35 protein-coding genes, 3 tRNA genes, 1 pseudogene and 1 other annotated feature are annotated in these 43,434 nt (G+C 50.6%); of the genes and pseudogenes, 35 read left to right on the forward strand and 4 right to left on the reverse strand.

The window, feature by feature from the left end; all coding sequences use genetic code 11:
- Positions 1-184: pseudogene (locus tag H503_RS12570) on the reverse strand (ISL3 family transposase); the annotation flags it as partial.
- Positions 185-480: 296 nt separating this feature from the next.
- Here H503_RS12570 and H503_RS0107410 point away from each other — a divergent pair.
- A complete protein-coding gene (locus tag H503_RS0107410) occupies positions 481-1,899 on the forward strand; it encodes an aspartate-alanine antiporter-like transporter (RefSeq protein WP_009015426.1) in 1,419 nt (472 codons plus the stop codon).
- Positions 1,900-2,539: 640 nt separating this feature from the next.
- Here the strand turns inward: H503_RS0107410 and H503_RS0107415 are convergent.
- The gene (locus tag H503_RS0107415) at positions 2,540-3,916 is read right to left on the reverse strand and encodes a cation:dicarboxylate symporter family transporter (protein ID WP_009015425.1); all 1,377 of its coding nucleotides are present in this window, start codon (positions 3,914-3,916) and stop codon (positions 2,540-2,542) included.
- Positions 3,917-4,311: 395 nt separating this feature from the next.
- On the opposite strand from H503_RS0107415, the gene H503_RS0107420 reads away from it, so the two are divergent.
- The 31 genes from H503_RS0107420 to H503_RS0107590 all read left to right on the forward strand — a co-directional run bounded on the left by H503_RS0107420 (position 4,312) and on the right by H503_RS0107590 (position 38,607).
- Positions 4,312-4,875 (forward strand): DUF3793 family protein, encoded by a 564-nt coding sequence (locus H503_RS0107420; RefSeq protein WP_009015424.1) that lies wholly within the window; start codon positions 4,312-4,314, stop codon positions 4,873-4,875.
- Positions 4,876-4,928: 53 nt separating this feature from the next.
- A complete protein-coding gene (locus tag H503_RS0107425; protein WP_009015423.1) occupies positions 4,929-5,351 on the forward strand; it encodes a flavodoxin in 423 nt (140 codons plus the stop codon).
- A 287-nt stretch (positions 5,352-5,638) separates the two neighbouring features.
- Positions 5,639-5,859, forward strand: a binding site (T-box leader).
- A gap of 133 nt (positions 5,860-5,992) precedes the next feature.
- Positions 5,993-7,015 carry a methionine ABC transporter ATP-binding protein gene (locus tag H503_RS0107435; RefSeq protein ID WP_009015422.1) on the forward strand — a complete coding sequence of 341 codons (1,023 nt, stop codon included), beginning with the start codon at positions 5,993-5,995 and terminating at the stop codon, positions 7,013-7,015.
- Complete coding sequence (locus H503_RS0107440; protein ID WP_009015421.1) at positions 7,015-7,677, forward strand: methionine ABC transporter permease; 663 nt, start codon at positions 7,015-7,017, stop codon at positions 7,675-7,677. Before H503_RS0107435 ends, H503_RS0107440 begins: the two co-directional genes overlap by 1 nt.
- A 12-nt stretch (positions 7,678-7,689) precedes the next feature.
- Positions 7,690-8,529 (forward strand): MetQ/NlpA family ABC transporter substrate-binding protein, encoded by an 840-nt coding sequence (locus H503_RS0107445; protein ID WP_009015420.1) that lies wholly within the window; start codon positions 7,690-7,692, stop codon positions 8,527-8,529.
- A gap of 63 nt (positions 8,530-8,592) precedes the next feature.
- On the forward strand, positions 8,593-9,780 hold the full coding sequence (locus tag H503_RS0107455) for a M20 metallopeptidase family protein (protein WP_016459980.1): 1,188 nt from the start codon (positions 8,593-8,595) through the stop codon (positions 9,778-9,780).
- Between the two features lie 54 nt (positions 9,781-9,834).
- Positions 9,835-10,956 (forward strand): M20/M25/M40 family metallo-hydrolase, encoded by a 1,122-nt coding sequence (locus H503_RS0107460; protein WP_009015418.1) that lies wholly within the window; start codon positions 9,835-9,837, stop codon positions 10,954-10,956.
- Positions 10,957-11,273: 317 nt separating this feature from the next.
- Positions 11,274-12,878, forward strand: coding sequence for an anthranilate synthase component I (gene trpE, locus H503_RS0107465; protein WP_014129075.1), 1,605 nt, complete (start codon positions 11,274-11,276; stop codon positions 12,876-12,878).
- The gene (locus tag H503_RS0107470) at positions 12,878-13,459 is read left to right on the forward strand and encodes an anthranilate synthase component II (RefSeq protein WP_016459981.1); all 582 of its coding nucleotides are present in this window, start codon (positions 12,878-12,880) and stop codon (positions 13,457-13,459) included. The genes trpE and H503_RS0107470 overlap by 1 nt, the downstream gene beginning before the upstream one ends.
- Before the next feature lie 12 nt (positions 13,460-13,471).
- Entirely contained in the window at positions 13,472-14,494 is a 1,023-nt protein-coding gene (gene trpD / locus H503_RS0107475) for an anthranilate phosphoribosyltransferase (RefSeq protein WP_009015415.1), read from the forward strand.
- A gap of 11 nt (positions 14,495-14,505) precedes the next feature.
- Complete coding sequence (trpC, locus tag H503_RS0107480) at positions 14,506-15,291, forward strand: indole-3-glycerol phosphate synthase TrpC (protein WP_009015414.1); 786 nt, start codon at positions 14,506-14,508, stop codon at positions 15,289-15,291.
- Complete coding sequence (locus H503_RS0107485; RefSeq protein WP_009015413.1) at positions 15,288-15,920, forward strand: phosphoribosylanthranilate isomerase; 633 nt, start codon at positions 15,288-15,290, stop codon at positions 15,918-15,920. The genes trpC and H503_RS0107485 overlap by 4 nt, the downstream gene beginning before the upstream one ends.
- Complete coding sequence (gene trpB, locus H503_RS0107490; RefSeq protein WP_009015412.1) at positions 15,913-17,097, forward strand: tryptophan synthase subunit beta; 1,185 nt, start codon at positions 15,913-15,915, stop codon at positions 17,095-17,097. Before H503_RS0107485 ends, trpB begins: the two co-directional genes overlap by 8 nt.
- A complete protein-coding gene (gene trpA / locus H503_RS0107495; RefSeq protein ID WP_009015411.1) occupies positions 17,090-17,863 on the forward strand; it encodes a tryptophan synthase subunit alpha in 774 nt (257 codons plus the stop codon). Before trpB ends, trpA begins: the two co-directional genes overlap by 8 nt.
- 488 nt (positions 17,864-18,351) lie before the next feature.
- Positions 18,352-20,244: an OPT family oligopeptide transporter gene (locus H503_RS0107500; protein WP_016459983.1), complete on the forward strand. Its 1,893-nt coding sequence runs from the start codon at positions 18,352-18,354 to the stop codon at positions 20,242-20,244.
- A gap of 64 nt (positions 20,245-20,308) precedes the next feature.
- Positions 20,309-20,653, forward strand: coding sequence for a PqqD family protein (locus H503_RS0107505; protein ID WP_009015409.1), 345 nt, complete (start codon positions 20,309-20,311; stop codon positions 20,651-20,653).
- A 463-nt stretch (positions 20,654-21,116) separates the two neighbouring features.
- On the forward strand, positions 21,117-22,424 hold the full coding sequence (locus H503_RS0107510; RefSeq protein WP_009015408.1) for a 2-hydroxycarboxylate transporter family protein: 1,308 nt from the start codon (positions 21,117-21,119) through the stop codon (positions 22,422-22,424).
- Between the two features lie 136 nt (positions 22,425-22,560).
- Positions 22,561-24,198 (forward strand): ArnT family glycosyltransferase, encoded by a 1,638-nt coding sequence (locus H503_RS0107515; protein WP_014129072.1) that lies wholly within the window; start codon positions 22,561-22,563, stop codon positions 24,196-24,198.
- 11 nt (positions 24,199-24,209) lie between these two features.
- The gene (locus tag H503_RS0107520; protein WP_014129071.1) at positions 24,210-24,698 is read left to right on the forward strand and encodes a hypothetical protein; all 489 of its coding nucleotides are present in this window, start codon (positions 24,210-24,212) and stop codon (positions 24,696-24,698) included.
- A 577-nt stretch (positions 24,699-25,275) separates the two neighbouring features.
- On the forward strand, positions 25,276-26,460 hold the full coding sequence (locus H503_RS0107525; protein WP_014129070.1) for an autotransporter outer membrane beta-barrel domain-containing protein: 1,185 nt from the start codon (positions 25,276-25,278) through the stop codon (positions 26,458-26,460).
- Between the two features lie 142 nt (positions 26,461-26,602).
- Positions 26,603-26,676 (forward strand) — tRNA-Gln (locus H503_RS0107530).
- A 112-nt stretch (positions 26,677-26,788) separates the two neighbouring features.
- Positions 26,789-27,196: a MarR family winged helix-turn-helix transcriptional regulator gene (locus H503_RS0107535; RefSeq protein WP_009015404.1), complete on the forward strand. Its 408-nt coding sequence runs from the start codon at positions 26,789-26,791 to the stop codon at positions 27,194-27,196.
- A gap of 21 nt (positions 27,197-27,217) precedes the next feature.
- On the forward strand, positions 27,218-28,726 hold the full coding sequence (locus H503_RS0107540; protein ID WP_009015403.1) for a dihydrolipoyl dehydrogenase family protein: 1,509 nt from the start codon (positions 27,218-27,220) through the stop codon (positions 28,724-28,726).
- Positions 28,727-29,555: 829 nt separating this feature from the next.
- Positions 29,556-29,630 (forward strand) — tRNA-Glu (locus H503_RS0107545).
- Positions 29,631-29,707: 77 nt separating this feature from the next.
- Complete coding sequence (locus H503_RS0107550) at positions 29,708-30,694, forward strand: FecCD family ABC transporter permease (RefSeq protein ID WP_026385648.1); 987 nt, start codon at positions 29,708-29,710, stop codon at positions 30,692-30,694.
- Between the two features lie 89 nt (positions 30,695-30,783).
- A complete protein-coding gene (locus tag H503_RS0107555) occupies positions 30,784-31,965 on the forward strand; it encodes a M48 family metallopeptidase (protein WP_016459985.1) in 1,182 nt (393 codons plus the stop codon).
- A gap of 148 nt (positions 31,966-32,113) precedes the next feature.
- On the forward strand, positions 32,114-32,671 hold the full coding sequence (locus tag H503_RS0107560; protein ID WP_009015400.1) for a flavin reductase family protein: 558 nt from the start codon (positions 32,114-32,116) through the stop codon (positions 32,669-32,671).
- Between the two features lie 1,134 nt (positions 32,672-33,805).
- Positions 33,806-34,420, forward strand: a complete 615-nt coding sequence (locus H503_RS0107575) for a hypothetical protein (protein WP_022227114.1) — start codon at positions 33,806-33,808, stop codon at positions 34,418-34,420.
- Positions 34,421-34,609: 189 nt separating this feature from the next.
- Positions 34,610-37,000 (forward strand): phosphoenolpyruvate synthase, encoded by a 2,391-nt coding sequence (ppsA, locus tag H503_RS0107580; RefSeq protein ID WP_026385650.1) that lies wholly within the window; start codon positions 34,610-34,612, stop codon positions 36,998-37,000.
- Positions 37,001-37,130: 130 nt separating this feature from the next.
- Complete coding sequence (gene ccpN / locus H503_RS0107585) at positions 37,131-37,793, forward strand: transcriptional regulator CcpN (protein WP_009015397.1); 663 nt, start codon at positions 37,131-37,133, stop codon at positions 37,791-37,793.
- Positions 37,759-38,607 (forward strand): pyruvate, water dikinase regulatory protein, encoded by an 849-nt coding sequence (locus H503_RS0107590; RefSeq protein ID WP_009015396.1) that lies wholly within the window; start codon positions 37,759-37,761, stop codon positions 38,605-38,607. Before ccpN ends, H503_RS0107590 begins: the two co-directional genes overlap by 35 nt.
- 43 nt (positions 38,608-38,650) lie before the next feature.
- Here the strand turns inward: H503_RS0107590 and H503_RS0107595 are convergent, their stop codons facing one another.
- A complete protein-coding gene (locus H503_RS0107595) occupies positions 38,651-39,136 on the reverse strand; it encodes an LptA/OstA family protein (RefSeq protein ID WP_009015395.1) in 486 nt (161 codons plus the stop codon).
- 236 nt (positions 39,137-39,372) lie between these two features.
- Here H503_RS0107595 and dnaG point away from each other — a divergent pair, with 236 nt between their 5' ends.
- The 3 genes from dnaG (at position 39,373) to H503_RS0107610 (ending at position 43,101) form a co-directional block, all read left to right on the forward strand.
- Positions 39,373-41,190 (forward strand): DNA primase, encoded by a 1,818-nt coding sequence (gene dnaG, locus H503_RS0107600; protein WP_009015394.1) that lies wholly within the window; start codon positions 39,373-39,375, stop codon positions 41,188-41,190.
- A 42-nt stretch (positions 41,191-41,232) separates the two neighbouring features.
- Positions 41,233-42,981: an RNA polymerase sigma factor RpoD gene (gene rpoD / locus H503_RS12885; RefSeq protein ID WP_009015393.1), complete on the forward strand. Its 1,749-nt coding sequence runs from the start codon at positions 41,233-41,235 to the stop codon at positions 42,979-42,981.
- Positions 42,982-43,026: 45 nt separating this feature from the next.
- Positions 43,027-43,101 (forward strand) — tRNA-Ile (locus tag H503_RS0107610).
- Between the two features lie 116 nt (positions 43,102-43,217).
- Here H503_RS0107610 and H503_RS12265 read toward each other — a convergent pair.
- The coding region (locus tag H503_RS12265; RefSeq protein WP_162141336.1) for a transposase at positions 43,218-43,434 on the reverse strand (217 nt) is incomplete at its 5' end.

The raw sequence follows: 43,434 nt of genomic DNA on the forward strand, positions 1-43,434 counted from the left end.
CGATAGCAATCCTTTGCCAACGGTAATCCTTGATTCTATCGGTCTTCGCATGACAATTAGGGCATTGGACAACAGCTCGATTCAGTTCCATAATAAATTCAATTTGTTGCTCACTGTGGATGCATTTTTTTATTACGTTACCTTTGACATTCAAGGAATTTGCTATATAATCAAATGTGGACATAGGCCATCTTCCTTTCATTTAGGTTTGGCGATTTAATTGTAAGAGTGGATGCCGTCTATGTCCACTTTTTTATGCAAAAATGGGGTGAGGAAAGAATATTTCCTCACCCCAACATTTATTATAGAACCTTTTTTTTCATTTCATACTAAAAATAAAAACGTTGAAAGCTTTTCATAGGGGATGAAAAAATGTTCATGGGAAAAGTCTTGTCCGAATCATGAGCTTTTCAGTATAATATAAAAAAATTTCGAGAAAAACTCATATTTTATTATTTTTCTCAATCGAGGGGGTACAGTATGGACTTCAATTTTGTCGCATTTTTCTTTAATCCCTTGGTCCTCTTATTTTTAACCATGACCTTGGGCAACCTTTTTGGCGAACTGAAGATTGGAAAATTCAAGTTCGGCATTACAGGAACCTTGTTTGTTGGTCTGGTCATTGGCTATTTCCTGACCCAATATGCAGCGGGCGTTCCTAAAGAAAGCCGCTATTTTGCCTCTGCTATGGCTGTCATGCAGGGAAAGGTCATCCCCGGTCCGCTTATGAATCTTGCCCTTCTTGTCTTTATTGTGGGGACGGGTCTTCTTGCTGCCAGTGATATGAAATATGCCTTGACGAAATTTGGCAAGCAGTTTGTTATCCTCGCTATCTTCATTCCCTTTGTCGGAGCTGTTGCTTCCTATGGTTCGAGCCAGCTCCTGCAGGATATGAGCCCTTTCCAGATGACCGGGACCTATACGGGCGCCCTGACAAGTTCCACGGGTCTTGCTGCGGCTACGGAGTCGTCTGACAGCGAGGCTAGACGATTGGGCATGGAATTTGGCAGCCAGCCGGAATCAGCCAGAAAAAAGATCATTGCCATCATCAACAGCGCCCGCGTCCGTGATGCCAAGCTTCGTCATGAATCCGCACCGGCTCCGCTGACGCTGGAAGGGACCCAGTCCCTTTCCCAAGAAGATGTTGAAGTCTTTGTCACGGAGGCAAAGGCCGGCGTTGGCGTGGGACACTCCATCGGTTATCCTTTTGGGGTTCTCTTCTTGATCCTTGCCATTAACCTGATTCCGAAGATCTTTGGCCTTGATGTCGAAGACGAAAAGAAACGGTATTTTGCGCAAAAGGCGCTTGATATCAAGAATGACGCAAGCCTTGTGACGGAAAAACATCAGGAAGTCGCCATGGATTTCATTGGTTTTTCCCTTGCCGCCTTCCTAGGGTATGTGGTCGGGTCCATCCGCATCTACATGGGACCTTTGGGCTGGTTCTCCCTCGGCGCGACGGGCGGCGCTATCCTTGTGGCCTTGGCCTTGGGCGCACTGGGTCAGCTTGGTCCTATCCATTTCCGTATGAACAGCACTGTCCTTGGTAAGATGCGCACGTATTTCCTGTCTGTCTTTCTTGCCGGAACGGGCCTCAACTATGGGTTCCGTGTCGTTGATGCTGTAACGGGTGATGGCTATATGGTGGCTATCATTTCCGCCCTGGTTGCCCTCATTTCCATTCTTGCCGGCTTCCTATTGGGTCATTATGTTTTCCGTATCAATTGGACCCTGCTTTCCGGTGCCATTACGGGCGGCATGACGAGTGCCCCGGGCCTTGGCGCTGCTGTTGATGCCTTGGAGTGTGATGAACCAGCTGTTTCTTATGGGGCTACGCAGCCTCTTGCTACCTTCATCATGGTCATCTTCTCCATTATCATCCACAAACTTCCGCTGTAAGAAAATTGCAATCGCAATACCCCTTACCGAATGCACAACGCGCATTTGGTAAGGGGCATTTCTTATTTTTTACTCGGCGCACAGATCGCGCCGATCTTTCATAGCAGCAGCCCTCTCTTGTTAAATTCCTTATGAATCAGCTTCCTGCACGTAAAAAGCCTTGGATTTGCGTCTAAGTTCAGGGCTTACGTTATGGTTTTCCTCCGTGTTTTGTCCCTCGGGCGGAAAATGCCGTTTCGCCTGACCAAGGCGGGAACCCGAAAGGCGTACGTTGCCTCATCAAAATGAAGCAAGCCTGCCCTTTCGGTGGGGGATAAGACGGATAGTTTTTGCCTGGCGTTTCCATATGAGCGGTCAGCGAGGAATATCTTTCGATGGTCCAAAACCGCTAATCGCAAGACCCCGTCAAAGTGATTCGGCTCACGGACCGTGTTATCGAAAATCTATTCGGCGCCCTGTCCGGAGGACACGGTCAGGCACCGCGCCTTACCGTCCCTTGCTTGACTGCAGAGCCTTGTCTTAGGCAGTCGTTTTGTAAGGCTTTAGCAGCCCAGTACCACAGCCTGCATTCTGCCTGCCCTTGGACAGCCATCCAACAAAAAAGCCCCTGCCATTGCGGCAGAGGCTTTTTGATCCTACCTTATTCTTTTTTGAAGGCTTCTTCGTCAAAGGTTCCCATGATCTTATCCACGACAATGGCGTTTGTCATGGATCCGGATACGTTCAGCATGGTACGGCCCATATCGATGATCGGATCAATGGCAAGGACGGGGGAGATGGAGGAGAAGTAGGCGCCAAGACCAGTCCCACTGAGGGAGACGGAAGCGGCCATGGTCGCTGTACCGGGAACACCCGCAATGCCGATGGACCCTAAGGCAATAACCACTATGCTCATGATAAATAAGGTCAGGTCAAAAGGAATACCGGATACATTGGCAATGTAGACCACAACCAGGCCGGGGAAGACCCCTGCACAGCCCTGCATTCCTGCCGTTGTCCCAAAACTTGCTACCGTATTGGCCGTCGTTGTTGAAACGCCAAGACGATGGGTGAGGGTTTCGACCGTAAGGGGCAGGACGCCCATGGAAGAACGGGAAGTAAAGGCAAGGACAAGGGGACTTTTGGCTTTCTTGAAATAGGTGAGAGGGTTTACCCCAAAAACGGTGAGCAGGAGCGCTTCTGCAGCAAACATAATGGCAAGGCCCAGATACAGCAGGAGGATGAAAAGGCCCATATCCATGACTGCTTTAAGGCCTCTTGTGGCAAGGGTATTTGCCAGCAGGGCAACCACGCCATAAGGCATGAGGCCAATGATAAAATCACAGGCCCATCCCATGATGAGGTGGAGCTCGTCAAAGAGCTTTGTAAAGGCCTCCAGGCTGTTTGTGCCGGTTTTCTTGATGAGCTGGGCAATGCCGCCAATGACAACGCCAAAGATGACGACGGCAATGACATTCGTATCGGCCATGGCCTTGACCGGATTCATCGGAATCAGGGCCCGGAACGTATCGACGACAGGCTTTACGTCACGCATCTTGCTGGCGCCTTCTACAGCGCTTGAGCCGGCACCGAGACCAAAGAGGCTGCCCAGGGACAGTCCAACGATGGCCGCAAGGGCTACCATACCGAGGTTTGTGGCAAGCATGGCGCCAACGAGTTTCTTGAGGTTTGTTCCTTCATTCATATGAAGGATGACGTGGATGATGGAAGTAAGGACCAAGGGGACAACAAGCATACGGATGAGGTCGATGAACCCGCCGCCGACAAGGGAATACCATTTGGTGGCCTCCTTAATAAAGACCACTTTTGTTGGAGCGTCCGGAAATCCGGCGAGGACCTGAATAAAAATCCCTAGGAGGGCACCTGATACGGTGCCAATGGTCACGAGTTTTCCAAAAGAGGTGCCTTTTTTCTCCAAATGATGGATCATGGCGAGAATCAAAAGAAAAACGAGGAGAAGAAAAACGGTGGTGGGGTGACTGATCATGAGAAATTCCTTGAAAAAGTGAAGTTCCATAATGTACGTCCTTTCTGCATAAAATATACTGCGTAAGTATGAATTAATTTGAGAGTATACCCACAGACAGTGAGTTTGTCAATAATAACTCATCAAAAGATCATCTTACAAAGACTGCAGCAGGGGCAGTCCATAAAAAATAGGATAAGAACGGGAAAAACAGACTTTTTAAAAGAAATGGATTTTTTTAAAAAAGGGGTTGCAAAGGGAAAAGACTCATGTTATACTATGCACAGTTAGTAAAGACTAACCAACAGTTCAACACAGTTCTTTTAACCCTCTTTTCTTTCATGTGTATTGGTTAGTTTGAACTAATTACAACTTATTTTCCGCTGACTTCCGCTTCGTTTTCACTCCCCTGGAACGAAGCGGGACGGGCGGATCGGGAGGTACGTATGGAGCGCCTTTTGGAGATGGAACTTGTTCGGCAGTGTGCGCCGACATTGGCTGGACTCAAAGCGGCAAGTCTCTTCCGCTTTGTCTTTCCGCCTTTGGTCAGCCCCTTTGCTTTGATCAGCCGGATTGCCATACGGCTGGCGAAAAGGAACCTTTTCCTCGAAATGCTGAGCTTTGACATGGTAAAGCGAAGCGGCCTTCTGTTCGTATATCGTCCCTGTCACCTTGACCGCATCATGAAGGAGGATGGGGTGCCGGAATTTTTCAGCTCTTTGGGCTATACCGGTTCCCACTGGCAGGATCACCTAACCGAGATTTCCTTACGACTCGCAAAGCGGGCTTCCTTCCCCCATGAAATTGGAGTTCTCCTTGATTATCCCCTGGATGATGTGAAGGCGTACATGGCTTCTCCCAAGGAAAAAGGCCTCTGCTCGGGCTGTTGGAAAGCTTACACCAACCCCGCCCGGGCACGGCACTTTTTTGAAAAATGCCAGAAATGTACCCGTGTTTATTGTGAATGTTATGCCCAAGGCAGCCCGCTGGAACGGCTTCTTGTAGCGTAAGTTTCCCATGGGACCATTTTTGATACCTCAGAATTTGCGAAAGGACGATTGACATGAAAAAAACAGCTGTAATTTATTGGAGCGGAACGGGCAATACGGAAGCAATGGCCAACGCTGTTGCCGAAGGCATGAAAGAAGCGGGTGCTGATGTTTCTGTCATGACAGCCACGGAAGCTGCAAGCCTTGATCCCAGTACCTATGATGGCCTTGCCTTTGGCTGTCCCGCCATGGGAAGCGAAGTTCTTGAAGAAAGTGAATTCCAGCCGATGTGGGATGATGTCAAAGGAAAACTGTCCGGTAAATCCATCGTTCTTTTTGGCTCTTACGGGTGGGGCACCGGTGAATGGATGGACTACTGGAAAGATGATGCTGTCGCAAGCGGAGCTACGCTTGCCGCCGATCCCTTGATCCTCAACGGATCCCCTGATGATGCTGGCCTAACACAGTGTAAGGAGCTTGGGAAAGTTCTGGCATGAGCCTTTCCCCTAAGCTTGTCATAGATTGATCTCCCCTGTACAGCCTTTTTAAGGCACCTTAAGATCTGGAACGTACCTCTCTTCGTTCCAGGTCTTTTTTGTATGCCAAAGACTTTCCATCCTTCTGGTAGATTAAAAATCATATCAATAATAATATTACACAAAATGATAAAGATGTGATATAATCCATCTGTTATTGTATCAACATAGAACTCAAAGTTTTTTCAGTAAAAGATTGCTGACTTGTTGACAAATACATAGTTTAATAGTATGATATGCACATATTGTGAAAGGCAAGGAACGGAACAAGTACCATAGGAAATGGCCGCTAGAGAGACCTGCACACCGGTGCAAGCAGGTTCGGATCCAGTTCTTGTGGGAATGCCTCCGCGAGCTGGATGGCTGAAATAAACAGTAAGCTGTCACGGGGCCCGCCCCGTTACCAAGGACGTAAGACTGGGACCTTTCCCAGTGAATGAGAGTGGAACCACGAACCGTCGTCTCTTAGGAGGCGGGGGTTTTCTTTTTTGGGGAAAAGAGGGAATTTGCCGTGTTCATCCAAAAGAAAAAAGCAGCGGAACGCTGGGGCGGTTTTGTCTGTCCCCCCACGCCAATCATCATCAGGAAGGAGAGAGGAACCCATGATTGAATTCAAGCATCTTAGCAAACGCTTTTCTTCAGCATCAGGCATGATAGATGCCCTTCAGGATGTGAACCTTTCCATTGCAGATGGGGATATCTTTGGTGTCATTGGATTCAGCGGCGCCGGAAAATCGACGCTCCTGCGCATGGTGAACCGCTTGGAGGATCCCACAGAGGGGGAAGTTCTCATCAATGGCGTCAATATCTTGGCGCAAAGCCATGATGAACTGCGGCGCATGAGAAAGAAAATCGGCATGGTTTTCCAGCAGTTCAATCTGTTGGAAAGCCGAACCGTCTATGAAAATGTCGCCCTGCCCCTGATTCTCAACAAAACTGATGCGGTGCAGATGGAGCGGACCGTAACGACACTGCTCCAGTTTGTGGGTCTTTCTGACAAGAAGGATGCCTATCCCAGTCAGCTTTCAGGCGGGCAGAAACAGCGTGTGGGTATTGCGAGGGCGCTTTCGACGAACCCATCCATTCTCTTGTGCGATGAAGCGACAAGTGCCTTGGATCCCGTGGCAACGGAGCAGATCCTGCAGCTCCTAAAACGCATCAATAAGGAGCTGGGCATTACGATCCTTATCGTCACCCACGAGATCGACGTCATCCAAAAGATCTGCAATCGGGTGGCTGTTATGGAATTAGGGCGCGTCGTGGAGCAGGGATCTGTTCTGGATGTTTTTAGCGATCCCCAGAAAGAAATCACGAAACGTTTTGTAAAGACGGTCATCCCCAATGAAGTGCCGCAGTCCGTTCTTGAAAAACTAAAGGCTGAATCAAGGCCCTACCAGCTTCTCCGGGTTCGCTTCCTAGGGGACGAAGCAGCGGAAAACCTATTTTATCATCTCAATCATGATCTGGGCGTTGAAACCAATATCCTTTTTGCCAATGTCTGTGAACTGCAGGGGGAGGCATTGGGACTGTTTATCATTGAAGTCATCAACGAACATGATGGCGTCCCAAAAGCCAAGGCATATTTTGATGAGCATGGTCTTAGTTGGAAGGAGGTTGATGCGTAATGCCGGAACTTGGCGTTTCCAATGCGCAGCTGATCCTGGCAGCCAAACAGACTGCCTACATGGTTTTTGTATCGCTTGCTGCCGGCACAGTCCTTGCCATGATCATGGCTTTTGCCCTGGTACTTACAAGAAGCGACAGCATCCTGCCGAACCGTTTCATCTATGGGATCCTCAATACGATCATCAACACGGTTCGTTCCGTTCCGTTCATCATCCTCATGGTCTTTATCATGCCCCTGACCAAGATGGTTGTTGGAACAAGGATTGGGACAACAGCTGCTTTGGTGCCTCTTGTCATCTTCATTGCACCTTATCTCACGCGTCTTTTTGAAAACTCCCTGCTTGATGTCGATCGAGGCATCATTGAAGCCGCTCAGGCGATGGGAGCATCCTATTTTGAAATCATTTGGTATTTTCTCCTGCCGGAAGCAAAAGGATCCCTCATCCTTTCCATTACGACAGGGACAATCGGCCTTTTAGGGGCCACGGCCATGGCCGGTGCAATTGGAGCCGGCGGCGTCGGGGATCTGGCCTTGACGTATGGCTATGAACGGATGAATACACCGCTCATGTTTCTAACGGTAGTCATCCTCATTATCTTTGTGCAGATCATCCAAACCGTGGGCAACCATTTTGCCTTTAAATCAAGAAATCATGAATAGGGAGGAATCATCATGAATCTTACGAAGTGGAAAAAAACGCTGGGTGCAGCCCTTGCCGTCCTTGTCTTTGCCGGTCTGGCCGCAGGCTGCGGCAGCGATAAGAAACAAGCCGCGGATAAGAAGGAACTGACCTTCAGTAAATCCCAGGGACCGTACAGCGACCTTTTTGAAAAAGGGGTCAAGCCCATCTTGGAGAAAAAAGGCTATAAGATTACGGGCAAGGATATGAGTGACCTGCTCCAGGCGGATATCGCCCTCAATGAAGGGGAAGTGGACTTTAATGTCGAGCAGCATACGGCTTATATGGAAAACTTCAATAAGAAGCAGGGGGGTCATCTTGTTGCCCTGACCCCAATCCCGACGGTGCCGGCTGGAATCTACGCAGGCAGTAAGACAAGCCTTGACCAGGTTGCGGATGGAGATACCATTGCGGTCCCTAATGACGCTTCCAATACGGCCCGTGCCTATGCCCTGCTCCAGAAGGCCGGCTGGATCAAATTGGATCCGAAAAAGGATCTTGCGACGGTCACCCAGCAGGATATTGTGGAAAATCCCCATCACCTGAAATTTACGGAAATGAAATCCCTCAATATTCCTTCCGTCCGTACTGATTTTGCCTATATTGTCATCACCGGGTCCATCGTCTATAATGCCAAAATCGATCCCAGTACGGCCCTTTTGAAGGAAACCATCCTGCCGCACCTCCTGCTCCAGCTCGTTGTGAGCGACAAGAACAAAGATGCCCAGTGGGCTAAGGACATTGCTGCAGCCTACAAGTCCCCAGAATTTGCTGAATATATGAAGAAGAACAATACGGGACTGTGGTTTGACCCGAACAATGAAAAGAAATAAAGAAAAGATGAAGGAGGCTGTTGCGCAGGCAATGGCCTCTTTTTTAGGGAAAGGAGCCTTCCTATGAATGCGAACCTAAGCCGGGCCCAACAGGCCTTTAAGGAACTCGTCACCCTGCGACGTGACTTTCATGCCCATCCGGAACTATCTTGGAAAGAAAGGCGGACACAGCAAAAAATCCTCGAATATCTGGATAAATGGGGGATTCCTGCCGTCGTTTCAACAGGAACCGGGGTGATTGCCACGCTAGAAGGCGCAAGGAACAAGGATGTCGTCCTTGGCATCAGGGCTGATATTGACGCCCTCCCCCTAACGGAAGCCGCCCATCCGCCTTACGTGTCGCAAAATCAAGGATGCATGCACGCCTGCGGTCATGATACGCATATTGCCATGCTCCTTGTGACGGCCCGTCTCCTTGCGGAAAAAAAGGATGACCTTCCCCTGACCGTGCGGTTCCTCTTTCAGCCAGCCGAGGAATATATCGCCGACAGCGGCGCCCTTCATATGAAAGAGGATCCTCTTGTAAAAGCGATTACCCGCATGATTGCCATCCATATCCAAGGCATGCTGCCCTATGGGATGGCTAATCTTCAGGAAGGACCCATCATGGCGGCGTCCGATACCTTCGATATTTTCATCAAAGGCAGGGGTGGTCATGGGGCCCATCCGGAAGAAGCCATAGACCCTATAGCGGCTGGTGTTGCCTACTATAATGCTGTCCAGACCTTGGTGAGCAGGGAAACCAAGGCCCTTGATGCTGCCGTCATTGGCATTACGTCTTTCCAAAGCGGTGAGACGAGTAATGTCATCCCCGAAACGGCCCGTCTTATGGGAACCTGCCGTACCTTCAGCCCTACTCTTAGGGAACGTTTCCCTAAGCAGCTGGAACGGCTCGCCCGTGGAATCGGGGAGGCGACACGTACGACCATTGAAGCTTGTTATCATTATGGAACGCCGGTCATGGTGAACGATCCGTCTGTCACGCAGACAGGTCTTGCGGCAGCGGCTGCAATCTTTGGGCGGGACAAGGTCATTACGGAAGAACCTCGGATGGGCGGTGAGGATTTTGCCAAATATGACGCGCCTAAGGCGATGCTTTGCCTAGGTGGTGGGTTTGAGGATGAAAAGAGGCGCAAAGCTCAGCACAACCCTCAGTTTGATATTGATGAACGGGCCCTGCCCCTAGGTGTGGCCTATTTTCTGGAGTATGTGGATGAGTATGGCAGAAAGCTTGATGGGACTGCCATCTAGTAGGAGGCGGCCGACTTTCATGATATAATAAAAAGAAAAACCAGAGGTGGAATCATGGAAGACCTGAAACTGAAAAACAAGATCGATGCCTATATTGATGCCCATCAAGCGGATTATGTCAGTCTTCTTTTTGCGATCGCGTCCCTGCCGTCACCGACGGGAAACGAAGCAAAAAAAGCAGCCTTTATCCTCAAGACGTTGAAGGACATGGGGGCAGAGACTGCCCATCTCGATGCGGTTGGGAATGTGGTCTATCCCTACCAGCTGGAAAAAGCCAAGGAAAAACCCCTTCTCTACACAGCTCATATGGATACGGTCTTTGAAGGCGTAGATGAGATTGTGCCTGAAATCGACGGTCATATCATGAAGGCCCCCTCCATCGGCGATAATAGTTCCAATGTGGCGGCCCTCCTTTTTCTCATCAGGATGTTCCATGAGCTTAAGCTGCAGGTTCCTGCCATCTTTTGTTTCAACGTTGGGGAGGAAGGCTTGGGCAATCTTCGAGGTGCCCATCATCTGATGGAAACCTGGCAGGAGAAGATCCGCGCTTTCATTGCCGTTGATGGAGATAGTGAACGCTTTGTCAATGAAGCCGTCGGCTCCCATCGCTATGCCGTCCATGTCGTGACGCCCGGCGGTCATAGCTTTGCCAATTTTGGTGAGAAGAACGCAATTGCAGCAGCAAGTGCCATTATTGAGGAATTCTATGGCCTGCGCGTTCCCCATACGCCGAAGACAACGTATAACGTGGGTACCATCCAAGGGGGACGCACGGTCAATGCCATTGCGGCGGATGTGGAATTTACCGTCGATATGCGCTCTGTTTCCATGACGGAACTCCAAAAGTTGGACGCAGCCTTTATGGACATCCTGAAGCGTCATGAGGCAACGGACGTCACTCTTGAAACCCTGCTCCTGGGCAAGCGCCCCTGTGGTGACGGGCCCCTTCGGGATGAAATCTACGAACGGATCATGCGCATCCGCCGCCGGGAAGGAAAAATGACGAAATGGGCGGCAAGTTCGACCGATGCCAACATTGCCCTTTCCCGAGGACTGCCGGCCATGGCCTTTGGTGTGGGCCACGAAAAAGGCGTCCATACCTTGGATGAGGAACTGGATCTATCGAGCCTTGCGCCGGGCCTCAAACAGCTCGCGTCCTTTATCCTTGATATCTAAATTGTAACGAATGATACAGGGTGTAACAAGGTGCGCTCCGATTCTCGTTGTTTTTGCTTTTTTTGTTGACAAGAAGGAAAACAGGGCGTATGATGACACCATCAATTAAATAACCCTATCAGAAACCAGTGATGTGGAGATAACGTCAGAAGATGTGCGCAAAGAGAGTCCGGGACGGTGGAATCCGGATCGTGGCAGTCTGGCAAATGGACCACTGAGGGTGCGTAGAAATCTTCGGAGAGTATGGCGCAACGTGCCAGCCGCGTTAAGGCTGAGGAATGTGTTGGCATTCTGCAATGAGGTGCACGGCTTTTGCTGTGCAGCAAGGTGGTACCGCAGGTCTTTCGCCTGTCCTTGTAAGAGGACAGGCGTTTTTGTTTTATCAGGACCTTTTGGGCGGGTATCTGGCGTTTGTCAACCAGATGCCCGCTGTTTTTTATGTGAAGGAGGAAATCATCGTGAAAGAGACAAGTTTGACTGAGGCAAGATGCCTTGCTGAAAGTGGGGGCGCCGTCCCCATCGTCCGGCAGCTTTTGGCGGACATGGTGACGCCCCTGGGGCTCATGAGTCTTATCCGAAAGGACCATGACCGCTATTTTCTCCTTGAAAGCCTGGAGGGCATCGATGCTCGGGGCCGCTACTCCTTTATCGGCTATGACCCGCTGCTGCGCCTGTCGGCCAAGGATTTTGCCGTTACTGTGGAAACCCGTAAGGGCACTCAAAAAAGCGGCAAGGCGCCCCTTGACCTCATCCGGAACTATCTGAAGGAATATCAGAATCCGAAGGTCCCTGGCCTGCCGCCTTTTACAGGAGGCTTTGTGGGGTACTTTTCCTACGATTTCATTCAGTACTGTGAACCGAGCCTGCGCTTTGATCCGAAAAAAGCCACGGATTTTCCCGATTTTGACCTCCTGCTCTTTGATAAGGTCATCGTCTTTGATGCTTTTAAACAGACTCTCTTTCTCATTGTAAACGCCAAGGCTGACGCAATCGACGAGACGTACAAGAAGGCCATAAGGGACCTTGATGCCATGGAAGCCCTCGTGAAAACCCCTGTCCTAGCGCCTCAGGAAGGAACAGCCCACTTGGGACCCATTTCTTCCAATCAGACGCGGGAACTGTACAACGAAAACATCGCCCGCATCAAGCACTTCATCCGTGAAGGCGACATTTTCCAAGCCGTTTATTCCCAGTGCTTTTCTGCTTCCTATGATAAGGACCTCTTTTCCTTTTACCGCGTCCTTAGACGGACCAACCCCTCCCAGTACATGATGCTCATGAAGCTGGGAGATACGGAAATTGCAGGCTCCTCACCGGAAACACTCATCCGTCTTGAAGGGCGCACCATTACGAGCATGCCCATTGCAGGGACGCGGCGCCGAGGAAGGACGGAGAAAGAGGACAAGGCGCTGGAAGAGGATCTGACACACGATGCGAAGGAACTGGCCGAACATAATATGCTCGTTGACCTTGCCCGCAATGATGTGGGGAAGGTGAGTGAATTTGGCAGCGTCAAGGTTCATGACCTGCATCATGTCAAACGTTTCTCCCATGTCATGCATCTGACAAGCCGTGTGACAGGACGGCTCAAAGAGGGTCTTGACGCCATTGATACGCTCTGTGCGGCCCTTCCGGCAGGGACCTTATCCGGAGCTCCGAAAATCCGGGCTTGTGAGATCTTGGACGGTCTTGAACCGCGGCGCCGCGGTCCTTATGGCGGCGGTATCGGTTATCTTGATTTTTCAGGGAATATGGATATCTGCATCACCATCCGGACAGCCGTCAAACGGGGAGATATCGTTTATTTCCAATCGGGCGGCGGTATTGTGGCAGATTCCGTAACGGAAAATGAATTCCAGGAAACCCTCAACAAATCAGGCGCTGTAAAAGACGCACTTATGAAAACAATGGAGGCAGAATGATGATCCTAATCATAGATAACTACGATAGTTTCACGTATAACCTCTACCAAGCGGTAGGAACCCTGACCCCTTCCGTTCAGGTTGTACGGAATGATTCCCTGACTGTTTCCGAGGCAGCTGCTCTTCAGCCCCAGGCCATCATCCTTTCCCCTGGACCGGGAAAACCAAAAGAGGCCGGCATAACAGAAGCTGTCCTTGAGGAACTGAAAGGACAGGTCCCTATCCTAGGGGTCTGCTTGGGTCATCAGGCCATGGGAGAAGTCTTTGGCGGGACCGTGACCCTGGCTCCGCATCTTGTCCACGGAAAGGCGGACGACATCAAACTTGACCGCTCCTGTCCGCTTTTTAAGAATCTTCCGCCCGTCATCAAGGGAGCCCGTTATCATTCCCTAATTGTGGAAAGGGATAGCCTTCCACCGGAACTCCTAGTCACTGCGGAGACTTACGCTGGAGAAATCATGGGGCTGCGTCATAGGGATTATGAAATCTACGGACTTCAATTTCATCCCGAATCCATCATGACGCCCATGGGCGCCAGCATCATCGAAAATTTTCTGCGCCATGTCGGTGCGCTTTCCTAAGGAGGTTATATTATGATTAAGGAAGCCATCATTAAATTAGTGGGAAAAGGGGACCTAACTTACGAAGAGGCCCGTACCGTCATGCTTGAAATCATGGGCGGGAAGACGACGCCAACACAGAACGCCGCGTTTTTGGCAGCTCTTTCTACAAAGAGCACGAAAGCAGAGACCATTGATGAAATCTCCGGCTGTGCCGAAGCCATGCGAAGCCTGGCAACTCCGGTCCCCCATCCGGGGATGGAAGTCCTCGAGATTGTTGGAACCGGCGGGGACGGGGCCCATTCCTTCAATATTTCAACGACGTCAGCCATGGTTCTTGCTGCAGGCGGCGTGAAAGTAGCAAAACACGGCAATCGGGCTGCTTCTTCGCTGTGCGGCACAGCCGATTGCCTTGAGGCCTTGGGTGTCAAGATTGACATGACGGCGGAAAAGGCCCTTTCCATGCTGCAAAAGACGAACTTCTGCTTTCTCTTTGCCCAAAAATATCATAGTGCCATGAAATATGTAGGCCCCATCCGTAAGGAACTGGGATTCCGCACGGTCTTCAATATCCTGGGCCCCCTTACGAACCCGGCAAAGCCGGAAATGTTCCTTCTCGGTGTTTATGATGAATACCTTGTCGAACCGATTGCCAAGGTCCTTGCAAGTCTTGGCGTAAGACGCGGCATCGTCGCATATGGCAGGGAAAAACTGGATGAAATATCCCCAAATGGCCCGACCGTCATCTGTGAAATCAGGGATGGCTATTATCGCTCTTCCCTCATTCGTCCCGAGGATTTTGGCCTTGTGCCCGGCACGAAGAAAGACCTCCTTGGCGGGACGCCGGAAGAAAATGCCCGGGTTACGCGCGATATCCTTAGCGGCAGGATAGGGGGTACGAAACGCAATGCCGTACTCCTCAATGCCGGCGCAGCCTTCTTTGTGGCTCAAAAAGCAGAATCCATCAAGGAAGGGATCACCCTTGCAGCCTCCCTGATCAATAGCGGAAAGGCCCTTACGGCCCTTGAAAACATCATCAAGGAAAGTCAGCAGTAAAGGAGACCGCCATGATTCTTGATACCCTTGCTGACGCGGCCCGGGAACGGACGAGGGCGCGTCAAAAGAAAATCAGCTTTGCCAAGATGCGTCATCTGGCAGAATCCCTTCCCCAAAAACGGGCGGGATGCTTTCAAAAGGCACTGCAGGCCCCGGGTCTTCACATCATTGCGGAAGTAAAAAAAGCGTCTCCGTCAAAGGGACTGATTGCTCCGTTCTTCCCCTATGAAACCATTGCCGAGACCTACGAAAAAAGCGGCGCTTCTGCTATTTCTGTCCTGACGGAACCGACTCGGTTCTTGGGAAAGGATGCCTATCTTGAAGCTATCCGACGCCGCGTCAAGGTACCTATTTTGCGCAAGGATTTTACCGTCGATCCCTACATGGTGTATGAGGCACGCTGCCTTGGTGCGGATGCGGTCCTTCTGATTGCCGCTCTCTTATCGGATAGGGAGCTGTCCGAATACAGACAGATGGCGGAGAGCCTTGGCATGGATGCCCTTGTCGAAGCCCATGACGAAAGGGAAGTGACGCGGGCTCTTAAGAGCGGGGCTAAAATCCTTGGTGTCAATAACCGGAATCTTAAGGATTTTACTGTCGATGTGGGAAACAGTCTTCGTCTGCGGCCCCTTGTTCCACCGGAAATCCCTTTCATCGCGGAAAGCGGGATCCATGATGGAGCGGCTGTTAAGCTCCTTGCAGAGCATGGTGTCAGCGGTGTTCTCATTGGGGAACTCCTCATGAGGAGTCCTTCCATTGAGGCCAAGATGAAGGAACTTTTGGAGGCGGCATCATGACCGTCATCAAGATTTGCGGTCTTCGCCGTCTTGAGGATGCCGTCATCTTGAACCGGGAAAAGGTGGACGCGGCTGGGTTTGTCTTTTATCCTCCAAGCCGCCGATTTGTAAGGCCGGAGCTTGCTGGGAAAATCAAAAAGCTCCTCTACCCGTCGATAAGGACTGTCGGCGTCTTTGTCAAGGAAGACCCTGAAAGGGTAGTCGCCCTTCATGAAGCGGGCATCATCGATATGGCCCAGCTTCACGGGGATGAATCCCCCGATGACCTTGCTTTCCTCCGCAGCCTGACTGATATGCCCCTTATCAAGGCCATCCGTGTAAGAAGCCGGGAGAGCCTCCAAAACCTTGACCAATATGATTGTGACTATTTTCTCCTTGATGCCTTTACAAAAGACTACGGGGGAAAGGGCAAACGCTTCGATTTGTCCCTGCTTGAGGGGATAACGATGCCCAAACCTTTTTTTCTTGCCGGCGGGCTTACGGCAGGCAATGTAGCAGCCCTTATGACAAGTGTCCACCCTTACGGGGTTGATGTCAGCAGTGCGGTAGAAACGGATGGCATCAAGGATGCTAAAAAGATTCATGCTTTTATCAAAGCAGTCAGAAGAAAGGATGAAGAAGATGAGTAATGGAAGATATGGAACCCACGGCGGGCAGTATGTACCGGAAACCCTGATGAATGCTGTCCTGGAACTCCAGAAAGCGTACGAAACCTATAAGAAAGATCCCCAGTTCATCAAGGAATTGCAGCAGCTCTATCATGACTACGCCAATCGGCCGAGTCTCCTTTACTATGCGGAACGGATGACCCAGGACCTTGGCGGCGCCAAGATCTATCTCAAACGGGAAGACCTGAACCATACGGGGGCCCACAAGATCAATAATGCTTTGGGCCAGTGCCTCCTTGCAAAGAAAATGGGCAAAAAGCGCATCATTGCGGAAACGGGCGCCGGTCAGCACGGCGTGGCAACCGCTACGGTCGCTGCTTTATTGGGCCTTGAATGTGTGGTCTACATGGGAAAGCTGGATACGGAGCGTCAGGCCCTCAACGTGTATCGCATGAAACTGCTTGGTGCTGATGTCGTTCCCGTTGAAACAGGGACAAAGAGCCTCAAGGACGCCGTCAACGAAGCCCTGCGAGAGTGGAGTGCTCGCTGCGAAGACACGGCTTACTGCATTGGCTCTGTCATGGGGCCCCATCCCTATCCCATGATGGTCCGCGATTTCCAAAAAGTCATTGGCGAGGAAGTGCGCCAGCAGATGCTGGAAAAAGAGGGGCGCCTGCCCGACGTGGCCATGGCCTGCGTAGGCGGCGGCAGCAATGCCATGGGGCTTTTTTATGATTTTATCCCCGATCCGTCGGTCCAGCTCATCGGGGTGGAGGCGGCTGGACGCGGCATCGATACGGCTGAAACGGCAGCGACCATTTCCTGCGGCCGGCCAGGTATCTTCCATGGCATGGAATCCTATTTCCTGCAGGATGATGACGGCCAAATTGCACCGGTTTATTCCATCTCCGCTGGTCTTGATTATCCGGGCATTGGACCGGAACACGCCCATCTTTACGATACAGGGCGCGCCCAGTATGTTGCTATTACAGACGATGAAGCGGTTGCTGCCTTTGAATACCTGTCCCGCATGGAGGGCGTCATCCCAGCTATTGAAAGTGCCCATGCCGTGGCCTACGCTATGAAATTGGCACCGACCCTTCCTAAGGACAAAATCATCGTCATTTGCTTATCGGGCCGCGGAGATAAGGACGTTGCGGCCATTGCCAGATATAAGGGGGTTGATCTCCATGACTAGACTAACCGATGCATTCAAGAATAAAAAAGCCTTCATTCCTTTTGTGACCGCCGGTGACCCGGACCTATCCACGACGGAAGCCCTCATTTATGCCATGGAAGAAGCAGGGGCCAGTGTCATTGAGCTGGGAATCCCTTTCAGTGATCCCGTTGCGGAAGGGCCTGTGATCCAAGAAGCGGATAACCGTGCTCTTGCCGCGGGCTTCCGCATTGATGCCCTTTTCGATCTGCTTGAAAAGGTACGGGAAAAGACAGAGATCCCCCTTGTATTTTTGACCTATGCCAATCCGATCTTTACCTACGGACGTGAGGCTTTCTTTACGCGCTGTGCCAAGGCCAGCATTGACGGCGTCATTGTACCGGACGTCCCCTTTGAGGAAAGGGCAACTCTGCTGCCGTTTGCCCGGGAAAAGGGGATTGCGCTCATTTCCCTGATTGCGCCAACTTCTCATGAGCGCGTTCAGATGCTTGCCCGTGAAGCAGAAGGCTATATCTACCTCGTTTCCAGTATGGGAGTTACAGGTGTTCGGGAGAAAATCACGACTGACCTAAAGGAAATTGTTGAAAAGATCCGGGAAGTATCAAACCAGCCTGTTGCTGTTGGCTTTGGGATTGCTCGCCCCGAACAGGCGGCGCAAATGGCGGACATCAGTGATGGGGCCATCGTGGGGAGCGCCATCGTAAAACTTGTGGCAAAGTACGGCAAAACGGCCGTCGGACCTGTTCGCGATTATGTCCTTTCCATGGTGGAAGCGGTCAGGGTGTGAGGGGCATGGAAGGAGGAAAGCCCCCTCCTTCTTTTTGGATTTAAGATAAAATAAGAAAATAGGAAAAAATCTGAAAATAGTCTTGCACATTGTATACAAAGATGCTATAATGCATTCGTAAGTTAAATTTACCCCTCATTTGGCCCTTGTTTTTCAAGGGCTATTTTTTTGCGCTTTTGAGGAAAATCAAGAAAAAATGGAGGGAAATCGCTCCCATGAAGCAATGGAGTGGGTGAAAAAAGTGATTTTCTTTGAATTAAAGAAATTGTGAAAAAATATTGACCTAAAAAATATGAAAAAGTATAATAACGGTACAACGGAATTTATCATGTCTGTAAAAAATAGACATTTGTGTTTTGTGGAGAGAAATTCCACGTGGCCTTGTGCCTGGAACGGCTGCCCCTTCCCAGACCCTTTCCCGCGTTTTTTATAATCATAGCTGCTTTTTTGTCCTCATGTTCGCTGTTTGGAAAGGAGAAGGAATCCTTATGGAAGATCAATCATTCCACCCTTACATTCCCGCTGACCGCGTTGCTCCGGAAATGACGGCCGTTTCCGTCTTATTGGGGGCCGTGCTTGCGATTGTCTTTGGCGCGGCTAATGCTTATTTGGGACTTCGTGTAGGCATGACCATCTCAGCTTCGATTCCGGCCGCTGTACTCAGTATGGGCCTCACTCGGTTCATCCTGAAACGGGATTCCATTTTGGAAAACAATATGGTCCAAACCATTGGCTCAGCCGGTGAATCGGTTGCAGCTGGTGCCATTTTCACTTTGCCTGCCCTTTTTATGTGGGCTCAGGAAGGCCTCGTTGCTGAGCCTTCCATGCTTGAAATTGGCCTGATTGCCCTATTTGGCGGTGTCCTCGGAATCTTGTTCATGATTCCCTTGCGCCGCGCCCTGATTGTCAAGGAACATGGCGTCCTTGCCTATCCAGAAGGCCAGGCCTGTGCGGAAGTCCTCATTGCTGGGGAAGAAGGCGGCACCAAGGCGTCCACCGTTTTTGCCGGCCTTGGGATTGCAGCCTTCTATAAGTTCATTGCCGATGGCTTCAAGTGGTTTCCCAGCGAGGTCCATACGGAAGTCCCAGGGTATAAAGGAGCAGGCTTTGGCCTTGATATCCTGCCAGCCCTAGCCGGTGTGGGGTATATTTGCGGCTTTAAGGTTTCGTCCTACATGTTTGCTGGCGGCGTGCTGGCCTGGTTTGTCATCATGCCGATGATTGCCGTATTTGGCGGCAGCGCAGTGCTTTTCCCTGCCAAGGTGACCGTGACGGAGCTATTTGCCGAGGGCGGTTCCTTTGCCCTGTGGAGCACCTATATCCGTTATATTGGGGCCGGTGCGGTCTTAACGGGCGGACTCATTGGGCTTTTGGAATCACTGCCCCTTATCATCCGAACCTTCCACGATGCGTTAGGTGACTTTGGACAGAATGGGGCATCAACCCTGCGTACGGAACAGGACCTGTCCATGAAGACCTTGATTGGAGGAATTCTCTTCATCATTGCTGCCTTGTGGGCCCTTCCCATGATTCCTCTCAATGCTTTTGGAGCTCTGCTGGTTGCTGTTTTTGGCTTTTTCTTTGCAACCGTCTCTTCCCGCATGGTCGGGCTGATCGGATCGTCCAACAACCCTGTTTCCGGAATGGCCATTGCTACCCTCCTGGTTTCCACCTTACTGCTCAAGAATACGGGCAATGACGGTGCCATGGGAATGGTCACGGCCATTTCCATCGGCGGCATCATCTGTGTCGTGGCTGCCATTGCCGGGGATATTTCCCAAGACCTCAAAACGGGTTTTCTTGTGGGTGCAACGCCTAAGAAGCAGCAGATTGGAGAAATCCTAGGGGTTATTTGTTCAGCCATTGCCATTGGCAGCATCATGTATCTGTTGAATTCTGCCTGGGGCTATGGTTCTGCTGAGCTGCCCGCTCCGCAGGCCATGCTCATGAAAATGGTGGTTGAAGGTGTCATGCTGGGGAACCTGCCTTGGAATCTCGTCCTTATCGGTGTATTCCTTTCCCTTGCCATGTGGATCCTTGGTATCCCTGTTCTGGCAGTGGCCATTGGAGTTTACCTTCCCATCCATCTGTCGGCTCCCATTATGGTGGGCGGGCTGCTGCGCCGGTATATGGAATCCCGTAACTTTGCTGATGCCGCGGAAAGAACAAATTGTGTTCAGTCCGGCGTACTCTATAGTTCCGGTCTGATTGCCGGGGAAGGCCTGATCGGAATCTTGCTCGCCATCCTTGCCGTCATGGATTTGGACCTTGATATGTCAAAAACCATCAATCTGGGGAATGTGGGAGGCCTTGTCGTCTTTGCCCTTCTTGTGGCGACCATCTACGCAGCTTGCCAGAAGGGCCGGAAATCCCGTCCCTAATCCTGTCTGTAGGGTGTCAGGCTGCAGATTACAGAAACCAATCCCTTGATTTTGGAGAAAGCACATGAAAAAGGAAAAAGAAAACTACTTGGACCGGATTCCTTGCCATACCAGCGGGTATCGATGGACCCGGGATGAAGGGGGCCTTGTTACGATTCATGTCGTGCATCGTGGCTTTTTCGCCCGCTTGGCCCAGGATTTTTTTAACCGGCCTTCTGTTAGCCATATTGACCTTGATGCGTTTGGCAGTGCCCTTTGGCTAAGCATGGATGGGAAAAAGAACGTCGGGGACCTTGCTCAGATGATGGAAAGCCGGTTTGGGAAGCAGGTTTATCCTCTTTATGAGCGCTTGATCGTTTTTTTGCAGATGTTGGTCCAGCAGCAATTCATTACGTGGAAAAAAATCTGATTGGCTCTTGCTTCAGTTTGCGTCTGAAGGCTAGAAAAAGACACGGGGCGCTCCTTAAAAGGCGGCTCCCTGCACTCAAATGGGAAATCTTGTTCTTTTGGGAAAGGCTGCAGGCTTTTCTTTGGCCCTTCCCGCCAGCAGAGCAGCTGCTTTTTGATAGAAACCGGATATCGCTTTTTCCAGCTGAATCTTTTATGTAGGAATGACCCTCATGGCGTCTTAAAAACAGCCCTTCTATCTTTTGCTGGATAGGGGATTGGGACGACAGGGGGCCTTTCTTTTGTTATCGGCACACAGTGCCTGACTGCGATGGAAAAACATCAGGTAGATTCTGAATTGTAAATGATTTGACATTCCGCCCTCATATGACTATGATAGAAAACGCTCTTGAATTAATCATAATTTAAGGTAAAGTCTATTCAAAATAGACGGAAAGAAGAAATGTAAAGGAGAATGAGAGTTTATGTCAAATGAGAAAGTCAAGTCATTTCGCCCTTTTGGGCTCACCTGGCCCCTTTGCTTAGGGTTTATTGTTATCATTTTTGCTGGGGTATGGACTGGATCCTTGACGACAGACCTTGCCGGCGGTTTTGCCTTGACGCTTGCCATGGGTATTGTTTTCAATGAAATCGGGGAACGGATTCCCTTCTGGAATTCTTACGTAGGGGGCGGGCTTGTCCTGTCGTTCCTGGCATCGGCCTATTTGTTTACCAACCATCTGATTCCCGAACAATATGCGAAATCCGTTTCCTACTTGATGAATGAATCAGACTTTCTGAGCTTTTTTATCGTCTTTTTGATCTGCGGTTCCATTTTGGGGCTGGAAAAGAAATTGCTCATTAAATCTTTTGCCGGCTATCTTCCCGCTATCTTCGGCGGCCTTATCGGCGCCGCTTGTTTAGGCATTGTAGGGGGCTTTTTCTTTGGCATCTCTCCATCCATGATTGTCCTCAACTACGTGCTTCCCATCATGGGCGGCGGCAATGGCGCAGGGGCTGTACCGCTTTCCCAGATCTATGAAAGCGTGACCGGTCATAAGGCTTCTGATTATTATGCATTTGCCATTACGGTCCTTACCATTGCCAATATCTTTGCCATCCTTTCGGCTGCCGTATTGGATCAAATCGGCCGCAAACATCCTTCCTGGACGGGTGACGGATCAACCTTGATCCGGAAGGGCCTTGATATCGAAGCGGAAAAAAATGATGCCGTACCTTCCATCAAGGAAATCGGCGGGGCTTTCTTTATGGCCATCAGCCTGTATGCAGCTGGCACCCTCCTTGGTAAATCCCTTTTGCCAACGGTCTTTGGGGTGGCCATCCATCCTTTTGCTTGGATGATTGTCGTTGTGACAATCCTGGCCATGCTTGGCTGGGTTCCCCAAGAGACCAAGGCCGCTGCAAAACGCCTGCAGTCTTTCATGAGCTCCTGCCTTGTTCTGACCATCATGGTCGGCGTTGGGGCGGATACGGACCTCAACCAATTGATGGCGGCCATTACGCTGAGTAACGTCGTCATTTCTTTCCTTATCGTTGTTGGCGCCATTTTGGGTTCTGCCATTGTCGGACAGTGGGTTGGTTTTTATCCGATTGATTCAGCCATCACGGCTGGCCTTTGCATGGCAAACCGCGGCGGATCAGGAGACCTTGCCGTATTGGGGGCCTCCCACCGGATGGGACTGATTGCTTATTCCCAGCTTTCTTCCCGTCTTGGCGGCGGGATTGTCCTCATCTTGGGATCCGTCCTGTTTGGCTCCATGATTGGAAAATAACGGGTTTTGTTGAGCCCTAGGCACCTGGCTTTTGCCGGGTGCCTTCTTCATTTCCCGGGCAGTGTCCTTTTTCCTAGGAAAATGATACAATAGGCAGTATCGACTTGAGTCAATCTATTTTTTGGGAGGCACCGCCATGAAAAAACGCTACTGGGTCATTTTTTGGCTCGCTGCTGTACTGCTCTTATACTACCTCAATGGAACCTTGCCCCTGACAGACAGTGTGGAAGGAAACTATGCCCTTACGGCCAAGGAAATGGTTGTAAGTGGAGACTTTTTATCCCCCCAGATTTATGGCAGGTATTGGTTTGATAAACCAGTTTTTGCCTATTGGATGATTGCCTTGGGCTTTAAACTTTTTGGCTTTACGGAATTTGGGGCTCGTTTTTTCCCTTCTCTTTATGGTCTTTTGGGCCTTTATCTGGTGACTTGGGGCGGCAGGAAACTCTACGGGGAAAAAGTGGGATTCTTCAGTGGTGTCTTTCTGCTCATGACGCTTCAATTTTTTACCATTTCGAAGTCGGTCCTTACAGATGGCATGCTCTTCCTATTTTTGAATGGAGCCCTTCTTTTTTACTACTTGGGCTATAGCACGCCGCAGAAAAAGTATTACTACGGGATGTATGTCTGCGCAGCCCTAGCCACCCTCACCAAGGGCCCTATCGGTTTTTTGCTTCCTGGCCTGATTTTCCTGCTCTTTCTTATCTGGCGCCGGGATTTTGCCTCACTTAAATCGGCAAAACTGGGAAGCGGCATCCTTTTGTTTCTTCTTGTAGGGGCCCCTTGGTATGTGGCCATGGCCATAAAGCATCCAGACTTTCTTTCTGGGTTCATTGGTACGCAGAATTTCCTGCGAGCTACGGTATCGGAGCATCCTCGGGATAACGTCATTTGGTATTATACGGCAGTGAATCTGTTGAATGCATATGCTTGGATTGGCCTGCTGCCAGGGGCGCTGAAGGCCTATTTGTGGAAGGATCACCATCTTGTCCGGCCTTCTGCGCGGGAAGGCTACCTGCTGCTCTGGATTGGGACAATCTTTATTTTCTTCCAGTGCATGGCAACGAAATACATTACCTATACCTATCCCATCTTGATGCCGCTCAGTATTTTTACGGCCTCTTATTTTGTCGAAAAAGGAGAAGCCCTCTCCCTTAAAGGCGTCCTTGGGGGGAACCTCCTTTTTTATGGAGCCTTGGCGGCAGCTGCCTACCATCTGCCGAAACTGGCACCGGGGCTGCTTTCCCATCCAAAGGATATCTTTTACTTTGTCAGCATCTTCTTAGGCTGCTTTTTGGTCCTTTCCATCCACCGCTTCCGAGGTAAATCTGTACGGGAAGTGATGACCATGACCATTCTTTTGACTTATCTTTTCTTCTTCTGCATTACCAAGATGCTGGCCCTGCCGCTTATGAGCGGAGTGACCGGAAAATGGGTGGGACTTTATATCAATACCATGATTCCCGAAAATGTGCCTATTTACGTACGGGGCGGCGGATATCCAACGTCGACATGGTTCTATACGGATCGGACCCTGACCATGCTTGTTCCAGATGAGCAGACGGAAGCCTTTGCTCCCAAGGATTACAGCTGGTCGGCCAAGAATATCATGCCATGGACCACGTACAGCAAGGTCCAGAATGTACCTGAAGCGGTCGTGCTCGTTGACACGAATACACGGAAAATCAAGACGAAACTCGAAGAAGATTGGCCCGGTGCATGGGAAAAAATCAAGTTCTATGGCCAATGGACCATGATGATCAAACATCGCTAGGAGGAAATTCCATGGAAGAAAATGACATCAAATCCTATCTTGACAGTCATGAAACCATTCAGTTCCAAGTGACGCGGGAAGAATTGGATGATCCAAAGAAGAGTGCCCGCTATTTTGCCCTGTTGGATTACTTTGGAGCCCATCCACAGGAAGCTGGGAAATTCTGCAGCCGTCTCCTTTTGGTCTTTCATCCAAGCTGCGGTACAGACTTATGGGAAAATGAAGCCGCCGCAGCCTTCGTCAAACGGCTTACTGCCTATCCCTATCTTTTCTTTCTTGCCGAAAAGGAAGGGGAGACCTTGAAGTTCCTGACGGCGCTTAGCTGCCGTAAGGGGGGGCTTGTCGGCGATAATCTTTCCCTTGATAAGGACCTTTTCAATGAACTTCTTCAAAAACAAATGAAGGGCATCCTTGTCATGAGCCAGGCGGCCCATTTTAGCCCGGAAAATGCCAAGAGCATCATGGACAGCGTCTTCACCTATTTCGGTATGGATAATTAGCTGTCACAAACTGTTCAAATCTGCGCCCTTTCTTTGACAAGAATTTGGGCTATACTTCTTCTTGTAGCAGGGATCACCCCTCCTTGCTGCAATCTTCCCCATCAAATCATCATAAACAACTTCCTTTCTGGAAAAGGCCTCCGCCGGAATCGGCAGGGGCCTTTTTCCGCAGGAGATTTTCTTCCTCTGCGTCCCATATCTTAGACCGAAATGAATCGAGGAAAACTTCTCTTTTCCCTATTGCTTAATAAAATAAATTATCGTGATAAATTAAATTCAGGAAAGAATGTGAATAATAGGGAATGATCTTATTTCATATTGATTTCATAAGGATTTATGTCATCCCTTTTGACTTGCGAGTCAAATTCACAAATAGTTCATTCTTTCTTTATTGCTTTTTAAGAAAGAATCTTATATACTGGGCATGTAGCAAGGATTACCCCTCCTTGCTGCAATCTTCCCCATCAAATCATCATAAACAACTTCCTTTCAAGAAAAGGCACCCGTTTCCCCGACGGGTGCTTTTTCTTGTGTCAGGAAGCTTTTTTTATTTTTCGGCAACGGCGTGACCTGGCGCATGACGGGTCCTTCGCCCGTCACAACACTCACAGGGAAGGGCGACGTCTACTTTGAAAACGGCGGTGACGCCCTGTGCATCGGCACGTTGGGGAATGATTCCCGGACTTTCTACATGGACCTTGACGGCGATGACGGCGTGAGCAGCGACATGCTCTATATCGGCGAAGAACCGGAAGCAGAGCAGAACCTCGTCGTCAAGAACCTTGCTGCGCTCGACAAGCAGGTGGAAGATGGCGAAGCCGTCCGCTTTGCTACCGCTAGAAATGGCAGAAATGCTTTCCGAGACGGCAAGACCGTGAGCTACACGACAAACGGCATCTACCGCGACGCCTTCAAAGTCGACTGCCGCGACGTGGCGGACGATCCCCAAGCGACTGACGAATACAACAAGGCCTACAACGGCGACACGTCGGATGGCATCCGGAAACCGACGACAGCGGACGTGGCTTCGATGTATCTTAGTGGCGAGAATTCGCAGAACGTGTATCTCGTCAAATCCATCGACAGCATCAACGACGGCGCGAAAACGCCGGCTAAATCCGATGAAATCGTTCTGCGCTACGTGGCGGATCTTGATACCTTCACCAAGCGTTCGGGCAATACGACATACTTCACGCCCGGCGCGGACCAGGGCGGTTGGATCCGCTTCGGGTACCGCAATCTCGGGGTCGACGGCATTGGCAAAGTAAACGGCAACACGTACGAACTGGGTTACACAAAGGTCCTGGACGACAAGGAGAACTACAAGCATCGCTTCAGCCTCTCTGGTGCCTGCGGCAAGGAAAGCGGAAGCTGGGAAGGTCTTGGCGGCTATGACTTTACGGACTCCCAGGGCATCCATGTGTCGGCGGACCATGATTGGAGCCTCATTGGCCGCGTCGGCTTTGACCTTGTAGATGAAATGGATAAGGAAAAGAACACCAAGCTATACCTGAAAGCAAGTCTTCTCCGCGAATTTATCGACGGTTATGATGTTGTGGCAGAAAGCCTCGCCCAAGGTGGGACTGTGGCTGGCACCTACCGTACGGCGGGCAGCCGCCGCGGGACTTGGGGGGTCATCGGTCTTGGTTACAGCACGGTCATTGGAAAGAACCAGACCTTCTATGTCGATGCCGAACGGTATGTGGGCAACGACTTTAGCCGGACCTACGATATCCGTGCTGGAATTAACTGGAAATTCTAAAAGTAAAAAGGCGGAGCGCAGGGGCGTTCCGCCTTTTTGCTTTTTCCAAAGGAGGGAAGAGGGGAAGCTCTTTTTTTGTAAAAAATATTTCAAAAAAGGGGTTGCATTTTATTTTATCTTTGCTATAATAATGACTGTTCCTTCCGGGATGGTGTAATGGTAGCACAGGAGATTCTGGATCTTCTTGTCTGGGTTCGAGTCCTAGTCCCGGAGCCATATGGAAGCTAAGCTGTCACTTTAGTGGCAGCTTTTTTGTTACAAAAATCATACTTGACAGGAACCCTACCATCCAATATGATGTATATACAACAAATGAAAGGAGGTTCCCATGGAAATCTGTCATTGCTGGCGCCTTAAACGGGCGGCTCACCATTTAAATGAATTCTATGACAAAGCCCTTGCGCCGTCGGGCGTCACCATCAGTCAGTATGGGATGCTCCGGGAAATCAACCAGCATGGAGGCTGCAGCGTCATGGATCTAGCCGGATATCTGGATCTGGAACGGTCCACGCTGACGCGCAGCTTAAAACCCCTCATGCAAAAAGGATTTGTTTCGGACTGCCGGGAATGTCACATGAGAAACTGCCGGCTTGTCCTGACAGCTGAAGGTCACAAGGCCTTTGAAGAGGCCCATCTGCTTTGGCAAAAAGCCCAGGCTGCTTATGAAGCGGCCTTGGGAACAGAGGGTGTAAGAACCCTGGAAACGCTGCTTTCCGCGATCCAGCAGGCAACCTGATTTTGTGATAAGGAGAAAACCATGAAAAAATATGATGTTATCCTCATTGGAACGGGCGCGGCCAATATCATCGCCGACGCGGCGCAGCTGGCCGGAAAGAAAGTGGCCCTTATTGAACGCGGTGCCTATGGTGGGACCTGCCTGAACAGGGGCTGCATTCCGACGAAGATCCTTGTGAGTGCGGCAAATGCTGTTCTTTCCATCAAAGAGGCCGCCCGCATTGGCGTCAAGGCAGAACAAGTAACGCTTGATTGGAAAACCGTTTCTCGCCGCCTGCAGGCTAAACTTTCCGAGAGCCCGGAAATCAAGACGTATTATGAAGCCTTTCCCAATGTGGATACCTTTGACGGAACGGCTTCCTTTACGGGGAAAAAGACCCTTTCCATTGCTATGAATGACGGTACGACGGAAGAACTGGAAGGGAAGATGATCGTTATCGGAACCGGGGGCAGGACCAATATTCCTAAGTTTCCTGGCTTTGAAGACGTAGGGTATATTACGTCCGAATCCTTCTTTACAGACGCCTTCCCTCAAAGGCCTTACAAGAGCCTGATCATTCTTGGCGGTGGTCCCATTGGCTGTGAATTTGCCCATATCTTTGACGCTGCAGGAACGGACGTGACCATCGTTCAGCATAATGTGCGCCTGCTTCCTAAAGAAGATGCCGATGTATCGACTTTTCTCCTGAAACAGTTCCAAAACCGCGGTCTTCATGTGGCCCTTAACAAGGAAACCCTTTCCGCCCGCATCGAAAATGGGGAAAAGGTTGTTGTCCTTGAAGACCGTGGAACTGGTGAGAAAACGGAAGTACGGGGAGAGGAAATCCTTGTCGCCCCGGGCATCCGTCCTATGACGGACCTGCTCCATCTGGAAAACACGGACGTCACGGTTGATAAACGGGGCTATATTGAAACCAATGAATTTCTCGAAACCGCGGCAGAAGGCATTTGGGCCATTGGCGACGTGAACGGGCGGGCCCCTTTCCGTCATAAGGCCAACTACGAAGCCGAAATCCTTGCGGACAATCTTTTTGGCACGGCGGCACCTGCTCATTGGCGCTGGGCTGAATATGGCGTTGTACCTGCCGTGACCTATACCTATCCAGAAGCGGCCCATGTGGGCCTGACAGCGGATGCGGCCCAAAAATTGGGATACCGTACAAAAGTGGCCGTGAATCACTTTTCTCACTCGGCGAAAGGATACGCCCTCGGGTATGAAGAGGGGGCTGATGACGATGGGTTCATTAAATTGGTCCTTGATGCTGATACGGGAAAAATCCTAGGGGCCCATATCATTGGCCCAGAAGCTTCCATCCTGATCCAGCCTTTCATTGATCTTATGAACAGCGGTACTCATGTCATTGCGCCGCTTCATCCGGAAATTGCGTCAGAAACGGTGAAACATCTGCGTGCCATGCCCCTTACAAGGATCCTTGACCCGCATAATGTCAGGACCCTCAATGAGACCATGACCCCTCATCCTTCCCTTAGTGAAGTGACCATGTGGACGCGGTATTATGTGATGCCTTAAGTATTTGATCGGCGCAATAATCGTGCCGATTCGATGAAGTTACGTGTCATCATTGGCTTTAAAAAGATATATCTGATGCTAATGATGGCATGTCCCGTCGCAAGAAGATACGTACCATAATCTCATTTCTAAGACGCCCGAAATATGCCTTCGTCGATCCCTTTTGAGTCAGCCCAAAAATCGGGCTGATTTGATGAAGTGTGTGAGGCCACTTTTTAAAAAGGTTTTGTGGAAACAATGGCCTCATGGCCTATCGTACGATGGACCGTCCCACGTTTGGGGGTAGCTTACGCCTGGGCGCTTCCTTTCCTAACCATGTGTCGTCACTTCCAGCACCCAGCTTATCAAAACGGAAGCTTTTTGCAATCTTCAGTCCATATGGACCCATCTACTTTGTCGCCCGCGCACCCAACCTCCTCAACGTACTGGCCTCTGGCCGCAAGGAAACTCACGCGTCGCCAATTTATTTTTGGTGGCGCCGCTTCGGAGAACCTCCACGCAACAGCTCCCGCGACGCTGCGCTAGCGGATTGCTGGCGACTCAGATCCACCGTCGTCGCTGAGGCCGGGGTCTCCTCGCAATTGGGCCCATCCGAGCCAAATTTACAAAAAAGCAAATGGAAGGTAATAAACGAAGGGAAAAGGAGGGGAATGGGGCTGATTTAAAGGTGCTGTGAGTTTATGAGTGGTGAGTTGTGAGAAAAACCACGAAGGTGCGGGACCAAACAGACTCTCTTCTTTTTCCCTTTTCCCCGCCAGCTGGTGATTTTCCTTGACAATCAGGGAAAAAGCGCCTATACTTACAAGGTACTAACAGTTTTGCTAGTCATGGCGCCATGGTCAAGCGGCTAAGACGTTGCCCTCTCAAGGCAAAATCACGAGTTCGATTCTCGTTGGCGCTACCAATTTGGAACAAGGCAGCTTCTGCTGCAGTTGAGACGCTCCTTGGGAGCGTCTTTTTTTTGTCTTGGAAAGGAGGGGCATGATGCGGGAAAAAGGGTTGGGACGGGTTTATGCAGTCCTTTTCATCCTGCTTTGGCTGATTTTTTTGGGTAGCCTTTTGACGGGCCTGATTCCTGTCAACGTCCAGCATCTTCTTATGGGCACACTCACGGACGAGGAAAAGACGGTCCTTACCGTCATTCGCCTGCCACGCTTTTGTTATGGGGCTCTCATTGGATCGGCCCTGGCAGCAAGCGGAGCCGCGCTTCAGGGAGTTTTTGGCAACCCTCTTGCAGACCCTGGACTTTTAGGTATTTCGAGCGGTGCTTCCCTGGGTGCTGTGCTTGTCCTTATCCTGAACCTAGCTGTCCTGTCACCGCTCATGGTCCCGTTGGGGGCTTTTATGGGTGCAGCCTTGATCTCTTTTTTTGTTGCCCTCTTGGGGCGCCGCTCCTTTAAGGCTTCCGTCACGTATCTTCTTTTGGGCGGCGTGGCAGTGAGCTTTTTTTGTGCGGCCCTTGTGTCAGGACTCCTTAGCTTTGCACCAGCGCCCATCATGCAGCAGTACTTCTTCTGGACCTTAGGGAGCCTCGGTACGGCTTCCCTCAAGGCATGGCCTCTTGCGGGGCTGATTCTTGTCCTTTTGCCCGGCGTCTTTATTTGGGGGCGGCCTCTGAATCTCTTATCTCTTGGTGGGGAGCAGGCAGCTGCCCTGGGACTTAATGTTGCGTTTTGGCGTAAGCTCATCCTTTTCTGGACGGCCCTTTTGACCAGCCTTGCTGTTTGTCTTGGCGGCAATATCGGTTTTGTTGGGCTCATCGTTCCCCATATGGGACGTTTTTTGAGCGGGGCCGACCACCATCGTCTCCTGCCTTTTGCCGCCCTGATTGGGGCTGTATTCCTCACGCTCTGTGACCTTATGGGGCGATGGATCCTTCCCGGCAGCGAGATCCGGACAGGAATCATAACTGCCCTTTTGGGCTCGCCCTATTTTCTCTATCTGCTTCATCAGAAGAAAGGGGCCTGATCCTTCTTTTTCTCTATGCCAAGTGCGGTGCCTGTGCTACAATAAAGAAAACTGGTTCTTACAGGATGATCCTTTTTCTGGAGGTTGATATGATGGAACGTTCAGTTTGGAAAAATCGTCTGGCATCCGCTGTCTTAGCAGGTGTCATGGGGCTTGGTCTTTCCTTTACAGCCCTTCCCATGCCTAGGGCCCATGCCGATGTGTTAGGTGCCATCCTTGCTGGGGTACAGGGCGTCGCGATTTATGGACAGGTTGATAAGGCCCTTAATTACTACAATAACACGGAAGAGGGACGGCAGAAACTTTTCTCGTCGTACAAGGAAAAATATGGCGTCAATTACGATGGTTATTTAAATGGTCAGCTTACGGACATGATGGGGCAGCTGACCAGCGCCATTGGGGCTGTAGATCCTACTATTCATCAAAAACCTTATCTTTATTTCATCAATAATGATAAATCTTTCAATGCGTTCTGCAGTATGGGCCATGTCATGAGCGTCAATACAGGGCTTTATTCCATGACGAGCAATCCTGATGAAATTGCCGTTGTCCTGCTTCATGAAATGGGGCATGGACAGAAGAACCATGTGGTCTCAAGTACGCGCAAAAAGATGCAGGTGGCCGTGGCAGCCGGCGTCGTAAGCGGCGCTGCGGGAAGCGGGATGGCGGATCTGGCCCTTAATATCCTTGTGAACCAGATTGATAATGTTCAGATTGGCAAAAGTGATGAATGGGAAGCTGATAACCTGGCACTGACCTATTTGCTTAACTCCAATTATAACCCGGGTGCGTCAGCCGCCATGTGGCAGCGAGTCATGGACCGGTCAAAGACGTATAAATCCAGTTTTGTTGGTGAAATCTTCTCGCCATCTGATCATCCGACCCATCAGCAGCGCCGCGATAATTATGCCAAGCGCCTGACTGATCTGTCCGGCGGCAACGTGACCATCGATGCGGATAAGGGCATGGTCAAAGTAGGGGGAAAGGATTTTGTCGCGCCTCATGCCTATGGCGATATGTCCGCAAAGGAACGCTCCTATTTTGTCATGGGCAACCTCGCCGCTGCTTTCCTGCATAAACAAAACCTTAAGGACGCTTCTTCTCAAGGCAGTACCGTATATTTGGGCAATCAGCCCATCATGGTCTCCGTAAATGGCGATCCAAGCGCGGCTGAACTTGCTCAGAAACTCAATGCAATCAAGAGCAGCAAGGAGAGCAAAGTCGCGTCTCGGGAGCTTAAGCTGCAGAAAAAAGCAGCCCCTAAAAAATAAAAGACGGTGAAAGGCCCTGTGCTTACGCGCAGGGCCTTTTTAGATGGCAGAATTGACGGAAGGGGAAGCTTATGCTAATATAAATGCGTGCACTTGCAAATAAATGCAGTGCTTCAAGAAACAGTCATCCAATTAAGGAGGGATATGAATGAGAAAAGAATTTGCTGTTAAACCCATTGCGCTTCCCCAGCCCGTCTTTATCATCGGAACCTATGACAAGGACGGGACGCCCAATGCGATGAACGCAGCTTGGGGCTGCCATAACGAAATGGACCAAATGATGTTTGCCCTCGCAAAAGGGCATAAGACGGTTAAGAATCTTTTGGAGACGAAAGCCTTTACTGTCAGCATGGGAACAGTGGAGCAGCTTGCTGCCTGTGACTATGTGGGCCTTGTAAGCGGCAGCAAGGAACCGCGGAAAGTGGAAAAGGCCGGCTTTCACGCGAAAAAAGCCCTTCACGTCAACGCCCCGTACTTTGAGGAACTGCCCATGACGCTTGAGTGCGAAGTCCTTTCCTATAACGAAGAAACGGAAATCCTTACAGGGCGGATTGTTGGCATTAGTGCTGATGAAAGCATCCTGACCGGGGAAAACATCGATCCAAAGAAACTGCGTCCTCTTGTCTTTGATATGGCTAACATGAAGTACCTTGTCGCCGAAGAGACGGTGGGAAATGCGTTTAGTGAGGGGAAGAAGTTATTTTAGTCAGCGCACAAATCGCGCTGATTTGATGGAGTTACGTGCTCCCATTGCCTTATAAAAATCTATGGTAACAATGGGACCATGACTTATCGTACGATGGACCGTCTCACGTTTGGGGATCGCTTACGCCTGGGCGCTTCCTTTCCTAACCATGTGTCATCACTTCCAGCGCCCAGCTTATGAAAGCGGAAGCTTTTTGCAATCTTCGGCCCATATGGGCCCATCTACTTTGCCGCCCGCGCCCCAACCTCCTCAACGTACCGGCCTCTGGCCGCAAGGAAACTCACGCGTCGCCGATTTGTTTTTGGCGGCGCCGCTTCGGAGAATCTTTGCGCAACAGCCCCCCCGCGTCGCTGCGCTAGCAGATTGCTGGCGTCTCAGGTTTGCCGTCGCCGGTGGAATCGGAGGCTCTTTGCAATTGGACCCATCTGAACTGAATTTGCAAAAAGCAAGTTGTACGACGTCGTCGTCAGCCTGCAGCTTTTTTCCTAGCATCTGAACCAATCTGAGCCCCATTCGAATCATGTAAATAGAAGAAAGACCAGAACGCCGGCACCAAACTGCCCCTTTTCATCCACCCCCCACCAAGCCTGCTTGGTGGATACCCCCGCCTTGGTAAGCTGGAACGGCATTCGCCGTCTCTAAGGCAAAAGATCAAATCAGTTAGTGCTGATAAGAAGAAAATACTTTTTGATTCCATGTTGCGAAAAATTTTAAGACCAAATAACAAAGAAAATTTTGTTGGACTAGCGAAGAAGCCTCAATCCGAAAACGCGCTTTGATTCGGTTTGAGGCTCTCTTTATATTCTTTTTCTTTAGGTACAATGCTGGATGCATCGTACCGTCCTTCATGCGGTCTTTTGCCTTAGAACTCGACTCGTAGAGTCGATCCGCCTCGCCAGGACGGGGGACCGAAAACCGCATATTGCCTCATTATAATGAGGCAGGCGTGCCCTTTCGGTGGTGGATGAGGAGCGCAGCGACGTTTCTTTATGAGCGCTAGCGAGGAACATCACATGATGGTCTAAAACCGCTGCAGATGGAGCAAATTTGCTCCATTGTCGGTTGCGGGACCGTGTTATCGTGTGATTTAATCCGTGCCGGCCCATCATTGCAACGGGTTTTTCGACCGTGTCCATGACCTTCCTCCTCGTTGTGGCCCGCATCTGGCCCCTTTCGGCCATTCCTGACACGTACTTTACGAGCGAAAAGGCCACTGTTCCTAAAGAAGAGGGAAGCCGCCTCGAGCGGGCTTGGAAGCTCGGCCTTGAAACGGCTGCGGCCCAGCCCCCTGTTTTGAAACTCTGCACGGATAACCTCATGAGCGGTCTCAAGATGGCCTTTGGCGTCATTCCTTCCATTACGTCCATTGGGCTCTTGGGCCTCTTCCTTGCGGAATTTACACCCATCTTTGATTATTTCGGCTATCTCTTCGTTCCTTTCTTCAAACTCTTCGGTGTGTCCCAAGCGGTCCTTGCCGGTAAGGCAGCGGCCTTGAGCCTTCCGGAAATGTTCCTGCCGGCCATTCTCATCAAGGGGTCGGGGACCATGCTTTTGAAGTTCGTCATCGCTGTGGTCAGCATTTCCGCAATCCTTTTTTCTCAGCCAGCATCCCCTGCATCATGGGGACGGATATTCCGCTCAAGATGCGGGACATTGTCATCATCTGGTTCGAACGGGTGGTCTTTTCCATCATCATCACGATCTCCATTGCCATGTTCTTGGGGCTGCCTGATTAATAGTGTACGCTAATTAAAAGTCCTATCCTTTTCTGCTATCGGGAGGGGTGGGACTTCTTTTTGAGTAAAAACAAGGCTGTATGCACCTTGCCGCCTCTTTTCCGGATTTCTGAAAAAGAGGGTTGAATATGCGTCATAATGGTGATATAGTGTATACTAAATTGAGACAATGTTTTCAAGTTTTGCTGAAAAGGAGCCCAACATGGATAAATCAAATGCTTATTTGCTGTGGTTTGAACAACTGGAAAGAAAAGACGTCGACATTGTCGGCGGCAAATCCTCTTCTCTTGGGGAAATGACGTCCAAGACCGATGTTCCTGTGCCGTATGGCTTTGCTACGACGGCCCATGCTTATCGGTATTTCATTGACCAGACGGGCCTGCGCGAAAAGATGCGCAGCATCCTTGCGGAACTGACGGATGTGGAAAATAGTGAACTTCTCTCCTCGGTCTGCGTGCGCCTGCGCGGAGCCATCATGGAACAGGAAATGCCCCAGGATCTTCAGGATGCCATCCGCAGAGCCTATGAAGAGCTGGCTCACAAGATGAATGAAGATGAACCCTATGTAGCCGTTCGTTCCAGTGCCACGGCTGAAGACCTGCCTGACGCCAGCTTTGCCGGCCAGCAGGATACGTATCTTAATGTCCATGGTGCCGATCAGGTCATCCGCAAGGTCAAGGAATGTTACGCTTCCTGCTTTACGGACCGCGCTGTCTACTATCGGGAAAAACAGGGTTATGACCATCTGTCCCTTGCTCTTTCTGCAGTTGTCCAGATGATGGTCTTTTCCAAAGCCGCCGGCGTTATGTTCACGGTAAATGTGGCTAACGGTGATGACAAGAACATCATGATCGAAGGGGCCTACGGCCTTGGTGAATATGTGGTTGGCGGCATTGTAACGCCGGACAGCTACGTCGTTTCCAAAGACGAAATGAAGCTCATTTCAGTATCGGTCAATGAACAGGATAAGATGCTCATCCGCAAGCCCGGCGGCGATACCATGGAAGTGCCTGTTCCTGAAGCAGACCGCAGGAAACAGACCCTGACAAACGCACAGATCCTGGAACTTGCAGGATACGCCAAAAAGATTGAAGCCCATTATGGCTGTTATATGGATATGGAATGGGGCATTGATGAAAGGGATGGCAAGATCTGGATTCTTCAGGCTCGTCCGGAAACTGTTTGGTCCCGCCGCAACAAGGAAAAGAAGAACGAAGAAGAACAGACGGCCGGATCCATGGAAGGGGCCAAGGTTCTTTTGAAGGGCCTTCCCGCAAGCCCGGGTCAGGGCTATGGCAAAGCCCATGTCATCCGCGACCCGAAGGATATTGACGAATTCAAGGATGGAGAAATCCTCGTTACGGAAATGACGGCTCCGGACTGGGTGCCTGCCATGAAAAAGGCACAGGCCATTGTCACGGACAGTGGCGGCATGACCTGCCATGCTTCCATTGTCAGCCGCGAACTGGGTATCCCCTGCATCGTTGGCACCAAATCCCGCGGTGAAGCGGCTACGGAAGTCCTCAAAGGCGGCGAAGAAATCACGGTCGATGCGTCAAACGGCGTTGTTTTTGCAGGCAACCTTCAGGTAAAGAAGGCGGAAGCTGCCGCCGCGCCGGCGCAAGCTGCTGCTGTTGTGGAAACCTTCCCTGTAACGGGAACCAAGATCTACATGAATTTGGGTGATCCGTCCCTTGCCGATAAATACGCCAGCCTGCCCTGCGACGGCATTGGCCTCATGCGTGAGGAATTCATCTGGACGACCTATATCCATGAACATCCGCTTTATCTTCTGAAGACGGGTCATCCGGAAAAGGTTGTCGAAGCCCTTGCCGAAGGGTTCCGCAAGGTGGCTCAGGCCATGGCTCCGCGCCCTGTTACCCTGCGCTTCAGCGATTTCAAGTCCAGCGAATACCGCGACCTTAAGGGTGGGGAAGAATTTGAACCCCATGAACCGAGTGCCCTCCTTGGCTGGAGAGGGGCTTCCCGTTACTACGATCCGAAATACATGGCTGCTTTTCGTCTGGAAGTCCAGGCGGTCCGCAAGGTTCGTGAAGAATACGGCCTCAAGAACCTCAACGTCATGATTCCTTTCTGCCGCACCGTGGACGAATGTGCCAAGGTCGTATCCATCATGGAAGAAGAAGGACTCCATCGCGGACCGGACTTCAAGGTCTGGCTCATGGCGGAAATCCCGGCAAATATCATCCTTGCCGACAAATTTAATCAATATGTCGACGGCTATTCCATCGGTTCCAACGACCTTACGATGCTGACGTTGGGCTGTGACCGTGACAACGATGTCATTTCCCACCTTTTTGATGAACGCAATCTGGCTGTACGCCGCGCGGTACGCCACCTTATCGAAGTGGCCCACCGGGATGGCAAGACGGTCTCCCTCTGTGGGCAGGCTGCCAGCGTCTATCCGGAATTTGCCGAATTCCTTGTGGAAAGCGGCATTGATAGTATGTCTGTCAACCCTGACGCTGTGAAATTCACGAAAAAGATGGTGGCCCAGGTCGAGCAGCGGATCATCCTTGATAAACTGACGGGCCGCGGTCGCAATAAGAACGACGAAGAACTGGCTTGGTAATAGTCCCTGCAGGAAAGGCTGCTGCCGTGCGGCAGCAGCCTTTTCCTGCAAGAGGGAAGAATGCAGGGAAATGTTCTTGACGGATGCACGAAAATTAGGTACGCTTTTTTCGTAATGTGGAAGAAAGGGGGTGAATCCCATTCCACTAAGTGATAGACAGAAAAAAATTGCCGAGATTGTTCGCCGGAGCGGCCCCATTACGGGAACGGAAATTGCCGGAGAACTAGGTCTTACGCGGGCCGCCCTGCGCAGTGACCTTGCCATCCTCACCATGGGCGGGATTCTTGATGCCCGGCCTCGCGTTGGCTATTTCTACACGGGGAAAAGCACCTTGGGTATGCTGGTGGAGGAATTGTCTTCCATTACAATCGAGGATATCATGAGTGTCCCCATTGTCGTCAGTGCCAGCAAAAGTGCCTATGATGCTGTTGTCACCATGTTTTTGGAAGATGTAGGAACCCTCTTTGTTGTGGATGGAAAGGGATGCCTTTTTGGGGTCATTTCCCGTAAGGATCTTCTCAAGGCGTCGCTCAGCCAAGGCGCGGACCTACATAATCTGCCCCTTGCAATGGTCATGACGGGGCTATCCAAGATTGTCCTTTCTAAGCCCCATGAACCAGCTGCTGCGGCGGCTAGACGTCTTATCGAAAGGGAAGTGGACTGCTTGCCCGTAGTTCTTCCTTTTGACGAAAAAAAGGGCAAATGGAAACTCGTCGGACGCGTCTCCAAGACCAATATGACGAGACTTCTGGCAGAACTTGCCGAAGGAAAGGGAGGGACCTATCATAGCTAATCAACCCATCATCTATGCCATTTCCGACTCCATTGGGGAGACCAGTGAATCGGTTGTCCGTGCTACAACAAGCCAGTTTGTGCAGGAAAAGTTTGATATCATCCGTGTGCCCTATGTCAACAGCATTGAACAGATTGATAAGATTGTCCAAGAAGCAAAGGAATCCAATGCGGTTATCTGCTATACCATCGTATCTCCGGAAATCAGGGCCGAAGTCGCCCGCAAGACCCAGGAACTGAATGTGACTGCCGTTGATATCTTGGGGCCGGTCCTGACGGCCATTGAAAAGACCAGCGGGCTTACACCAAAAAATCAGCCTGGCCTCATCCATGCCTTGGATCATGAATATTTCAAACGCGTTGCCGCCGTGGAATTTGCCATCAAGTATGATGACGGGAAAAATCCTTGGGGCCTTACGAAAGCGGACCTTGTCATCATTGGGGTATCCCGTACTTCGAAGACGCCCCTTTCCATGTATCTTGCCAATAAGCAGCTCAAAGTGGCCAACGTTCCCCTTGTGCCGGAGATTCCGCCGCCTGAGGAACTTTTCAAGGTCCCGAATAACCGCATCATTGGTCTTCTCATCGATCCACACAAGCTCAATGAGATCCGTATTGCCCGTCTTAAGGCGATGGGGCTTGGGGATACAGCAAACTATGCGGACCTGCGTCGTATTGAAGAGGAACTCGATTATGCGCGAGCCATTATGCAGCGGCTCCACTGTATGATCATCAATGTTTCGAATCGGGCCATTGAAGAAACGGCAAGTCTCATTTTGGAGTATCTGCGCAAAAACTTTGATTTTGAATATTAAAAAACTGGGGAAAAGCGTTCAGGCTTTTCCCCGGTTTTTCGATTTACTGTACGATTTTCTTCGTCTTAACATTATAGGTAAGCGTGTCCTTTTCAACGCGATCCCCGGTCTTATGATTTACGTAGACCGCATCTCCCGTAAAGGTGGCAAGTTTCGTCTCCCAGTCAAAACGCCCCTGCTGGGCCCGGATGTCCGCATCTCCTTCTTCAAAGATGACGGGGCCTTCTACCTCGGCCGAATGATCACTATGCCGGACGATGGTGGATGTTCCCCGAAAGGTAATGTCTCCATCGACGAGGCTGATGTTTCCCCAAGCCCGTACTTCGTTGGTAAGGAGCGAAACTTCAGCTCGGTCAGCCGTAATGGTGCGGTTCCCTGTTTTTACGGCGACATGGCCGGAAAGACGGTAAGTCAGCGTATCAGGATCAAATTCCTGATGATCATACGTAATTTCTGGTGCTGCTGACGCCAAAGGAGCAGAAAGAAAAGTCATAAGAAGACAACAGCATAAGAAAATTTTTTTCAGCATCGGCGACGCCTCCTCAAGAAAAAGTCCAGCAGAAAAATGGCTTTTCCACGATTCTTCCATAAAAAATAACACTTAATTATACGCTATCTTGAAGAAAATTTCATTACAAAAAAGGGAATTCGTCACTTGTGTAGAATAAGATAAATAGCGAAGGAAAATTGAGGGAAGGCGTCTGCGGAGGTTTTCCCTTATTTTTATGATAGACAAGGGACTTTTTTAGGAAAGGCGGTGACGGTATGGGAGATCTCAAGGAAAAATATGAGAGCTTCAAGGAACAGGTCCGTCAGGCCGCTGATATTGTGAGCGTTGTTTCCGAAACGGTGGACCTCAAGAAAAAAGGCCGCCGTTTCTGGGGATGCTGCCCTTTCCACTCGGAAAAAACGCCTTCTTTTACCGTGAATCCAGAAAAGGGCTTTTTTCACTGCTTTGGCTGCGGCGCCGGCGGTGATGTCTTCACCTTCGTCATGAAGCGGGACCACGTTTCCTTTGTTGAGGCGGAACGGATCCTAGCCAATAAGTACGGAATTCCCATTCCGGAACCTGAAAAGACGGCTGAGGAAATCCGTCGGGAGCAGGAGGAAAAAGAAATCGTCGGGACCAATGAGCTGGCAGCCCGGTTCTTCCATGCGTGCCTGACAAAGACTCAATACGGAAAGGAAGGATTGACATATCTTGCCAGCCGCGGCATTGGTATGGATATTGTCGAGTCCTTTGAGTTGGGGCTTGCTCCACCGGATGCCCAGACCTTTCATAAGGCCCTTGAAAAGAGAGGAATCCCTGAAAAGACGCTCCTTAAGGCCGGGCTTATAGGCCAGTCCGATTCCGGTCGGATCTATGACAAATTCCGTGAGCGAATCATGATCCCCATCAAGAACCCTCGGGGGAAAGTCGTTGGCTTTACGGGCCGCATCCTGCGCAAGGAGGCTTCGCCGGCCAAATACATGAATACACCGGAGACAAGCTGGTTCCATAAAGGACGCCTGCTCTTTGGGATGGACCGGGCGCTTCCGAGCATCAGGAAGCGGCGCCAGGCACTCATTGTCGAAGGCCATATGGATGCCATCAGTCTCCATGCGGCAGGTATCACTTGGGCTGTGGCGTCCATGGGAACGGCCTTCACGGAATATCAGGCGAAGCTTCTAAAGCGCGTCACACCGGAAGTCATCTTCTGCTTTGACAGCGATAACGCCGGACGCAATGCAGCCATGCGGTCCATTCCCATTGCCCTTGCCGTGGGCCTTGAATGCCGCGTCATGCACGTTACAGACGGCAAGGACCCCGATGAATTCATCCGCAAGGACGGGCAGGAAGCCTTCCTTTCCCTCTTGGACCAGGCCAAGGGCGGCATTGATTACGAAGTCGACACGGTGCTCTCCCGAAGCGATGTAACGACTCTTTCAGGAAAGGTGGGGGCCGTTTCGGAAATCCTGCCCTTTTTCAAGGACTGCCGCTCTGATGTGGAAGTGGGTGAACGTATCCGCGATCTTTCAAGGCGCCTTGTCCTTGATGAGGGTGAAATCCGGAGTGAGTACCAAAAGCTTGTCCGCCCCAATGGGAGCGGACGCCCCTTCAATCCCGAATGGCTGCTGCAAAAGAAGGTTGCAATCAAAAGCCCGACCCAACAGGCTGAGCGGGGCGTGCTCTATGCACTTCTCATGGGCTTGGAAATCGATCCTGATCAGGCAGGTTTTGCTCATACGGATGCGTTTTCAACCGCTGCAAGACGGGCCATCTTTACCTCTTATTGTGCTCGCAAGGGAGCCGGCACTTTTCATGATGGACGGGACCTTTTTGAGGATGTAAATGAAGAAGGAGCCGCGGAACTATCGACCATCCTTGCTTCGTCAATCCCTCAAGAAACGCTCCCAGAAGTGCTCCGGGACTGTCTTTTCCGGCTGCAGACAGCAACGCTTGAAAAAGAATATGAACGGCACAGTGAACTGGCCCAGCGCTATGAAAAAGAAGGTAATGAAAAATTTTTAGAGGAATTACAGGAATGCCGACGAATAAGAATGGAGATACGAAATTTAAGAAGTGCGGTACCCACCCGGTGACCGCAGTACTTTTGATGATGAGGGGAAGGAGGGAACGTTCAAATGACTGATCAAAAAATAAAGGAGCTGGAAACTAAAAAGGTGAAGGAAACCAAAGAAACCGAAAAGAAACCGGCTGCAAAGAAGAAGACGGCGGCTAAATCGTCCGCTAAATCAGCCACGGCTAAAACAAAGACCAGTGGTAAGAAAGCTGCTCCCAAGAAAGATGCAGCGCCGCAAAAGACCACCGCTGAGTGGATTACTGAATTCGAAGCCTTGGCAAAAAAGAATTCAGGCGTTCTCACTTATAAGGAAATCCAGGATCGCATGCAGAATACAGATTCCATTTCCGTTGATGAAATGGATGAAATTTATTCAAAACTGGCAGAAAAGAATATCGAAGTTGTTGATGACCATGCCGAAGAGGAAGAACCGGAAAACATGGACGATGAGGAACTGACCATTGAAGAGTCGGAACTGTCCAACCTGTCTGTCCCAGAAGGGGTCATCGTCGATGATCCTGTCCGTATGTATCTTAAGGAAATCGGCCGCGTGCCCCTGCTTTCAGGAAATGATGAAATCAAGCTGGCTAAACGGACCGATAAAGGCAATCAGGCCGCCGTCATTTTGGACGGTCAGTCCCCGGAAGTTGAACGGGAACCTGTCAATAAGCGCCTGAGCGCGGCGAAGCTCCTCGATACGATCGAGCAATACCTCAAGGAAGAGGAAATTTGGTGTGACAGCAGGACTGTATCCATCGTCTATCGCTTTATCCTAGCGGAAACGCAGGATAATCCAAGCCTTGATGAAGCAGCTATTGAAGCCTACAGCCCGGCCTTTACCGTAGATGAACGCAAGCGCCTGCAGCGGCTGCTTCTTGAAAAAGGGTATCATCTGACCCGTTCGCCCAAGACTGGCAGCGGAGATGAGGAAGTGGACGACAAGTCTTATCTGCCTGAGCTCTATGATCTGTTTGCCGCTGTTTCTGAAAAAGTTGAAACAAAACCGGACGAATCACTGAGCATCCGTCTTGAAGAGGACCGTAAGCGTTTTAACCGTGTCCTGCATCGGGCCGCTATGTGCGGTGAAAAAGCGAAGAAGGCCCTTTCGGAAGCCAACCTGCGGCTTGTTGTCTCCATTGCCAAACGGTATGTAGGCCGTGGCATGCTTTTCCTTGATTTGATCCAAGAGGGCAACCTGGGCCTCATTAAGGCTGTTGAAAAATTTGACTATAATAAGGGATTCAAGTTCAGTACCTATGCTACTTGGTGGATCCGTCAGGCCATTACCCGTGCCATCGCTGACCAGGCCCGTACAATTCGTATTCCTGTACATATGGTTGAAACCATCAATAAACTGGTTCGCGTTTCCCGCCAGCTCCTGCAGGAACTGGGCCGTGAACCGACTCCGGAAGAAATCGCCCAGGAAATGGATGTGCCTGTTGAACGGGTCCGGGAAATCCAGAAGATCGCCCAGGAACCGGTTTCCCTTGAAACGCCGATTGGCGAAGAAGAAGATTCCCATCTGGGAGACTTTATTGAGGATCAAGAAGCTCCCTCACCAGCAGAAGCCGCTTCCTATACATTGCTTCAGGAACAGCTGGGAAAAGTCCTTCAGGAGCATTTGAGCCCCCGCGAACGGCGTGTCCTCGAATTGCGCTTTGGTCTTCTCGATGGACGTACGCGTACCCTCGAAGAAGTCGGTCAGTACTTTGGTGTGACCCGTGAACGGATTCGTCAGATCGAAGCCAAGGCCCTGCGCAAGCTGAGAAGTCCGAAACGGAGCAAACCCCTCAAGGAATTCCTCGAGTAAGAAACGTTGACAGCGCATCTTTTTCTGGGGTATAATTCCTACATTGGGCCTATAGCTCAGCGGTAGAGCCCCCGGCTCATAACCGGTTGGTCCTAGGTTCGAATCCTAGTGGGCCCACCAACTGTATAACTTGCAAGCCTCCTGTCCATGGACAGGAGGCTTGATCTTTTAGGGAGCAAAAGAACGGCGTTCCCGTTTTTTCGGGTTCTTTGTCAAATTTTGGGGTGCTAAAGTGTCTATGCACTCCTGGAGAGGACATGCACTGAATACAGTGCGTGTCCTTTTTCGTTGCGTGTGTTAATGTACAAGATCCTATTACGAAAGCGCTCAAAATTGCGCAGACCAAATGAGACACGTTTTAACACCTTGATTTTATTGTTGCAGCCTTCAGTAAAGCCGTTGGAGTAAGGATATATAAGGGCGCTCCTAATTTCTTCGTACCAATAGGTAAAG

The sequence above is a fragment of the Acidaminococcus intestini DSM 21505 genome (assembly GCF_000425045.1).
In the GTDB taxonomy this organism is placed as follows: domain Bacteria; phylum Bacillota; class Negativicutes; order Acidaminococcales; family Acidaminococcaceae; genus Acidaminococcus; species Acidaminococcus intestini.

What these genes read in the sequence shown, in the direction of transcription:
- H503_RS0107410 (WP_009015426.1), top strand. Translation starts at nt 481, where the DNA reads ATGGACTTCAATTTTGTCGCATTTTTCTTTAATCCCTTGGTCCTCTTA.
- H503_RS0107415 (WP_009015425.1), bottom strand. Translation starts at nt 3,916, where the DNA reads ATGGAACTTCACTTTTTCAAGGAATTTCTCATGATCAGTCACCCCACC.
- H503_RS0107420 (WP_009015424.1), top strand. Translation starts at nt 4,312, where the DNA reads ATGGAGCGCCTTTTGGAGATGGAACTTGTTCGGCAGTGTGCGCCGACA.
- H503_RS0107425 (WP_009015423.1), top strand. Translation starts at nt 4,929, where the DNA reads ATGAAAAAAACAGCTGTAATTTATTGGAGCGGAACGGGCAATACGGAA.
- H503_RS0107435 (WP_009015422.1), top strand. Translation starts at nt 5,993, where the DNA reads ATGATTGAATTCAAGCATCTTAGCAAACGCTTTTCTTCAGCATCAGGC.
- H503_RS0107440 (WP_009015421.1), top strand. Translation starts at nt 7,015, where the DNA reads ATGCCGGAACTTGGCGTTTCCAATGCGCAGCTGATCCTGGCAGCCAAA.
- H503_RS0107445 (WP_009015420.1), top strand. Translation starts at nt 7,690, where the DNA reads ATGAATCTTACGAAGTGGAAAAAAACGCTGGGTGCAGCCCTTGCCGTC.
- H503_RS0107455 (WP_016459980.1), top strand. Translation starts at nt 8,593, where the DNA reads ATGAATGCGAACCTAAGCCGGGCCCAACAGGCCTTTAAGGAACTCGTC.
- H503_RS0107460 (WP_009015418.1), top strand. Translation starts at nt 9,835, where the DNA reads ATGGAAGACCTGAAACTGAAAAACAAGATCGATGCCTATATTGATGCC.
- H503_RS0107470 (WP_016459981.1), top strand. Translation starts at nt 12,878, where the DNA reads ATGATCCTAATCATAGATAACTACGATAGTTTCACGTATAACCTCTAC.
- trpD (WP_009015415.1), top strand. Translation starts at nt 13,472, where the DNA reads ATGATTAAGGAAGCCATCATTAAATTAGTGGGAAAAGGGGACCTAACT.
- trpC (WP_009015414.1), top strand. Translation starts at nt 14,506, where the DNA reads ATGATTCTTGATACCCTTGCTGACGCGGCCCGGGAACGGACGAGGGCG.
- H503_RS0107485 (WP_009015413.1), top strand. Translation starts at nt 15,288, where the DNA reads ATGACCGTCATCAAGATTTGCGGTCTTCGCCGTCTTGAGGATGCCGTC.
- trpB (WP_009015412.1), top strand. Translation starts at nt 15,913, where the DNA reads ATGAGTAATGGAAGATATGGAACCCACGGCGGGCAGTATGTACCGGAA.
- trpA (WP_009015411.1), top strand. Translation starts at nt 17,090, where the DNA reads ATGACTAGACTAACCGATGCATTCAAGAATAAAAAAGCCTTCATTCCT.
- H503_RS0107500 (WP_016459983.1), top strand. Translation starts at nt 18,352, where the DNA reads ATGGAAGATCAATCATTCCACCCTTACATTCCCGCTGACCGCGTTGCT.
- H503_RS0107505 (WP_009015409.1), top strand. Translation starts at nt 20,309, where the DNA reads ATGAAAAAGGAAAAAGAAAACTACTTGGACCGGATTCCTTGCCATACC.
- H503_RS0107510 (WP_009015408.1), top strand. Translation starts at nt 21,117, where the DNA reads ATGTCAAATGAGAAAGTCAAGTCATTTCGCCCTTTTGGGCTCACCTGG.
- H503_RS0107515 (WP_014129072.1), top strand. Translation starts at nt 22,561, where the DNA reads ATGAAAAAACGCTACTGGGTCATTTTTTGGCTCGCTGCTGTACTGCTC.
- H503_RS0107520 (WP_014129071.1), top strand. Translation starts at nt 24,210, where the DNA reads ATGGAAGAAAATGACATCAAATCCTATCTTGACAGTCATGAAACCATT.
- H503_RS0107525 (WP_014129070.1), top strand. Translation starts at nt 25,276, where the DNA reads ATGACGGGTCCTTCGCCCGTCACAACACTCACAGGGAAGGGCGACGTC.
- H503_RS0107535 (WP_009015404.1), top strand. Translation starts at nt 26,789, where the DNA reads ATGGAAATCTGTCATTGCTGGCGCCTTAAACGGGCGGCTCACCATTTA.
- H503_RS0107540 (WP_009015403.1), top strand. Translation starts at nt 27,218, where the DNA reads ATGAAAAAATATGATGTTATCCTCATTGGAACGGGCGCGGCCAATATC.
- H503_RS0107550 (WP_026385648.1), top strand. Translation starts at nt 29,708, where the DNA reads ATGATGCGGGAAAAAGGGTTGGGACGGGTTTATGCAGTCCTTTTCATC.
- H503_RS0107555 (WP_016459985.1), top strand. Translation starts at nt 30,784, where the DNA reads ATGATGGAACGTTCAGTTTGGAAAAATCGTCTGGCATCCGCTGTCTTA.
- H503_RS0107560 (WP_009015400.1), top strand. Translation starts at nt 32,114, where the DNA reads ATGAGAAAAGAATTTGCTGTTAAACCCATTGCGCTTCCCCAGCCCGTC.
- H503_RS0107575 (WP_022227114.1), top strand. Translation starts at nt 33,806, where the DNA reads ATGACCTTCCTCCTCGTTGTGGCCCGCATCTGGCCCCTTTCGGCCATT.
- ppsA (WP_026385650.1), top strand. Translation starts at nt 34,610, where the DNA reads ATGGATAAATCAAATGCTTATTTGCTGTGGTTTGAACAACTGGAAAGA.
- H503_RS0107595 (WP_009015395.1), bottom strand. Translation starts at nt 39,136, where the DNA reads ATGCTGAAAAAAATTTTCTTATGCTGTTGTCTTCTTATGACTTTTCTT.
- dnaG (WP_009015394.1), top strand. Translation starts at nt 39,373, where the DNA reads ATGGGAGATCTCAAGGAAAAATATGAGAGCTTCAAGGAACAGGTCCGT.
- rpoD (WP_009015393.1), top strand. Translation starts at nt 41,233, where the DNA reads ATGACTGATCAAAAAATAAAGGAGCTGGAAACTAAAAAGGTGAAGGAA.